Origin of the sequence: Pedobacter nutrimenti (assembly GCF_032678445.1) — a bacterium.
GTDB lineage: Bacteria > Bacteroidota > Bacteroidia > Sphingobacteriales > Sphingobacteriaceae > Pedobacter > Pedobacter nutrimenti_A.
Map to the genome: position 1 here is coordinate 115,343 of NZ_JAVTSQ010000012.1, position 57,671 is coordinate 173,013.

Here is a 57,671-nt window from a genome sequence, read left to right on the forward strand (position 1 = left end):
CAGGCCTGGTTTAATGACTGAAGAAAGTAAGAGACAACACCAGAGTGAACTGTTGCTGTCTTCTTCTAATTTACTGGCCACAATGGAAGACCTGCTCTTATGGTCGAAAAGCCAAATGGAACACTTTAAACTGGATAATGAAGCAGTGGATGTGCAACATTTACTGGCGGAGGTGATGTGCCTGCTGCAAGGTCAGGCAGAGGGTAAGAAGTTAAAGTTAGAAGTCGGAAAGCTTGATTATCAGTTCGTGAACAGTGATTATAACCTGTTGTTTACCATTTTGCGGAATTTGCTGCAAAATGCAGTGAACAATGCTTTTGCCGAAACCGTGATCTCGATCCAGGCAAATGTTAACGCACAGAAGCAGCAATACATTTCCATTTTAAACCATGGTGAAATGATCCCGGCAGAAAAAATCGAAGAATTGATCAATGAGGTAGATATCAATAGCAAGTCGACCGGCTACGGGTTGCTCATTGTTAAAGATCTGACCGGAATGATCGGGGCAAGACTGAACATTTTCAGCACGATGGAAGGTACCACCACACAGGTGGTCTTTTCCTGATCCTTTTAACGATTATTAATGCCATTTGGTAGATTATTTCACTAGAATCCTGGTGTTTAGGCATACGTTTATCTGGTAAATGTAGGTTTTATGAAAAAAAGCTCAACGATCAGTACTGTGTTCAAAATCGGATTTTTCGCCTTGTTTTTATTGGTCTGCTGCCATGGGAGAACAAGATACAGTGGTGCAGACCAGGAAAAAATGGCAATTCAGTTCTTTTCTGCAAAAATTAATGGTGTTTTATGGGAAGGTTACCCATCAGAAGAAGCTGAAGGGTACCAGGTCACGTATAAACCTTTAAGCCGGCAATTACAGATCTCCGCAGGAGCCAAAGACAGTTCCAGGATCGAACTCTCCTTTCATGCCATCGACAGGATTGTACCAGGCAGTTACCCGTCAACAAAAAACGATCATGGGATTGAAAGCGGGATATTCTATTATCCTGCAGCAAAAAACAAAGACATGGGAAGCATTACAGCCGAAGTTCCCATACAGGAAAACACCGTCGTACTGACAAAAGTTGAGTTCATCTCTAAAGACACCTATCTTTTAGAAGGTACATTTTCTGGGACCTTGTATGGGCTTTCTCCTATACACCTGGCACCCGCAAGTCAGCTTACAGCAGGCAAATTCAGGGTAATTTACAGGGCCGGGCTCAACAATCCATCACTATAAAGTTCATTCAACGATTATTCCTGTCTGTTCAACGATCCGTTGAAACGATAGCCGGATCATGACTTTATCTTCAGGTAATAAATTATTTCCTATGAAAGCTCAATACTTATTTATCATGCTTTTAAGCCTTAGTGCCATGATCACTTCCTGCTCTCAGCAAGGTTTAGAAGGCCCGGAAGGTCCAGCAGGTCCGGCAGGGGCACAAGGCGTAGCAGGCAATGCTGGCCCGGTTGGTGCTGCAGGTCAAAATGGCAGTATCATTTATAGCGGAAACGGAACTCCCCCTGCTGCATTAGGGGCAGCCGGAGATTATTATCTCGATGTAACAACAGGGAACCTGTACGGACCTAAAGTTGCTGCCGGATGGAGGACACCAACGCCTCTGAGAGGAGCTAACGGAACCAATGGTACCAATGGAACGAACGGCAGTAATGGCACCAATGGCACGAACGGTACCAATGGTACAAACGGAAGTACGACTTTAAGCGGAAATGGTACCCCAACTGCGGGTACAGGAAAGATTGGGGACTATTTCTTAGATAAGACCAACTATTTACTATATGGACCGAAAGCCGCATCCGGATGGGGAATTCCTGTTTTATTGCGGGGTGCCAATGGGGCACAGGGTCCTACAGGTGCTGCAGGTAAAGACGGCAGCATCATTTACAGTGGTTCTGGTCTTCCTGTTACCGCTATTGGCGCAAACGGAGATTACTATTTAGATAAGAACACAGGCAATCTATACGGGCCCAAAACAGCAGCTGGCTGGGGAACACCAACGGTTCTTAGGGGTACCAACGGTACAAATGGAACGAATGGTACAAACGGGGCAAACGGAACTGATGGTACGAATGGGACCAATGGCACTAACGGAACAAATGGGACCAACGGGAGTGTAACTTTAAGTGGTACAGGTGCGCCCGGTACCGGACTTGGTGCAGTTGGAGATTATTATTTAGATAAAGGCAATTATCTGTTATATGGTCCTAAAGTAGCGAATGGATGGGGTGTGCCTCTCTTACTTCGGGGGGCAGCGGGTGCACAGGGCCCTACCGGGCCTGCAGGTGCAGACGGTACGGTAATTTATAGTGGTATTGGTACTCCGGATAACAGTCTGGGTAAACCAGGTGATTTTTATATTAGTGTGGGTACCGCCATGATGTGGGGGCCAAAAAGCCTGGACAACTGGCAAAATGGATTTTCACTCAGAGGGGCAAACGGAACAAATGGGTCCAACGGTACCAATGGAACAAATGGCACCAATGGAACAAATGGCTCATCTGTTTTAAATGGAGTAGGGGCACCAGCAACGGCTACCGGGGCTATCGGTGATTTTTATATTGATATCTCTACCTATACCATCTATGGTCCTAAAGCAGCAGGCGGATGGGGTACCGGAACCTCTTTAAAAGGGGCAGATGGCAGCTCCAGTACTTTTGCTTTCGAAACCACAGATATATCCAGATTTTATTTCGATTCCTGGTTTAGCCCTGGATCAACAAGTATGAACACGATCCTCAAAATGGATAGAAATTTAGATGGGGACCCAAATAATTTAACCAACAGCGATACCACAACCGTTTTTAATGTTCCCGCAACTGCGGTACAAGCCGCAACAAATGGGGTCGTACTGGTGTATTTCAGGATCACCACCTTTGGATCAGAAAAGAGATGGGTACAATTGTCGTATACCAACACGGAGGCCAGTACGGTCCAATATTATACCTATAAGCTCTATACCAATACCAATTCTGCAGTCGTCAGGATCTTTGGATCAGCAAACGCAACTACAACATGGTTAAACGTGGATAAGGTAAGGATCGTGGTCATGCCGCCAAGCTCAACAGGGGTACTGAGTGCCACCAACCGGCAGCAACCTCCACAGATGCCACTATCACAGGTAATGCAAAAACTCAACATCCGGGATAAAGACTTCAAAACCTTAAAGTGATCTGTTTATGAAACGCACCATTTTTATGTTTTTGCTGTTATCCTTTGTGGGGATGCGGGTACTGGCACAGGACCTCGGTCAGATCGGGAGCCAAAAACCTATTTCCTTTAGTGGATCTCTAGGCCTGGGGGTTGGTACGTATAGTGTTAATGGTATTCCTGCCAGACAGAGGGACTTTTCCTATATTTTTAACGGTGCACCAACACTGAGTATTTATGGCATTTCGTTCCCTTTTTCTGTAGTGGTGAGCGACCAGCAGCGCAGTTATACCCAGCCTTTTAATCAATATGGGATTAGCCCGACCTATAAATGGGCCACGCTTCATGCCGGTTGGAGGAGCCTGGAATTTTCTCCGTTTACTTTGGCGGGGCATAATTTCCTTGGGGGCGGACTGGAGCTAAACCCTGGCAAACTCAGGTTCGGTTTTATTTACGGTAGGTTTAACAAGGCAATTGAAGAGGACCTGAACCAGCCCCTGGCATTGGCCCAGCAACCAGCATACCAAAGAACAGGGTATAGTGTAAAACTTGGGGTGGGTACGGAACAAAACCACGTTGATCTTATTTTCCTTAAAGCGAAAGATAAGATCAGTTCATTGAGCACAACCCCGAGCAGTTTAACCTTAACACCTGCAGAAAATATGGTGCTGGGCATTTCTTCCAAATTCGGCTTTTTGAAACATTTTGTGGTTGATCTTGACCTTTCAGGGAGTATCTATACCCGCAACCTATTATCTGATACGGTTAAAAACCTAAAGCTGGATAAAATAGGCTTTATCAAAGACATCATTACCCTGAATGCCTCCACACAGCTGTTAACAGCGGCCCAAACCAGTATTGGTTATAATGCCAGCAATTACAATGTCAAACTCAAATACCGCAGGGTAGATCCGGATTATAAAAGTATGGGCGCCTATTATTTTGAAACCGATGTGCAAAATTATACAGCAGAAGGAATGGTAAAGTTAATGAAAGGACAGTTGCAGCTGAGCGGAAGTTTTGGCTTACAGAATGACAATATCCTTCACGACAAATTGGCCCGTTCTACCCGAAAAATCGGGTCAATAAACGCATCGTTTAATAGGCCAGCTTATGGGGTCGACCTGAGATATACCAATTTCGGGATCACGCAAGACCGGGGGCTAAACCCGGTCTTGGATATGTTCAGGGTATCCAGGACCAATCACAACCTGAGTACCATACTGAGGTATAGCATCAATAATGAGGACATGGTCCATGGATTTATCCTGGTCGGGAATTTACAGTCGCTAGTAGACCTCAATGAACTGACCAAGCCCAACAGCAAATCCAACAGCAGAACGGTCAATTTTTCTTATCAGCTGGATTTACCCAAAAAATCATTTGGTGTAAATGCCAATGTCAATTATACCGTTGCTGAGGTATCCTTTGGGAAGACCATTTTCTATGGCCCCACCATTGGTGTAAACCAAACCTTAGATAAAGGCAAGTTGGGTTTAAATGCGGCATTAAGTTATCAGCTGCAAAGGAACAACCGGATTGATGCCGGGAACATCATCAATCTCAATTTGAATGGTTCTTACCAGATTGGCAAGCGGGATGCGGCCAATGTAGCCCTGAGCTATTTAAAAAGCAATTCAAAAGATAGTACACTGCCTTCCTTCAATGAGATCAGGTCAAACCTGGGCATCGTCCATTCCTTTTAAAATTTAATAAGTAAAGCTATGAGCAATTTCTACGATTTCATAAAAGGTCTTAAAAGAACTTCAGTTTTGTTTTTAGTACTGGTCCTTTCTTTCAGTACTAAAATGGCTTTGGCGCAAAGTGTAAATATCAATGTGAACATTATACCACCATATTCACCCTATTATTCCGATTACGCCGGTCCGAATGCCTCAAAAGTGCTGTTGATCCTTCAAAACCTAACCAATACCACCAAAACGATTAAATTGAAAGGACAATTGGAAGGCGATAACGGGATCAGGATCTCTACAAAATCAAATTACGTTCCGCTGCAGCCGATCATTTTAAACCCCAACCAAACCAGGCAACTCAATGGTTTGGCTTTAAAAGATATTTTCGATCTAAATTCGCTGAATGTTTATGGGGTAGACAAAGTGAAACTGGTACAGACCTCCCGTTTGCCGGAAGGAAACTATACTTTTTGTGTGCAGGCGGTAGATATGGCCACCAATCAGGTGATTTCTTCCAGTGCACCGTTGGGCTGTACTTCTATTGGCATCAGCTATCCGGAGCCTCCTATACTCATTAGCCCTTCTGCTTCTGTTTTTGCCACCACTCCTCAGAGTGTTGTCTTCAACTGGATCAATGCGGGGTTTGTACCAATAGGCATTCAATATGTTTTACAAGTAGCAGAAATGCCGTTGCCTTCCTCTGATCCCAACCAGGTTTTAAATTCAGCATCTTTTCCGCTGATCAATAAAACGTTAAACGGGTTTTCTTACGTATTGTCGCCATCAGATCCGCCGCTGAAAATGAATAAAAGTTATGCCTGGAGGGTGAAGGCGGTGGATCCGGCAGGAAAAGCGACCTTTAAAAATAACGGAGTGAGTGGCGCCAATGTGTTTACGTACAGCAATACTTCAGACATCACGCCGGTGGCCAAACTGAGCCCACCTACACTCACTTATCCTGATGCCAATGCAAAGCTGGTACCCGCTTCGGTCGATAACCTGGTTTTTCAATGGATCATTCCGAGGAATACACCAAGAGGTACAAAATATCGTCTCCAGCTGGTGGAGCTTTCTGCTATAGATTCGGATCCGGTTAAGGCATTCAATTCTGGTGCATTATTGATGAATATACCGCTTAGTGAAAAATTGTATATGCGTGCTAAAACAGATCCTGAATTGAAGATTGGAAAGCGCTATGCATGGAGGGTACAGGCCACAGGCAAGGGAACGTTTATCAATGACGGCTTTAGTGAGATCCATACTTTTGATTATATTGCATCTTCTGGTCCTGGTGAGGCCCTTGCATCTGCACCGGTTATGATTTCGCCCGTAAATGGAGAGTCGTTTACCCAAATGGACAATTTAAGTCAGCCTTTAATTAAGGTAGATTGGAAACCGACCAATTTAACATCCCCGGTTACCTATGATATTGTGATCTCCAAAATTCCATTTAATGTGGAGCCTAAAATTGCCGTGGAAGGGGAATTGCAGGTCGTGTTTTCTCATAGCCAGTCGGCCACCCAGTTTTTATTAAGGGACCCGGCGCAAAATCCTAACCAGAGTAAATCCATAACTTCTGCCCAGTTAGAAGACGGGGCCAGTTATGCCCTGCAGGTTACGGTTAGGGGCAAAGATGCCGCAGGAAAAGATGTTCGGTTTGCAAACCTGGGCAAAAGTAATGTGGTCCAGTTTACCTATCACCAAAACCCTAAAAAAGCCCCTGAAATACCAGCACCAATTGAAAGCACCATTGCCGGCCGGTTTTTATACCGGTTTAAAGAAATAGGGGAGCAACCGGTGAATACAGCCTTGGGGTTTCCTAAGGTAACCAGTACCGTTTTATTTAACGGACCTAGTTTAGGTAGCCCGACTACTGTAAATTATAAGGTAGATTATGACAGTTATCCAGATTATGCGGCCAGCGGCAGGTTCCCGACGAAAGGAATTGAAAAACCATTGAAGAATGTAGCGGTTAAGTTTACGTATACTATCCTTCAGGCCAGTAGCTCCAGCCCTAAAAACCTTTCAGATCTTAAAGAAGTTGAACAGAGTAAGTCTGAGACGGTGAATGGATATTATACAAAATATGTGCAGCCGGGTAATGAAAAAGTATATTACGACAAGGTGATTACCCCCAACTATTTCCGCTTGAAAGAAGACGGTACCTTTAACCTGACCTTCATCAATAATTATAAGCTAGGTTTTATTGGTAGCAAAGGTGGGGTGAGTTATTTCGGCGTGATCCGTCCTTTAATTATAGAAGATGGATATTTTACCACCTCTGAAATATTGCTGTTCCCTAAGGTGGGTAAAACGATAACCATGCCGGACGAAGTTGTTTTTGTAAATGCTTACAATGCAGAATTATTGGTTAAAACACGAATAGGTATCAAGAACCAGGCCGTGGAGGCTGGTAATATTCTGGCCAATTATCCGGTAGAGGTATTGGATCAGCACAAGGTGATAACAGGTATAGTTCAGGGATCTGGCGATCTGAAGTCATATACCATAGTAGACAATTTACTGACTATGCCAGTAGAGGCCAATGCAGACAGTTATGCTGCGCAAATCCGGGAAGGTTTTCCCGTTGTAGATATGACAAAGACCAGTACGTTTGGTATTGCGCACATCAAGAATCTGTTGGCCAACCACCGGCATCTTGTTGGGGCAGCCTTAAATCCTTATGAAGGCAATTTAAATTATCAGCCCAGCTTTATCGCATTTCCGCCCAGTTCTCCTAAACAAGCAGACCAGGGGGATAAAACACCTGCTATTATTACGGAGGCGTACAACCTAAGCGAACACTACCAGTCACCGATGTTCAGCACTGGTTTTAGCCCGGTCACCATAAAAGCACAGCTTAGCGTGGCGCCTAAAAAACCTGAGATCTATTTAAGGGCCATTGCTAAACAAGGTGGAAATGTAATCGGAATCCCTGAAGTCTACGTAAATGTCATTTCTTACCCGGTGAGTACAAACAAGAAGATTATAGATGAGACGTATAAAACCGACAAGAATGGTTATTTCCAGATGGGCGACTTGCCAGAGGGGTACGAAAGGACCATTATTTTAATGAAAGCTGGTTTTCAGGACAAAAAAGTTGCCGACCATCAAAATATCGCTCTTGGCCAGCGTTACCCGGAAAGTGTGGAACAGGAGATGACGGCGGGGGGAAGTGTTTTTGCCAGGGTGGTCAATGAAAAGGGGCAATCGGTTTCCTGTAACCTGAAGATCGGAGATGGCCCCTTTATTAAAAGTGCCATTGGTAGTTTTACAGTTGAAAACTGCCAGACCGGTTGGCGAAATGTGCAGGTGGTACCAACGGTAGACAATTACTTTGCAGAATCTTTATCTCCGGTTATTAAAACAAATGGGGATTGGACCATCGTGACCAATCCAGCTGGTGCCAGTACAAATACCATCGTATTAAAAGAAAAGCTGCACCGTGTACGCTTTAAAATTGTAGATGAGAACGGTAATCCCGTGGCCGAAAGCTGTACTTCGGTTGGGACAAGCTTGAATGTTTGCTACCCTAGTGATCCTAAAACTGGTTTGACCAATGAAATCGGAGTAGCAAGCCCCGATAACGAATTTCATATCCGTACCGTTGCAAGCGGCTATGTCACTTATGATAATTACAAAAATATTCCCATCTGTAAAACAGGTGAAATAATACCCATAAAACTAATAAGGGCAAAAACCATTGTAGGTTACGTACTTGATGCCAAGACCCAAAAGCCTGTGAAAAATGCCAGGGTTTATACCATAAGCGGCACCAATGAGGATGGGCAGATACAGAATGATACTTATACAGATGAGAAGGGCTATTATGTGCTTTCTGGTGCCATCAATCAATCTATGTTTTTTGACTATAGTACCGGTATGAACATACAAAGCCCAATAGATGTATATGCGGTAAAAGGAGGCGAGGATGCCTATCAACGCCAAAAACAAACGGTGGTCTTTGGTTATGGTATGGGTCCAAATACAGTAAGCAATGTTGTCTTTAATTTAACAAGCCTGGACATGAAGGCCGAAATCTGGGGGCTCCCGGTGGAAATAAATACGCTGGATGAAGGGTCATTACCTTTTACATTGAATATTAGCGGCGCATTCGTTAAAATACCTGATAATGCTACTTTTAAAACAGCGCTGAGTAATGCCCAATTGCCATTTAAAAATGTGCTGGTATATATAGATAAAAAAACAATGCCAGATGGTACGTTCAAATATATATATGTGCCAACCACTAACGAGATCAGCGTACAATCCAATGCGTTTAAAGTTATGGCTTTTAACAAATTCTCCTGTGAAGTATTGGGCAGTGATCAATTTTTTCAATATCCATTGTTAAAAATCACTAAAAATAAAAACGGTTTGGGCGTACTCCGCGGTTTTGTAACTTCCGAGCTGGCCTCATTTAATTTCAGCTATAATTACAATGGTAAATTCCTTCTCGGTGATGATAAAGTTCAAACGTTTGGGGCATCAATTTTGCCTTCCGCTGTTGATGTTTTAGGCGCAGAAAATAGTTTTACTCCTCTTAACAAATATAAGCTCAAAGCATTGTATGGGGTGAGCAATTTCAATATTCATAATTTCAGTGCACAATTTAAGTCTGGCTTTTTTGATAAGGATGCGTTTAATATCGATGCCAATGTCAACTTACAGATTCCATTGGTCGGTGCCAGTTCAATGCCTGCCGGACAGTTTAAGGTGATGCCAAATGACATTGTGTGGAACCAGTATACGGGCAATATCAATATTCCGCTGGAAAGCTGGACGGTCTTAGGAAAAGGATTGCTTTATGATGCGAACCAAGGTGGCTTTAAGGTGCTGGAAGGAAGCTTAAAAACAGATCTGCCGCAGGTTATGTTGAAAGACCTGATGATTATGCCGACGACTGTAGATCTGGGTGCAAATAAACTTACAGGGCAGGAGGCACTTACTTTGGCCAATGTAACCCCATTGAAATTGGCACCAGGGGCAATGATGACCCTTAACTATGATGCTGCGGCCCCATTTGATCAGAAACCGCATTACCGGCTCAATTTAACCAGTCCGGGCCAGTCTGTAGCCTATGTTGATGATTTGCCGGGAATAGGCGCGACTTCTGTAAACATCAACATGCTAAGCGCCTATAGCGATGGTCAGCATAAAACCATCCTGGTTGAACCTACCAAAGTAAACTACTTTAATGTGATCTCCCAAACGGTTAAGGGGATTGAGGTGGCCCAGGATTTCTTTACCTTCATTGGCAATACCGATCTGGAAATTCCGGGTGCCCCAAATAATGTTACGGGCAGGTTTAGGTATTATAAAAATCCATCTGACAGCAAAGCCGATCACAATGGGGTGGTTTTAGCGGTAGAGAAATTGCAGACCGATGTAGAAATGGAAGGAAAAGTGAAATTTGAAGGACTTAAATTCCAGATCGCCCCAGATGAGTTGTTGGTTGAAGGGAATGTATATGTATACAAAAACAACCTTAGTGATGCCATTAAAGACTTAAGTGGCCGGCTGACCAAGCATCCTGGATCGATAAGAATGGATTTCCTGTCTGGACAAAAAATCAAGATGGGCGGAAAAGCCATTGACATTGTAGAAGGACACAATGTGGTGGAAGGCAATAAGTGGAGCCTGCTTACCTTTACCGGACAGGCAAATGACTTTAAAGCCAATGGAAAGAACCTTTTTAAAGACGGCCAGAATTTAGTTGATTTTCAAGTGAAGGGGGCGATTGAGAATGTAAAAGCGAGTGATAAAAAGCTACAGTTTAGCGATATCAGCACTCCATTTGGAGCACTTCAGATTGGCTTTGATTTTGGTGCCGGAATATTTAACGGCTCCCTGCAATTCAATAACGCCAACATTGTTTTAGGGCCGGTAACCCTTCAGGACGGTTCTATGGATCTTCAAATTGATGGTAAAGGCTTTATCTTGGTTGGGGCGATCACCGATGCGCAAATCACTGCACCGCTGCCTTCGTTCCTGATTGGGGGCTTTAAAAGCGGGATTGCTTTAGGATATTACATCGGTAAACTGCCGACCTATATGACCGATAAATTATTAGGGGTTACCTTATACAATAAACTCCCTGATGCATTTAATGAGGGATTGAAAGGCTCTTATATCAATGTGATGAAGTCGCTAAATAAAGATCAGCTGCCAAAACTGCCTGGCCCTAACTTAAAAAGCATTCCGGTTGTTGGATCGTTTATTCCGGTCTTTGATTTTTCTGCCGGGATAGATGTCTTTGTGCTGGTAGATTTTAACGATAAGCTAAAGGTAGATATTGGTGGGAAAGCATACGCAAGTGCATCTTGTTTATATGATCTTTCTCTGTGTACGATAGGTTTAGCCGGCGGGGCAGAAGGGAAATTTGACCTGAAATATATTGGTGGTTCCCTGGAAGGTTCGCTTTTATTTGCAATCACTGCGCATTTATCTTACTGTGTAGATAGTTTCGATGTTGGTGCGCAATTGTTGCTGGAGAAAAACGGCAGCGGATTTAGTTTTAAACCTTCTCTTAAATAATGAAATATGAAAAACATAAAATATTTTATGATCGCCAGTTTGATGTGTTTTGCAGGATCAGTTTTTGCGCAGCAAAAGACAGCAAAGGTGAACACGGATACTGCTGCCACTGTACTTTCAGCAATTTACGATGGCGGTGATATCATCCTAAGTTACAATCCCTTGCTTCCAGTTCGGGCCGATAGCGTGGTTGTTAATGTGTACCGTAAAGGACTGGACGGTGAGAAATTGGTTATTGCCAATAGAAAAATAACCGCCGGCAAGAACTACAAATTTGCGGATACCAGTTTAAGGAAGCATCCCGGGATTTATCAGTATCAACTGAAAGCTAAGGTTGATACCACTGTTGTGGCTACAGAAAGTGTATGGGCAAATGCATTTGCCCCGGATATAAGGCCTATAGCAAGTGTGTTTAGGGTAACCAATATTAAGGGGACCAACAATATTGTTTTGAAATGGAAGATCGACAATAACTTCTGGATCCGCAATATTACGGTGCAAAGGAGCCGTTCAAAGACTGGGGTATATGAGCCTGTGGCAAATTTAGGGGCACAGGATACGCTGTTTGTCGACAAAGTATTCGATGCAAATGAGCCTTTTTATTACCGTTTGGATATGGCAGGGGAGAGCAGCGAAAGGGTCTACTCCTCGACATCTGTTTTTGTGAACCCGGAGTTTACCATCATTCCGGCAGTTGTTGGAAATGTAAAAGCAGTGCAGAAAAACGATGCTGTTGTAGTGAGCTGGAGCAATGAGGATGAATTTGCGAGAGGTTATTACGTTAAAAAACGAAGCCAGAACATGGGCGATTTTAGGGCTGCTTCTGGCCTGATCCTGAAAAATAAAAGTAACCAGTACGTTTGGAAGGATACATTGAGCTCGCTTAGCACCAGGGAAATGTACCAATATGTAGTGGTTGCGGAAAGCAATTCTTTTGATCAGAGCGGGCATTCTGATACGGCTATGGTATCGTTTAACTATGCTGGTAAAACATTATCACCGCCCATTGATCTTCGCATTTTAACAGCCAATGATACCACGTATCACCTGGTCTGGTCTGTTGACAGTCTGCGTAAAGGTGAAGTAGCAAGTTATCAGCTATACTTTAAGAAAACAGGGGAGGCTGTATTCAGGCCTTTGGCAAATGGACTTGTGGCATCAAATACAAACTATGTGGAAATTGCCAAACCTAAGAACGGCGACCAGTATAAGGTGAAATCGGTTAATGGCGACCTGGAAAGTGGGTTTAGTTTGCCGTTGACCTATAATAATGCATTTGAAAAAGAATTTGGGCCTAAGTATTTGAAAGCTGCGGTAATTGATCAGGCATTAAATATTAAGTGGTTAAAGAGCGAAACCCCGGCCGTGAAAGTTTATAAGCTGTACAGATGGAACGGAAGGGCATTTACACTAATAGAAACCATCCCCCCTGGGAAAGATCTTGTGGTTACCAAAAACTATGTTGCGGGGGAGGTTAATCTATACCAGTTGAAGACCGTGAATATGCAGAACGTGGAAAGTAATGGGAGTAAGGTTTTGCAGGTAAATTAGAGTGAATTAGATCTACTTCTTCCTTGCTGCCAGTTGTGCTAAGTAAAGAGAGGAAGGATTTAGATCCTGCTTGTTCTGACCTTCCCAATATCCATCCGGTCTGTCGGTAAATCTGCCTGGGTATTTTTGACCCTGTAAACCAATGACATAGTTTAAACCGGATACCCACGGACTTTGTACTGCAGCTCTTTTTGCTTTGCAGTTCCAAAGGATCTGGGTTACTCCAGACCAGCCATGTCCGCTGCCATAGTTACCACGATCCTGGATGTCAATGTCTCCATCGGTATCGATACTGTCGTAAAGCGTACCTACTGCCCAGCGGTGGTGGGGGCCGATATCGCTTTGTGACTGTCTGGTTTTGCCATTGAAAAAGACATTAGGTCCCAGTGTTTTTGCTCCGGTTACGTAGTCGTGTCTTCCATAGGTGGTTTCCATATTCATAAACAGGTTGAGCTGACCGTCATTGTTGAATGAATATCTTCGGCTGCCGGTAATGATCGATTTTGGGTCTAAACATTTGGAGTCTTTTACCGTGATGTTTTTTGCCTGGCTTCCAAGGCTTACTGCTGCATATCCGAAATGGACAGCCGTAATGTTCCTTACCCATCCGTTTTCGATGTTGTTGAGGTCCACAGCTGTCCAGCCATGATCTTCATCGGTATCTCCCTGAAATTCCGATTCGAAATAGATGTTTTCTACGCCTGATTCGGCAATCCGACCGGGGAAGGTATAGGCATATACTTGAGCTGCAGTATATTTTGGATTGATCTCCATTACAACTGGATTGTCCAGCCAAAGAGTGTTTCCTTCAATTTTTCTGATCTCGCGCTGAAAAGCCAGGTTGTATTCTTCGGCTTGCCACTGCTTGGTGCCCTTTCTTGCTTCAATCTGATCCATTTTCAGATCGGAAACCCAGTTCTGGCTTCCCGGATAATACAAAATCACCTGGTCGCCGGCACGAAATTGACTGGCATTCTGTACGTTTACAGAAAAACTTCCGGTACCCACATAGTTATTGGTCACATTGGTGCGTGTTTTTTCAACAGGAACTGGTTTTCCCTGGCCGTTTACTTTCAATAAGGAACGTTGACCTTTGCCCGTTGCAATGAGACAGGTACCTTCTTTTTGGTCTCCTTCGCCGCGAAGGACAACGCCGCCAGCTTGCAGTTGCAGCGTACCTGGAATCTTGTAAATTCCTCTTTTCAGCAGAATGGCTCCTCTAATGCCGTTTTTGTCTGGTTGAAGTTTTGATACTTCATCAATGGCCTGCTGTATGATCTGCTGGTCATTTGTGCCATCAGGTGCAATGGATTTGACTACTTTGACATCCGGGATTCTGGCATTTCCGTGGTGGTAGCCTACATAGCTAAAGTCTGGGATCTGATTGCCTTTTTCATCGGGTGTATAGCTCAGGCTTCCATCACTTTTGATATGGACAAGTTTAGATTGCCATTTAGTAGCTGTTTTAAAGGCATAGGTACCTAGAAGTACGGCGAAAACCGCAGTATAAATGTTTAGGGATCTCATATATTTGGCTATGTAGTTTTAATTCTTAAGTTTAGTTTAAAAATAAGATTGGATATTCAATTAAACAGGCAAATGATTCAATTATTTTGGCAGTACTTTGGAAGGATGACTGACAATCCCACTGAATAATAAGGCAATTCTGTAGAATAATGCCTGGGTTAATTTGGCTTTATTGCAACACTCATTACATTATTTAATTTGTAAAACATGAATTCAGCATTTGTAAAACATTTTTTGATCGCTGCATCAATTTTGATCTCTTCAGCAGGATTGGCACAAAATAAAACAGATTTGAAGAATTGGCCTAAAGGTTTTGACCCGAAGGAAGTGGGGCAGCGGATAGCCGATCATTTTATAGCCACGCCACATACCAATTTTGGTAAGCCAGGTCCGCCAAGGGTCATTACTTATCCTGAAACCTGTACCTGGTACGGAGCACTTAAATTTGCGGGGGTGACACAGAATAAGGTATTGCTGGGACAGCTGGAAAAGAGATTTGAGCCTTTGTTTGCAGAAGAAGCGAAGATGATTCCCGTGCCTGACCATGTAGATTATGCGGTGTTTGGTTCAGTACCTTTGCAATTATACATACAGACCAAACAACAGAAATACCTCGATTTGGGTAAGGGAATTGCAGATAAGCAATGGGGTGCTCCAGAAGGCCCAAGGGTTGTAGCTGAATCTCATGAGTTTTACAAAAAAGGATTGGCCTGGCAGACCAGAATGTGGATTGATGATATGTTTATGATCACTGCGCTCCAAAATCAGGCTTTTCAGGCTACAGGTGAGCAAAAGTACCTGGACAGGGCAGCGAAAGAGATGGTGGTTTATCTGGATTCCCTGCAGAAGCCAAATGGTTTATTCTATCATGCACCGACTGCACCGTTTTACTGGGGTAGGGGAAATGGCTGGATGGCTGCCGGAATGGCGGAGTTGTTGAGCTCCCTTCCTGCAAAACAAGCCGACAGAGCAAGAATTATGAAGGGTTATAAAGAGATGATGGCTTCGTTATTGAAATACCAGGCGCCGAATGGTATGTGGAGGCAGTTGGTTGATGATGCAGAATCCTGGGAAGAAAGCTCTTCGACGGGGATGTTTACTTATGCAATGATTACTGGTGTGAAAAAAGGCTGGCTGGATGCAAAGACTTATGCGCCAGCAGCAAGAAAAGCATGGATAGCACTGGTGGGTTGTATTGACGCGAACGGGGATGTTCGCGATGTTTGCGAGGGAACCAATAAAAACACCAGCCGCCAGTTTTACCTTGACAGGAAAAGATTAACAGGTGATTTGCATGGTCAGGCTCCTGTATTGTGGTCTGCCACAGCATTACTGCAATAGTATTTTTATACCCGTTTCTGGTTTACGAAATCGATTCATTTTGTTTAATCGCCATTTTTTTGCTCTAAAAATGTCAATTTGCTTGAATGATTGGGTAAGATTTTACATAACCCGGATTTATTTTTTAACTTCCTTTGATTTCAAATATAACCTAATAACCACATGTCTAAGAACAAGTACCTGTTCCCATTTATTATGATTACCTCCCTATTTTTTATGTGGGGTTTTGTTCATAATTTAGATCCAATTCTAATCCCGCATTTAAAAAGGTCTTTTAGTCTAAGTACTTTAGAAGCATCATTGGTCGACTCTGCTGTATTTATCGCTTACTTCGTTATGGCGCTTCCGGCAGGATTCATTATGAAAAAGTATGGGTATAAAACAGGGATCATTCTAGGCCTGGGGCTGTTTGCTTTAGGATCATTTTTATTCATACCAGCTGCAAATACGCAAGCTTATGTGTTCTTTTTAGGAGCACTATTTATTATTGCCTGTGGACTGACCATTCTGGAAACAGCCGCTAATCCATATGCATCATTACTTGGTCCTCCCGAAACTGCAACTTTTCGTTTGAATTTTGCACAGTCATTTAATGGGCTTGCAGCAATGACTGCTCCGATAATTGGTGCTAAAATTATTTTAATAAAAGGGATTTCAGATGCCGAATTAAGTAAGATGACTGCTTCGGCAAGGGAATTTGCTTTGGCATCAGAAGCTTCGTCGGTAAAAACACCTTATTTAGTACTGGGGGGTATTATTCTTGTCATTGCAATCATCTTTGTGTTTCTGAAATTACCTGAAATTGTTGAAAAAGAGGAGCCTGGCGACAAAGCAGCCGACCATACGTTAATGGATGCGCTTAAACACAAACACCTGAGGTGGGCTATTCTTACGCAGTTTTTTTATGTAGGCGCCCAGGTTTGTGTGTTTAGCTTTTTTATTCTATATGCGACTAAAGCTGCGGAAATAGATCAGCAAAAGGCAGCCGGTTATGCAGGTATTGGGATGGGATTGGCCTTTCTAACCGGACGTGTTCTTGGTACTTTCCTGATGAAATTAATAAAAGCAGAACGTTTACTAGCTATTTATGCAGTAGCCAGCATGCTGTTGTGTGTGGTAGCCATGGTATCTCACGGTACTGTAGCACTATTTGCCGTTATTGGCATTGCGTTCTTCATGTCCATCATGTTCCCAACTATCTTCTCTCTGGGAATCAAAGATCTTGGAAAGGACACCAAATTTGGAAGCAGTCTGATCATCATGTCCATCGTAGGTGGAGCATTATTGCCACCAGCAATGGGTTATATTACTGATTTAGCCGATATTCAAGTTGGTTATATCGTGCCATTAATATGCTTCGCAGTGGTATTCCTGTTCGGTGTAACCGGACACAAGATTGTTAAAAGAGCATAAGATAAAAACCGTAGAAAAATATATAAAATGAAAAGATATTGTTTAGCGCTTGATCTGGTAAATGATCCTGATCTGATCAAAGAATATGAAGTCATGCATCAACAGGTATGGCCTGAAATTCAGAACAGTATTACCTCTGCAGGTATTGATGCCATGGAAATTTACAGATATGGCAATAGGCTGTTTATGATTATGGAAGTAAATGGTAAATTTAGCTTTGAAAAGAAAGGAGCAATGGATGCCTCGAACGAAAAGGTACAGGAATGGGAAAAATTAATGTGGAAATATCAGCAGGCTATACCGGGTTCTAAACCAGGTGAGAAATGGGTGATGATGGATAAAATATTTGAATTAAAAGCATAATGTCAATAATAACTAATAAAAGTTTCTTGCAAATACATCCAGACGATAATGTTCTGGTAGCCTTGCAGGATTTGCCAAAAGGACAAAAAATTGAATGGAATAACTTAACATTCAATTTACAGGATGATGTACATGCAAAGCATAAGTTCTTTATTACAGAAAGAGCAATTGGTGAGGATGTGTTAATGTATGGGGTTTTGGTTGGTAAAGCCACTACTTTTATTCCTCAGGGAGGACTGATGACGACCGAAAATGTTCATCATGCTTCTCAGGATTATGCCTACAGAGATGTAAATTATCAATGGCAGGCACCGGATGTATCAAAGTTTCAAAACAGAACATTCAATGGATATCACCGTCAGGATGGTAAAGTGGGAACAGCAAATTACTGGTTGTTTATTCCAACTGTTTTTTGTGAAAACAGAAATCTTGATGTCATAAAAGAGTCCTTGTACAACACTTTGGGCTATAACGTAACCGATAAGTACAAGCAGTTTACGGATCAGTTGCTTAGCGCATATCAGGATGGTGAGTCAATAGAATCTTTTGATGTAGCTGACCTTGCTTCTGCTCAGGTAACCAAAAACAGAGTATTCAAAAATGTTGATGGTATAAAATTCCTTAATCACCAGGGTGGTTGCGGAGGTACACGTCAGGATTCCGATTTATTGAGCAATTTATTAGCTGCTTATGCGGATCATCCAAATGTGGCCGGTATCACTGTGCTGAGCCTTGGTTGTCAGCACTTGCAAACTCAAAGTTTGTTAAATGACATTAAGGAACGCAATCCTAATTTTAATAAGAAAGTCTTAATTTTTGAACAGCAGCAAAGCCAAAGTGAAGAGCAACTGGTCAAAGATGCAATTCTTAAAACCTTTGCCGGTTTAACGGAGATCAACAAAATAGAAAGGAGTCCTGCTCCACTAAGTCAGCTTTGTGTTGGTGTTAAGTGTGGTGGTAGCGATGGCTTTAGTGGTATCTCTGCTAACCCATCCGTTGGTTATACTTCTGATTTATTAGTTGCACTTGGCGCTAAGGTTCTGCTGGCAGAATTCCCAGAATTATGTGGAGCTGAGCAAAACATCATCGATAGATGTGTAGATAAACCTACCGCTGATAAGTTTATCAAACTAATGCAGGAATATGATGCGCAAGCACATGCTGTGGGTTCAGGATTTCATATGAATCCATCACCGGGAAATATAAAAGACGGCTTAATTACGGACGCGATCAAAAGTACAGGAGCAGCTAAAAAGGCAGGCACTTCACCTGTTGTAGATGTGTTGGATTATACGGAACCTGCAACTAAACCAGGTTTAAGCTTGGTCTGCACTCCTGGAAATGATGTGGAAGCAACAACCGGAAAAGCAGCTAGTGGTGCCACATTAATCCTCTTTACTACAGGTTTAGGTACGCCAACAGGAAACCCTGTTTGCCCCGTTATTAAAATAGCGACAAATACAGCGCTTACCAATAGAATGGGCGATATTATTGATATTGATACCGGAGCAATTATTCGTGGTGAAAAAACCATTGAACAAATGGGCGAGGAGATTTTGGAATATTGTATCAAAGCTGCAAGTGGCGAAATAACTCCTAAAGCAGTGTTGTTAAATCAGGATGACTTCATCCCATGGAAAAGAGGAGTTTCATTATAAATTATATAGATCATGTTTAGTTTAAAAGGAAAATCGGCGGTGATTACCGGCGGTGGAAGCGGAATAGGAAAAGCGATTTCTCTGTGTTTTGCCAAACAGGGGGCAGCTGTACATATTATAGAGTTGAATGCTGATGGTGCATCAGAAACGGTGCAGGAAATTAAGGCTGCTGGTGGCTCTGCCGTGGCTTATGGTTGTGATGTGAGTCGCCAGGACCAGGTGCTGGAAACTTTTAATCAAATTGGCAGTGTGGATATTTTGGTAAATAATGCAGGTATTGCTCACATTGGTAAGGCAGATACCACGAGTGAGGAGGATTTTGTTAAAATATTCAATGTGAATGTTAAGGGCGCCTATAACTGTTTGTATGCGGCAATTCCCCTGTTAAAAAAGGCAGGTGGCGGTGTGATCCTGAATATGGCTTCTATTGCTGCGGTGGTTGGGATTACAGATCGTTTTGCTTATTCTATGAGCAAGGGCGCGATTTATGCCATGACTTTATCTGTTGCCCGGGATTATATGGCCGATCATATCCGGTGCAATAGCATTTCTCCGGCCAGGGTGCATACGCCTTTTGTAGATGGTTTTATTGCTAAAACCTATGCAGGGCGGGAAGAAGAGATGTTTGAGAAGTTATCGAAAAGCCAGCCGATAGGCAGGATGGGTAAACCGGAAGAAGTAGCTAACTTAGCTTTATATCTTTGCTCGGATGAATCTGGGTTTATTACAGGAAATGATTATCCTCTTGATGGAGGTTTTATAAAATTGAACAATTAAAGAATTAGATTATGAAGTTAATTAGATGGGGCCTTGCGGGTAAAGAAAAACCAGGTGTAATTATTGACGATGTAAAGTACGATACTTCTGCTTTTGGTGAAGATTATAACGAGGCCTTTTTTGAAAATAATGGATTAGAACGCCTGGAGCAGTTTCTTCAGGAGCATAAAGGAAAATTGAATGCCATTGCAGAAGGAGAAAGATTAGGCTCGCCAATTGCACGTCCTTCTAAGATTGTATGTATAGGATTGAATTATGCAGACCATGCGAAGGAAACCAATGCACCGCTTCCTCCGGAGCCGGTGATCTTTATGAAATCCACAACTGCATTGACTGGTCCGTTTGACCAGATCACTATTCCCAAAAATTCGGTAAAAACAGACTGGGAAGTGGAGCTGGCAGTTGTGATTGGTAAAAAAGCTTCTTATGTAGAAAAAGAGGAAGCACTGGATTACGTTGCAGGATATGCTTTACACAATGATGTTTCGGAAAGGGAATTCCAGATCGAACGGAATGGTACCTGGGATAAAGGAAAAGGTTGTGATACCTTTGCACCTATCGGTCCATTTTTGGCTACACAGGACGAGATCAAAGACGTGAATAACCTTCGTCTTTGGTTAAGTGTAAACGGTAAAATGATGCAGGATGGCAATACTTCAAACTTTATTTTTGATGTACCCTTTGTGATTTCTTATGTGAGCCAGTTCATGACCTTACTTCCTGGCGATGTGATCTCTACCGGTACACCTGCAGGTGTAGGTTTGGGTTTTAATCCTCCGATATACCTTAAAGATGGTGATGTGGTAGAATTAGGCATAGATGGGTTGGGTACTTCTAAGCAAGTGGCTAAAAATTATGTCAAGAATTGATTCACATCAGCATTTCTGGATTTACCAGGCTGAAAGAGATACCTGGATAAGTGACCAGGAGAGCATTCTGAAGGATGACTTTATGCCGGAGCACCTGCTGCCCATTTTGATGCACTATGGTTTTGAGGGGTGTGTAGTGGTGCAGGCTGACCAGTCGGACGAGGAGACCTTGTTCCAGCTTAAAAATGCAGAAGAGCATTCCTTTATTAAAGGCGTAGTGGGATGGGTTGATCTACAGGCAAAAGATCTGGAAGATAAACTTGCTGGTTACCAGGGATATGATAAATTAAAAGGCTTCAGGCATATTCTGCAGGGAGAGCAAGACCGGGCATTGATGTTGCGCCCGGCCTTTAAAAAAGGGATTGAACTGCTGGGGAAATACGGCTATTCTTATGATATTCTGGTCCTTTCGGATCAGCTGGAGTATGCAGAAACCTTGGTTGCTGAGTTTCCGGATCAGCCTTTTGTTCTTGATCATCTGGGAAAACCTGATATTAAAAATGGAAAGATAAGCGACTGGAGTCGTGGAATCAAGGCATTGGCCAAGCATGAAAATTTGTATTGCAAAGCATCAGGTATGGTTACCGAAGCAGATTTGAGCAACTGGAAAGCAACGGATTTTAAACCTTATCTGGATGTCGTGTTTGAGGCATTTGGAACCGGGAGGGTAATGTTTGGCTCCGACTGGCCTGTATGCAGGCTGGCAGCAACATACGGCCAGGTAACCGGGTTGATGGAGGAGTATACTTCGTCATTTTCAAAACAGGACCAGGACCAGTTCTGGAGTGGTAATGCAGTGCGTTTCTATAAATTATAAGCAGATAAAATGGATTTACAATTAAAGAATAAAATAATTGTTGTGACCGGTGGTGCCAAAGGCATTGGAGAAGGAATTGTAAAACTGCTGGCGCAGGAGGGAGCAATACCGGTAATTATTGGCCGGAAGGAAGCTGATAATTTAAAAGTAGTTGGGGAAATAGAACAGGCTGGGGGAAAGGCTGCCCAGATAGAAGCAGAATTAAAAGATCCAAAAGAATGTGAACGTGCGGTAAATGAAGTGATCCGCCAGTTTGGTCGTATAGATGGCCTGGTGAACAATGCTGGCGTAAACGATAGTATTGGTCTTGAAAATGGCAGTTATACTGATTTTGTAGATAGCTTGCATAAAAATGTGGTCCATTATTTTTTAATGGCTAAATATGCCTTGCCGGCGTTAAAGGCATCGGGTGGGTCAATTGTAAATATCGGTTCTAAAACCGCCGAAACAGGGCAAGGCGGGACTTCGGGTTATGCAGCCTCTAATGGAGCGAGAAATGCGCTGACCCGTGAATGGGCAGTAGAATTGTTACCTTATGGCATCCGTGTGAATGCAGTCATCGTATCCGAGTGTTTTACACCCTTGTACCAAACCTGGATCAATACTTTAGAAAATCCTGAAGAGAAATTGAAATCTATTGTAGACAAGATTCCATTGGGAAAAAGGATGACCACTGCGGAGGAGATTGCAAATATGACCTTGTTTTTGCTATCGGAAAGATCCAGTCATACCACCGGGCAATTGTTGCATGTAGACGGTGGCTATGTACACCTGGACCGTGCTTTAAATAACGGTTGATATGAAAGTTGCTTTATTTATTCCCTGTTATGTTGATCAGTTTTATCCCAAAGCGGCCATTGCTACACTGGAGCTTTTGGAGAAATTTGGGCTGGAGGTCAGTTATCCTAAAAATCAAACTTGCTGTGGGCAACCCATGGCCAATTCTGGCTTTGAGCACCTGACCAAAGGCTGTAATAACCTGTTTGTAGAGAATTTTTCGGGCTATGATTACATTGTTTGTCCCTCGGGGAGTTGTGTAATGCACATCAAAGACCATTTGCATACAGAAGAAAATGAAGCGGCTGCGCAGGATATCCGGAATAAGGTTTATGAACTGACGGAATTCCTGGTAGATGTTTTAAAAATTGAAAAACTGGAAGCTTCGTTTCCTCATAAAGTCGGGCTTCACCAAAGTTGTCACGGACAGCGCGGATTGAAGCTTTCCCAGATGACAGAGCTCATGGCTGAGCCTTTTTCTAAACCTGGACATTTGTTGTCTATGGTGAAAGGGCTGGAATTGGTGGAGCTGGACAGAAAGGATGAGTGCTGTGGATTTGGTGGTACCTTTTGCGTAACCGAGGAAGCTGTTTCTGTTAAAATGGGAAAAGACCGGGTGCTGGATCATGAAAGAAATGGAGCGGAGTACATTACAGCCGGAGACCTTTCCTGTTTGATGCATATGGAGGGTATTTTAAAACGCAGGGGAAGTAAGGTCAAAATTATTCATATCGCAGAAATCTTAAACCACCATTTATCATGAAAGTACAAGATCATGCCCAGGCTGCGGCGCAATTTATTAAAGATGAGGAGCGGACCGACTGGCACGATGAAACTTTATGGTTTGTCAGGCAAAAAAGAGATCTGGCTGCTCATGGAATACCGGAATGGGAACAGTTGAGGGAATGGGCATCGCAGATTAAAGATCATACGCTTTCTAACTTAAGCCACTATCTGGAAAGTTTTGAGCAAAAAGCCATAGCAAACGGCATACGTGTACACTGGGCTGCAGATGGAGAAGAACATAATAAGATTGTGCATCAGATTATTGCAGATCATGACCTGAAAAGGATTGTGAAAAGTAAAAGTATGCTTACTGAAGAGTGTCACCTTAACGAATACCTCATTCAGAAGGGAATTAGTGTAGTAGATACGGATTTGGGCGAACGTATCGTCCAGCTCAGAAAGGAAGCACCAAGCCATATTGTATTACCTGCTATACATTTGAAGAAGCAGGACGTGAGTGATACCTTTCACGATTTTCTGGATACAGAGAAAGGAAATAATGATCCTCAGTATTTAACGGAGGCGGCAAGACAGCACCTTCGGGATTATTTTATCGCTTCAGAACTGGCCATTACCGGGGTTAATTTTGCGATTGCAGAAACGGGAGGGTTTGTAGTCTGTACCAATGAAGGGAATGCAGATATGGGTGCACATACGGCCAATGTCCACATTGCTTGTATGGGTATTGAAAAAATAATTCCTAAAGCAGAGCACCTTGGTGTTTTTCTGCGCCTGTTGGCCAGGAGTGCCACCGGACAGCCGGTGACAACGTATTCAAGCCATTTTCACCGTCCGAGAGAAGGACAGGAGATGCACCTGGTGATTGTAGATAATGGAAGGACGAGACAGCTTGGCCGCGCTGATTTCAGGAATTCCCTGAAATGTATCCGCTGTGCCGCTTGTTTTAATACTTGTCCTGTTTATCGCAGAAGCGGTGGTCATAGTTACCATACTGCAGTTGCCGGACCTATTGGTTCTATATTAAATCCAAACCTGGATATGAAAGCCAATGCGGATTTGCCTTTTGCATCTACGCTTTGTGGTTCCTGTAGTAATGTTTGTCCGGTGAAGATTGATATTCATGAACAACTGTACAAATGGAGGCAGGTGATTGTGCAGGCGGGATATGCTCCGGTTTCCAAAAAACTGGGTATGGAGGGTATGGCTGCGGTATTGTCGAGCCCGGCTTTGTACCATTTTTCAGGAAAAATGGGTAGAACGACACTGAAATATGCACCTTTTTTGGTGAATAATGGATTTAACCCCTGGTATAAACAAAGGGATATGCCCGCACCTCCGGCAGAAAGCTTTGGGGAATGGTATCAAAAAAACAGAAGCTAATGAATTCCAGAGATCGTATTTTACAGGCAGCGGCGGAGAACCAACCTACCCAGAGAGATTTACCGGTAATTGGTTTTGAACGGTTGATCCGTTATGATGAACCTGCAGTGGTATTTGAACAGGTGCTGACAAAGATCGGCGGACAGCTGGTCCGGGTAAAGGACCTGGAAGAAGTAAAGAAGCGGTTTGCGGAAGAAGATCAGGATAAGTTCTGTGTCGATGCCACTGATTGCACAGAAGAGGACCGATTGAAAATAAAAGCCTGGAAAGCTACTGATCTTGCTTTATTACATACCTTATATATAAGAGGTTCTTTTGGTGTAGCCGAAAACAGTGCAGTCTGGGTAGACGAGCTCGCGATGGTGAATCGTCTGTTGCCTTTTATTTGTGAGCATTTGTTTATTGTACTGGAAGAGAAAGAAATTGTACCAACCATGCATCATGCCTATCAAAAAACAGATGTGAGCCGTACGGGCTTTGGATCCTTTATCGCCGGACCTTCGAAAACGGCGGATATTGAACAAAGCCTGGTGATTGGTGCCCATGGTCCAAGGAGCTTAACCATTTACCTGATCGAAAACGACTCGTTATGAAGAAGAAAACGATTTTAGTTGCGGTTCTCTTCTGGACTTCGTATGCTGTAGGGCAGCAAGCAGATCCTGGTCTCAGGATGTGGTATACCAAACCCGCTGGTGTATGGGAAGAAGCTTTACCTCTTGGAAACGGTCGCTTGGGTGCTATGGTTTTTGGAAGGGTGAATAAAGAGCGGTTGCAGTTAAATGACAATACACTCTGGTCTGGTAGTCCAAACGACGGGAACAATCCCAATGGACCGACTGTACTTCCGGAAGTTAGAAAGGCAGTTTTTGAAGGTAAATATGAGGAGGCGGCCAAGCTTTGGAAAAAAATGCAGGGACCTTATTCTGCGAAGTATCTGCCGTTGGGTGATTTGACCCTGGATTTTAAATTCAAGGACTCTACGGCTACAGCTTATACACGGGATTTGGATTTGAATACGGCGATCGCTAAGGTGAGTTATAAGATTGCGGGAATAACTTATACCAGAGAGACTTTTATCAGTTATCCTGACCGGATATTGGTGGTGAGGATTAGTGCAGACCGTAGAGGAGCAATTCAGTTTAATGCGGGGCTTTCCAGTAAATTGAAATATCAGGTAACTGCTTTGAATGATCATGATCTTGTTTTAAAAGGGAAAGCACCAAAATTTGTGGCCAACCGTGATTATGAGCCTAAGCAGGTAGAATATGATGATTGGAATGGGGAAGGTATGACTTTTGAGATTCATCTGCGCGTCAAACCTGAAGGCGGTTCGGTGAAAAAATCCGGAAATGCATTGAGTGTTTCTGGTGCAGATGCGGTTACCTTATACCTCAGTTCAGGAACCAGTTTTAATGGTATCGACAAGTCGCCAGGGCTGGAAGGAAAAGATCCTGCTGTTGAAGCCAGACAACATATGCTTTTGGCATCGGGAAAGGCTTATGGGGTTATGAAAAAAGCACATCTTTCCGATTATCAGCGTTTGTTTAAAAGAGTAAGCTTTAATCTCCCTGTAAATGCAGAGGCATTAAAATTGCCGGTTAATGAAAGGATGATTCGTTTAAATAAAGGGGGATCTGATCCGCACTTGCAAATGCTTTATTATCAGTTTGGACGTTATCTGATGATCTCCAGCTCAAGAAAAGATTCTCGTGCGACGAATCTTCAAGGCATCTGGAATGACCTGGTGCAGCCACCCTGGAGCAGCAACTATACCACCAATATCAATACAGAAATGAACTATTGGCTGGCAGAGAATACCAATTTGTCTGAATGCCATGAGCCGCTCTTTAATTTTATGGAGCAACTGGCGGTAAACGGTGCCAAAACGGCTAAAGTAAATTACAATATACAAGAGGGGTGGCTTGCCCATCACAACTCTGATATCTGGGCCAAGACTTCTCCTGCGGGAGGCTACGACTGGGATCCTAAAGGGATGCCAAGATGGTCGGCCTGGCCAATGGCGGGGGCCTGGTTCTGTCAGCATGTTTGGCAACACTATGAATTTACAGGAGACCAGAAATTCTTAAAAGAAAAGGCCTATCCATTAATGAAAGGGGCTGCGCAGTTTATGCTGAGCTGGCTGGTTAAAGACAATCAGACACCTTATTATGTAACCAATCCCGCTACTTCTCCAGAAAATACAGTTAAGATTGAAGGAAAAGAATACCAGTTGTCCAAGGCCAGTACGATGGATATGGCTATTATCAGAGAACTTTTTTCCAATACGGTTAAAAGTGCAGGAATCTTAAATACAGATCCGGAGTTTAAATCTAAACTGGAAAAGATGATTCCGCTGCTGTATCCTTATCATATCGGACGTTATGGACAATTGCAGGAATGGTTTAACGATTGGGATGATCCTAATGATAAACACCGCCATATTTCTCATTTGTTTGGTTTGTATCCTGGCGACCAGATTTCTCCGCTCAGAACACCTGAGCTTGCGGCGGCAGCCAAACAATCTCTATTGCAAAGGGGAGACGAAAGTACTGGCTGGTCTATGGCCTGGAAAATCAACTGGTGGGCTCGGTTGCTTGATGGTAACCATGCTTATAAGATGATCCTCTCTGGCCTGAATTATATTGATCCTGGTAAAACGAAGGAGCAAATGAGCGGAGGGGGTGCCTATCCAAACTTATTTGATGCACATCCACCTTTTCAGATTGATGGTAATTTTGGAGCTACCGCAGGTATTACAGAAATGTTGCTGCAAAGCCACAGCGGTGAACTGAATTTATTGCCGGCTTTGCCTGATGCCTGGCCGGAAGGAGAAATTAAAGGGATTAAAGGCCGGGGTAATTTTGAAGTGAACATTAAATGGGCCGGCGGTAAACTGCTGCAGGCAAAGATTACTTCGCTGGCAGGTGGGGATTGTGTATTGAGAACGGCTGTTCCTGTAAAGGTACTGGAGGTTAAGGTCCTTCAAAAGGATGGGCTAAATCTGCTGATGTCATTTACAGATGCTGGAAAATATGAAAATGCAGCTGGTGTAAAGTTACAGGAGATCAATGCTCCGGGTAAATACAAGATAAGTTTTAAAACAGAGAAAAATAAAGTGTATACACTAGTGCCGGCAGGTTAAACCATTTTTAATTGCTTTTTGTAATCTGAAGGGGTTACTTTAAGGATCTTTTTAAAGATTTTGGAGAAATGATGACGATCTGAAAAACCACATTCATACGAGATTTCATCGAGGGACTTGTTGGTGTGGTGCATCAGGTTACAGGAGGCTTGTATCCGGAGTTTTAAGATGTATTGCTGGGTAGCTGTACCTGTAGTAGTTTTAAAAAGCCGGGCAAAGGAGTTCGTAGCCATGTTTGCAGCATCGGCCAGTTGATCATTGGTGATCTTTCTTTTGAAATTGGCCTCCATGAATTTGATGGATTTCAGGATCCGGTGGTCTATATTTCCTGAATCCCAGATCTCTGCGGGGAGCTGGAGCAGGCAGTCGGCTATCAGTTGCTTGATTCGCAGACTTTCCTGGAAGCCGGTGACAGTGTCTGAGATACAGGCTTGTTTGATTTGTTCCAGAGGGAGTTTGTTTCTTTCGTTAAACTGGATTTCATGTATACCACTGCGTACAAAGTCCAGAGGGTAACCAAGGGAAAAATGGAAGAACATCTGGTCTACTTTCCCTTTTGCAGCCAGTTGCTCCAGGTGGTCTTTTTCAGTAAACTTCCTGCCTTTTATAGATTCGTCTTCTTTGTTAAAGGGGTATTTGAGCTGCGAGGAAAAAGAGGTGTTTGGCGGAATGATCAGGATGGTTTGCTGGTTCATTGGAATGGTTTTGCCCTTATAGAGAATGGAAGAGCCTTCAACAGAGTTATGGTAAATTCTCCAGAAAGGTGCTTTAAGGTCATTACATTCCCATTCTTCCAGGATCCAATACCTGCAGCAGAATATTTTTATGCTAACGTCTTTAAAATTTTGATGTACATCTGAAGGATCAATTTTGATTTCTTCACTTATCTTTCTGTTCATACCATGTTTGTTTTGTACACATCTTTGAGGAGAATGTACAACTTAATTCTGAAATAAGTTTCCCAACTTTAGAAAACAAATATAAACCAAAATAAATTTTAACTCCCTTTGCTTAATTGTATTCTGCAATTTTCAAGGTTTAAATTTAGAATGTATGAAACCTCAACTGCTAAAAATTTCAAAAAGTCCTACACAATCTTTCAGCGTACGTCATGATTTGAAACCAAGTATGAACAATAAGTTTCATTATCATCCTGAAGTGGAGCTGATCCATTTTGTGAAAGGTAAAGGAACTCAATTTGTTGGTGACAGTATCACTGAATTTCAATCTGGAGACTTGTTGCTGATTGGTTCTAATCTTGCCCATTACTGGAGATTTGACGAGGGGTATAAGGAAGAAGGATCTGAAGATTATGCAGATGTAAAGGTTGCCCATTTTTCAGAAAGCTTTTTGGGAGAGTATTTTCTTAACCTGCCAGAAAATAAGCCCTTGAAAGATGTTCTTGAAAAGGCGAAAAGAGGTATTAAAGTAGAAGGCAGGAATAAAAAGAAGGTGGAGGAGATTCTGGCTTATATGCTGCATGCAGAGGGAACAGAGCGGATCATTTGCCTGATCCAGGCACTGGTAGAGATTTCCAAATGTGATCAGCTGGAAATGTTGTCTTCAATTGGCTATGTTCAGCATAAAGAAGAGATCAGCAACGACAGGATTAAGGATATTTATGAATATACTTTTGCGAATTTCCGGAACAAGATCAATTTGGAGGAGATTGCAGAAATTGCAAGGATTAGCCCAAATTCTTTTTGCCGTTATTTTAAGTCCTTTACCCAAAGGACTTATTCCCAGTTCTTAACAGAAATTAAAGTTGGTCAGGCATGTAAATTACTGATTGATAATAAATTGAATATTAAGCAGGTTTGTTATGAAAGTGGTTTTAACAACTTTGCAAGTTTCCATAAATGCTTTAAAAGCATTACTGGTAAAAGCCCTTTGATTTATCAAAAGGAGTTTATGTCGGCCTAATTTGGCCGTACCGGTACCGTTCAATCTTTCTTAATAACTATCTTTTTTGCCAAAATAGCTGAACTTTAAGCCAAGCTGGGAGAATGGATAGTTGTTTTTTATTGCTTACTTGCCTCTATAACCAAATATAGATCATGAAGAAGTATTGTATATCGATATGCTTGTTGCTGGGGCTGTCCGGACAGGTGCTGTCGCAGGTGAAAGGGGACGAGGATAAAGATATGTTCAATAAGGCACAAGCCAGGGACCAGTCTGAGATAGACCGGGCAGTGAATGGCTGGTGGAAAACTTCTATGGAAACTCATGATCAGCGGATAAAATGGTGGAGGGAGGCTAAATTTGGTATGTTTATCCACTGGGGCGTCTATTCTGAAGCGGGTGGCGTATGGAAAGGGAAAACAGTGAACGGATATTCTGAGCATTTGATGCGTAAAGAGAAAGTGTCGAGGGCAGCTTACCTGGATCTGGCGCATACCTTTAATCCGGGTCAGTTCAACGCTGAAAAATGGGTGCTTGCTGCCAAGAATGCCGGGATGAACTATATGATCATCACTGCAAAACATCATGACGGATTTGCGATGTATCCTTCGGCAGTTTCTGAGTTTGACCTGGCCCATCAAACCCCTTTTAAAAGAGATCCAATGGCTGAGCTGGCTGCGGCAGCTAGAAAGCATGAAATGAAGTTCGGGTTTTATTATTCTCATGCTTTTGACTGGGAAGATCCCAATGCACCTGGCAATGATTGGGAATACCACAATCCAGGAGGAGATCAGTTGATTGGCGGTGCAAATTGGTTTGATCAACATCCTGAATGGTTGCCTAAGGCGGTTAAATATGTCAATGAAAAGGCTATTCCTCAGATTCAGGAACTGATCCATAAATATCATCCGGATATCTTGTGGTTTGATACGCCACATAAACTTCCATTTTCAGAAAATCTCCGCATCCTGGAGGCCATCAGAAAGGCAGATCCAAATGTTGTGGTAAACGGAAGGCTGGCCAGGAATGGGAATACTAATTTTGGAGACTATAAAAATACGGGCGACAGGCCGGCGGAATTTGCACCTGTAACCGGAGATTGGGAAGCGATTCCTACCACTAATGAATCTTATGGTTATTCCCGGAATGACCACAGTCATAAGCCTGCGGGTTTCTTTGTGCGGTTATTGGCCAATGCCGTTTCCAGAGGGGGGAATTTACTGCTGAACATTGGCCCTATGGGTAATGGTGCATTTGATCAGAAAGATTCGGAAATACTGGCTGGTATTGCACGTTGGAATAAACAGAATAGAGAAAGTATCTATAAGGCTGGTCCAACTTCTTTACCGCTGCAAAGCTGGGGGGTAACCACCCAGGCAAAAGACAAAGTATATCTTCATGTGTTCAACTGGCCGTTGAATGGAAAAATTGTTTTGGGTGGGCTGGAAAGCACTGTGGGAGAACCTTATTTTCTCGCTGATGCTTCCAGAAAAACATTGAAAATGGTCCATAAGGGCAGCACTGTAGAAGTGGAAGTGCCAAAGGTAATGCCGGATACCCTAAATACAGTGATTGTACTGCCACTGAAAGGGGCCTTAAAAACAGATCCGGTTAGACTTGTTGCTTCTGAAGGTGTAGAAACCAGGCTCCTGGCTTTTGATGCTGAACTGATTGGAAAAGGCTTTGGTTTTGGAGATGGTAAAACCAATAAGTATTATATCACTGGCTGGAAAAAAGCGGAACAGCAAGTGCGCTGGACATTTAAAAGCAACGCAGAGGCCAGTTATAAGGTCAGGATCAAATACATTCCTGAAAATAATCATCCGGTGAGGTATGCTTTACTTGTGGATGAAACCAATGTAGTTAAGACTACTGCTACACCCGGAAAAAGTATGGAGCCAGTTACGGAGTCCATTGGCACAATAAAACTGGGAGCAGGTCTTCATCATTTGAGTCTGAAGGCATTGGATAGTGCTGCAACAGAGGTGATGAAACTGTTGGAGATCGACCTGATTCCTGTACCTTAATTTGCCGGGATAGTTTAATGATTGGCTAATGCTGGGTCGCTTAGACCCTACTTTAATGATAATTTTATATAGAATATAGATTCACTACCATTAAAAAACAAAAATGAAAAGAATAAGTTCCTTGTTGCTGTTGTTTCTAATGTTTAATCAGGTGTCCTTTGCGCAGACAAAACTCTCTAAAGATGAAAGAATGAAGTGGTGGCGGGAGGCCCGTTTTGGAATGTTTATCCATTGGGGCGTTTACGCGCAATGGGCGGGTGTATACCATGGTCATGAGCAAACCCGTGGCGGGGCAGAGTGGATTATGAATCGCTCGAAGATTCCTGTAGCGGAATACCAGGCGAAAGCCAAAGAATTTAATCCAACGCGGTATGATGCGGATCTTTGGGTTAAAATGGCTAAGGACGCTGGCATGAAATATATTGTGATTACGGCTAAACACCACGATGGCTTTGCTTTATTCAAATCAAATGCCAGTAAATGGAACATTGCTGATGCTACACCTTATGGTAAAGATGTACTGAAGCCTTTAGCCGCAGCATGTAAAAAATATGGTGTTAAATTGGGCTTTTATTACTCTCATGCGCAGGATTGGAATAATCCTGGCGGATCTGCCGCAAGGAAAGAAATGCGTGAAGGTTGGGCCAACCCGGATTCAACAAAGATTGATGCCTATACCTTAGCACATAAAGGACATTGGGACCCAGCGCAGGAAACGGCAACTTTTGATCAGTATATTGATCGTGTTGCTGTGCCGCAGGTAAAAGAGATCTTAAGTAATTATGGGGATATTGCTGTTTTATGGTGGGATACGCCTACGAATATGACGGATGAGGCCGCGCAGAAGTTAAATGATGTACTGAAACTGCAACCGAATATCATTACCAATGACCGTTTGAAAAGGCCAAATTTTCCTGGCGATACCAAGACGCCGGAGCAAAAAATTCCAACAAGAAAAGAACTGGACGGAAAAGACTGGGAAACTTGTATGACAATGAACGGTACCTGGGGCTACAGGACTAAGGATACGAACTGGAAAAGTTCAGAAACACTGATCAGAAACCTTGTGGATATTGCCTCTAAGGGCGGTAACTACCTGCTCAATGTGGGCCCTAAGCCTGATGGAACTTTTCCGCAGGAAAGTGTAGACAGACTGCGCGAGATTGGAAAATGGATGAAAGTAAACGGAGAGGCTATCTATGCCACCAAAGCAGACCCCTTGGAAGAGGTCAGCTGGGGTAGGATAACCAGTAAAGAGACCGATAAAGGTACAACGTTATATCTTACCGTATTCAACTGGCCAAAAGATGGTAAACTTGAAATTCCAGGGCTGGAAAACAAAGTGCGTTCCGCAGCTTTGCTGGCTGGTAAATCGGTATTAAAGACGGAAGGAAATACAGTATATTTGCCTCAGCAGGCACCTGATGCCATTGCATCTGTAATTAAGGTGGAGGTGAACGGAAAGATCAAAGCGAGGGCAATGGATGGTGGAAATATGAAGACCGGTGCGCTGGATTAAGCGGTCACAGAATTTAATTTTCATGAAGAAATATACATTTTTATTGTTTGCCGCGCTCTCCTGGATGGGGGCGAATGCCCAACTGGACAGCAAGGCTTATATCCGCAACTACGGAGAACTGAACAATTCATTCTTCCTTATCAAACATCAGAAACCGGTAAAAGTGGCATTTCTTGGAGGATCTATTACCGATATGAAAGGTTGGCGGGAATTGGTGATGGCCAGGCTTGAAAAGCAATATCCAAAGGTGAAGTTTGATTTTCTAAATGCAGGAATTCCTTCTTTGGGAAGTTTGCCTCATGCCTTCCGGTTAAAGACGGATGTGCTGGACAAAGGAAAGGTAGATCTGATGTTTGTGGAATCTGCAGTGAACGACAGAGTCAATGAAACTTCTGAAAAAATACAACGGAGGGCATTAGAAGGGATCATCAGGCAATCTTTGGCGTCAAATCCGAAGATGGAACTGGTGATGATGGCTTTTGTAGATCCGGATAAAATGAACGATTACCACGGCGGTAAAGTTCCTGTGGAGGTTCAGGTACATGAGGATATGGCAAAATATTATCATCTGCCTTTCCTTAATCTGGCCAAAGAGGTTACTGATCGCATCAATGCGGGGGAGTTTACCTGGGAAAAGGACTTTAAAAATTTGCATCCTGCTCCTTTTGGACAGGAGCTCTATGCACACACCATCCAGGCTTTACTGCTCTACAATGAGGGGTTGAAACAGAAGGGACTGAAGATAAGGAAACTTCCTGAGGCAATGGATAAAGGGAATTACAGTCATGGGAACTATTATGGGATTCAGCATGCAGAATCGTTAAAAGACTTCGTACAAAGACCGGACTGGACTCCGGCTGATGGTGTGTCTGCCAGAGATGGGTTCAATCATGTGCCGGTGTTGGAAGGTTCTTCAGCTGGTGATGCCTTTGCATTGGATTTTGAGGGCAATGTGATTGGAATTGCGAGTCTGGCGGGGCCTGATGCGGGAATGGTGGAATATACTATAGACGGGAAGTCTTATCCGGCATTGGATTTATATACCCAATGGAGTAATGGCCTTCATTTGCCCTGGTATAAACTCCTGGCAGATGATCTTGGGAAGGGGAAACACAGACTTGAACTGAAGATCAGCAGTCAAAAAAACGAGTCCTCCAGGGGGCATGCTGTGCGGCTGGTCAATTTCTTAATCAATTAACAAATGAAATTATACCGTTTTTTTTACAGTTTTTTAATTGGCATAGTTTGTTCACTTACTGTTGTTGCGCAAACCCGGGTGGCCTGTATTGGAAACAGCATTACTTTTGGTTCCCGTTTAAAAGACCGTTTAACGGAAGCTTATCCTGCACAACTTCAGAATATGTTGGGGCCTGGATTTAAGGTGATGAATTTCGGGGTAAGCGGGGCTACCTTATTGAAAAACGGAAATAAGCCTTATACGGCCACACCCGCTTGGAAGGAGGCATTAAGCAGTGCGCCTGATGTGGTTTTTATCAAACTGGGGACAAATGACAGCAAGCTGGTGAACCGGAAATTGTATGCTGAATTTAAATCTGATTATAAAGAAATGATCAGGGATTTAAGACAATTGCCTTCTAAACCAAGAATCATTCTTCTCACACCCATTGCGACATTTACAACAGATACTACCCAGATATGGGACGTAGCTATTACAAGGTCAATTCTTCCTTTGGTTAGAGAGGTGGCTTATGATGAAGGGTTGGAGTTACTAGATCTTCATTCTCTGTTCCTGGATAAGGAAAATCTGTTGCCAGATAAGATACATCCGGATGCTGCAGGTGCAAAGGTCATTGCAGACCGTTTATACGCTCAGCTAATGTTAAAGCGAGTACCTGTAGACTTGAAGAAGAAGCTTAAAGAACCTTTTACCTTAAGCTCATTTTATGGATATAAAAATATAGAGTTCCAGTTTAAAGGACGAAAAGCTTTTATTGTGGAACCTAAATTTGCAGCCCCGGGACACCCCTGGATCTGGAGAGCCCGCTTTTGGGGCCACGAGCCTCAAACGGATATCGCACTCCTGGAAAGAGGTTATCATGTGGCATATTGTGACGCTTCCGAGTGGTTTGGGAACCAGGAGGCTATAAATTTATGGAATGCCTTTTATGGTTATCTTCAAGGCATGGGGCTCTCCCGGAAAGTAGTTTTGGAAGGGATGAGCCGGGGAGCGGCGTATGCCTATAACTGGGCAGCTCTGAACCCGAAAAAAGTGGTATGTGTATATGCGGATAATCCGGTACTGGACTTGAAAAGCTGGCCAGGAGGTTTAGGTAAAGGGCCTGGAAGCAAAACGGATTGGGAAATTTTTAAAAAGGACTATGGTTTTGATACCGACGAGGTGGCAAAAGCTTCTAAAGTAAGCCCGATTGATAAAATTGATCTGATTGTTAAAGGGCATTATCCGGTATTACATGTATGCGGTGACGCAGACGAAGTGGTGCCTATGGAAGAAAATACGATTCCTTTTGAAAAGATGTTTAAACAAAAAGGAGGATCTATTACGGTATTGCATAAGAAAGAGGGTAAGCATCATCCGCACAGCCTGCCGAACCCTGAACCTATTGTTCGTTTTATTCTTCAGGCGAATTCGTCAAAATAATTTCTGCCTGTTTACTGATGAATTGATTTTATGAAACTTTCGACCCGTATATTTCTTTCTACTGCTGTTTTACTGGCTGTTTCCAATAGTCCGGCTTTTGCCCAGGAACAAGATCCCGGCATGTGGGACAAAGCAAATCTTCAAAAAGATAATCCCAATCTGAAATGGTTTAAGGAGGCTAAATTTGGAATGTTCATCCACTGGGGACTCTATTCCAAACTGGCTGGTGAATACAAAGGAAAAAGGTATTACGGCAGCGGCGAATGGATTATGAACCAAGGTAAAATTCCTGCCGCAGATTATGCTGAGGAGGCTAAAACCTTCAATCCTGTTGATTTTAACGCGGAAAAATGGGCCAGGATTGCAAAAGATGCAGGCATTAAGTATATGGTCATCACGGCCAAACATCACGAAGGTTTTGCGATGTATGATTCCAAGGTGAGTGATTTTAATATTGTAAAAGCAACGCCTTATGGGAAGGACCCTATGAAAGCTCTTGCAGAGGCTACACGCAAACAAAACATTCCGTTTGGATTTTATTATTCCCAGTTTATAGACTGGCATGAGCCAAATGGTGGAAGGAATGGCTGGGATTTTGATGAATCGAAAAAGGATTATCAGAAGTATTACAGGGAGAAGGCGATTCCGCAATTGAAAGAATTGCTTACGGGTTACGGCCCGTTAGGTATTGTTTGGTTTGACATGCCGGGGGGGCTTACCAAAGCACAGACTCAACAACTGGTGGATAGTTTACACCAGCTTCAGCCTAAAAGTTTATTTAGCAGCAGGGTAGGACAGGGGCTTGGAGATTACCGCGATTTTGGTGATTCTGAGATTCCGGACGTGCCGATCAAAGATGCAGTATGGGAGTCCATTTATACCCATAATGATTCCTGGGGTTACATTAAACACGATATGAATTTCAAATCTTCTGAAGAGATCATCAGGCTTTTGGCCCGGGTGGCCTCTAAAGGAGGGAATCTGATGTTGAACGTGGGACCGGATGGCCTGGGAAATATCCCGCCTTATTCTGTAAAATATCTGCTGGAAACAGGAACATGGCTTAAAAAGTATGGAGAGAGTATTTACGGATCTGATTATGGTTTGGTACCCCCGCAACCATGGGGCGTAACGACTTCCAAACCTGGTCGTCAATTTTTACATGTATTTCACAGACCTTCAGATGGTCGGCTTTTGGTACCTGGATTAAAAGCTAAAGTGATGAAGGTTTATGATCTGAATACCAGGGTGTCTTTAAAATGGACGGTCGATGGTGATGATCTGTTTTTAAATTTACCTGAGTTTAAAGGCCGGAACCCGGATCAGGTATTTGTAGTGGAGTACAGTGGAAAAGCTCAGGATCACTCTGATAATAAAACCACCGTTGTATCTCCCCGGTATGAAGAAAACAGTCTGGATGCAATCTCCGCTCAATTAGAAGGAAAAGCAGAAATCAAAAGTTTAACCTACAGCTATTACTACGGAGACTGGAAGCATACCACCTGTGTGGTGGAAATGAAATCTCCATCTGATGGTGCGGAATTCAAAATGAGGCTCACAGGGACGGGAGATTACAAAGTGATACTCGAGTATGCCTGTCCGCAGGAAAGTGCGAGACAGGAGGGGAAAATAGCTTTTAACGGAAAGGATTATTTGTTCAGGACACTGCGCACTTCTGAGTTTGCTTCCAGTGCTCCTTTGATGTTCATTAAACATACCGTAGCTATTATCTCTGCAGATCGGGCGGGTGAGTATAGTTTGAAAGTCAGTCCACTTCAGGAAGGTAAGGAGTTGTTTAAATTGAAGTCTGTTTGGTTGGTTCCAATAAATTAAGATAGATAATAAGTTTAGATAGATATTGTATTTATCTGATTTTAAAATAAATATTAATATGAATAAATCGGTTTTTGTGGCTGTGTTGCTTTTGTCTTCTTCTGGCCAAATATTATTTGGTCAGTCAAAAAGCATCTATCATAAAGGTTGGACAGACTTTAACAAGAATGGAAAAATGGATGTGTTCGAAGATCCGTCCAAACCAGTTGAAGAACGGATAAATGACTTGCTTGGGCAAATGACACTGGACGAAAAAACCTGTCAGACGGCGACACTGTATGGCTACGGGAGGGTACTCAAAGACGAGATGCCAACAGCCGAATGGAAAACTAAAATCTGGAAAGACGGGATTGCAAATATTGATGAGGAACTGAACAGTTTGCCTTATAACAAAAAGGCCGTAAGCCAGTATTCTTTTCCTTTCAGCAAACATGCCGGTGCCATTAATACGGTGCAGAAATGGTTTGTGGAAGAGACTCGTTTAGGGATTCCGGTTGATTTTACGAATGAAGCTATCCATGGTTTATGCCACGATCGGGCGACCCCTCTTCCTGCGCCGGTAAATATTGGTTGTACCTGGAATAAGGATCTGGTGTATCGGGCAGGTAGTACTGTGGGGAGGGAAGCCAAAGCTTTGGGGTATACTAATGTTTATGCACCGATTTTAGATGTGGCCAGGGACCAGCGTTGGGGAAGGGTAGTGGAATGTTATGCGGAAGATCCTTTTTTGATTGCGGAACTTGGAAAGCAAATGACCTTGGGTATCCAGGATCAGGGTGTCGCAGCCACATTAAAACATTATGCGGTATACAGCGTGCCTAAGGGTGGGCGTGATGGGGCGGCACGTACAGACCCACACGTTGCTCCGAGGGAGATGCACCAAATGTTTCTGTATCCATTCCGCAGGGTGATCCAGGAGGCCCATCCTATGGGCGTGATGAGCAGTTATAACGATTGGGATGGTGAACCGGTTACCGGAAGTTATTATTTCCTTACGGAGCTTTTGCGCAAGCAATTTGGCTTTGATGGTTATGTGGTTTCAGACAGCGAAGCGGTAGAGTTTATCTCCAGCAAACACCATGTGGCAGAAGATTATAAAGCGGCCGTAAAACAATCGATAGAGGCAGGTTTGAATGTTCGTACACATTTCACGATGCCTGAGGTTTTTATTTTGCCTTTAAGGGAGTTGGTGAAAGAAGGCTCTGTGTCTATGAAAACACTTGATCAGCGTGTAGCGGATGTACTTCGGGTGAAATTCAGGTTAGGTTTGTTTGACCACCCTTATGTGGCCGACCCTGCTTCTTCAGATAAAAAAGTACATACAAAAGCGGATGAGGAACTTGCAGTTCAGATCAACAGGGAGTCTATGGTATTGCTTAAAAATGAGAAGAGTCTGCTTCCGCTGGATGTAAAAAAGTATAAGAAGATATTGATTACGGGACCCTTGGCCGAAGAAGTGAATTACACGACGAGCCGTTATGGACCTTCTAATAATCCGGTGACCTCGATATTGGAGGGGATTAAAGCTTTTGCCGGACAGAATGCTACCATAAAGTACAGTAAAGGTTGTGAAGTGATTGATGCAAAATGGCCGGAAAGCGAAATTATTCCTACAGATCTAACTGCGGACGAAAAGGCTATGATTGCCAATGCAGTAGAAGATGCCCGGCAGTCGGATATGGTGATCGCTGTGGTGGGAGAAACAGACAATCAGGTAGGTGAAAGTAAATCCAGAACAGGTTTGGGGCTGCCTGGCAGGCAGTTGCAATTGTTGCAGGCTCTGTATGCAACAGGAAAACCTGTAGTGATGGTTATGGTGAATGGCCGGCCGTTAACGATTAACTGGGAGAACCGGTATTTGCCAGCAATTCTACAGGCTGGTTTTCCTGGTCCTTCAGCTGGTAAAGTGGTGGCTGAAACACTTTTTGGTGACTACAATCCTGGGGGGAAACTCACGATGACCTTTCCAAAATCCATTGGCCAGATCGAATTGAACTTTCCATTTAAGCCAGGTTCACAGGCAGGTGAGGGCAAGAAAGATGATCCGAATGGTTATGGGAAAACCTCTGTTCAGGGCGCTTTATATCCTTTTGGTTATGGTTTGAGTTATACCAGTTTTGAGTTCAGTAATTTGAGATTGGGTCAGCAGGAGATTCATGCGCAAGCAGATCTGGAAGTATTGGTGGATGTAAAAAATACGGGCCAGCGTAAAGGAGATGAAGTGGTTCAATTGTATTTGAAAGACGAGGTGAGCAGTGTAACTACTTATGAATCTGTGCTCAGGGGTTTTGAACGGGTAGGTTTGGCTCCCGGAGAAACTAAGACGGTTAAATTTGTACTTCATCCTGATGATCTGGCTTTACTGGACAAGAATATGAACTGGACTGTAGAGCCCGGAAAATTCCAGGTTATGATTGGAAATTCTTCAGAAGATATTCGTCTGAAAAAGGAATTTACGGTGCTGGAACCTGCTGCCGTAAAGGCAAAACCTTAGCTGCTTTTTTACTGATCCTGTAGATTCTGTAATAGGCCAGTACGCTGTACAGCAACCAGAGCAGGATCAAATGGAACAGTGTGCCGAAATCTGTGGTTATACCGGCTCCTGCTTGTACAATTGCAGTATAGATCTTAATAAAGGGCGTGGTGGGCAGCAGGGAAGAAATCCATTGCAGAGGCAGGGGCAAAGACTCGTAAGGCCAGGTATAGCCTGTAATGAGGAAAATCGGATAGGTTGAAAAGGCCATGACCTGTAAGCAGATCAGCTGAGATTTAAATAGGGAACCGATAAACTGTGCCATGGGGATTAGGGTAAGGAGCAACAGAAGGAACAGGAGGCCGAGCTGAAAACCGCTGCCGCGCATAGGGATGTTCAGCAGATGGAAATTGATATTTAAAAAGAAAAAGGCATAACAACCAAACAGCAGGAGGTAGAACAAGCCTTTGCCCCAAATGGCCTGAGATAGATTGCCGTTATTCCAAAGCAATACAGATTTTCTTTCTCTTTCAGCTGCCACACTTTCAGACAGACCAATCAGTAAGGTTTGCTGCAGGATCAGTGCCAGCAGGCCGGGCAAAAGGAAGCCGCCGTAACTGCTGCGTTCGTTGAAAAGAGGCCTGTAATCGAGGCTTACCGGGGCTACTTGCTGCATGGCAGCCTCGTTGGTTAAGCCCTGGGTTTGCTGGAAATACTTAAGTCGTACGCCAGCCCCTATTGTCAGGCAGATTTGTTGTACATTAGCCAACAGATCGCTGGAAGGGAGAAACCTGGCTGCATTTACAGCAAGCACTACATTGGCCTGTTTTAAGGTGTACAGACTTTTTTCTGTGTCTTTCGGGATGTAAAAATAACCCTGGCAATTACCCTGATACATGTACTCTTTAGCCTCACCGAGATTAGGGAAATGGACCAGATCTACAATCTGCGACTTGTCAATATTTTGCATTAACAGTCGGGATAATGTGCTGTTGTCCTCATCTACAACAGCCAGTTTTACATGTTCTTCTTCTTTGTTGATATATATGCTTCCATAAAAGAAAGCATATAACAGCGGAGCGATCAATAGGGTGAGCAGCAAACTGTGATCTTTGGCCACCAATGCAACCTCGCGCCAGAATAAACGAGCAAATCCGGATTTAGGCTTGTTTTGCTTCATATTTCAATTGATTGAATTGTGCCTTCAGCAGCAGGCCTGCGGTAGGAAACATGACCAGACAAAACAAGAGGAGTTTTTGAAGCTCATTTTGCGAATAATGCAAAGAGAGGTTCATGTAATAGGACTTAAAAAAAGCGTCTAAAAATGGGGTATAAGGCATAATGGTGGCGTAATACTGATCGTACCAGGGCATTGCCCATCTCGGGAAAGTGAAGCCGCTGAATACAAAGGCGGGAGAAGTATAAAACAGAGCGGTATCTCCGGCCAGCATGACGTCTTTGAATAATGCAGAAATGAAAAAGCCGATGCCAATACAAGCAAGCGAGAGCAAGGTATAGAGAAAAAAGAATTTACCTGTGGCAGCTGGTACTCCAATATGGAAGATGGGGAAAATGACAAAGGCGATCAGTATAAAATTAATCCAGGCAATAGCCAGATGAGCTGTGGTTTTTCCGAGTATTACGGCTATAGCTGATCCTTTGGAGAGTTGGTGCAGTTCTTCCATAGTTCCCGTTTTCCATTCGTAATTCAGGGCAAGCATACTACTGATGATCAGGATCATTTGCATACCAACAGTAATCAGGCCGGGAACCAGGTATTCCTGGTAATTGTATGTGGCGTTATACAACTGGTAGGAATTGAGTTTTATGGGATTGGCCAATGCCATTGCTCTTTCTGGTTTTACACCGGTTTTTACCAGTTTCTGCAGGATCACGCCGGCGCTTCCGGTAATGATCACTTCGGCTACAGATTTGTAAACCAGTTTTGCAGGCACCAGCGAGGCCGCATTGGTATATAAAGTTACAGTAACCGGATGACGGCTCAGGATCTGTTTTTCCATTCCTTTGGGGAAATGGACCGCACCCATTGCTTTACCTTTTTGGATCAGGAGTTTGAGTTCTGCTTCATTTCCAACCCTGTAGCTTACGCTGAGTGCTTCTCTTTGAGTAAGGAAAAAAGTCAACTGGCGGCTTACGGGCGAATTGTCCTCGTCCCAGATGGCGAAAGGAAGATGCTTGGCCTCCTGTTTGTTATAAATCAGGGCATAAAAGAAAAAGAGTACTACCGGGATAATAAGCATAACCAGGTAGAAGACAGGAAGGGTAAAGATCCGTTTCCATTCTCTTTGTATAATTTGCCAGATGTTTTGCATTTAGGGAAGTTTTAATGAAGCTGTCATACCTGACCGGAGACCTTCTATTTTTGCATTTGGGGCAGGTGTAAGTTCTATGGTAAAGGTTCTCAGCTCAAATTTGCCCTTTTCATTTGTTGGGATCCAGTTGGCGAATTCAAGGGTAGGAGAAATGCTGGAAACTTTAACCTCAAATGTTTCAGGGGTACAGCCAGGAACGGTGACTTGTGCCGTGGCACCTGTTTTTAATAATTTACCTTTGTCCTGTCGTACATTAAAGCGCAGTAAAGCAGAGTTCTTTTTTTCGATGGTCATCATAGGATAACCTATGGAAACAATCTCTCCCTGGTGGATTACCAGGCTTGAAATTACCCCATCTGCCGGCGCATACACTTTTGTGTTATCGCCCAGTGCTTTGGTCAGTTCATACGCGTGTTCTGCTTGTTTTACTATAGCTTGTGCTGATCGGATAATTTCAGGGCGTGTACCTTTTTCAATTATTTGCAGGTTCAGTTTAGCTGTTTCCATTTCTTTTTTAGAAGCCTGGTATTTGAAATAAAAGATGTCTTTTTCTTGTCCGGAGATGACCTCTGCATTGTACAGGTTGTTCATTCTCTGATAGGTGTTACTGAATAATTTGTATTGCTCTTCAGTAATCTGGTAAAGCTTGGAGGTGGCTTCCACGAGTTCGGGGCGTGCGCCTTGTTTCAATAGATCCAATTGTCCTTTGGCGGCGTCTATTGCAGCAAGTGCTTGTGCTTTAATGGCATCGATCTCATTGGTGCGGAGAACAGCCAAAAGTTGTCCTGTTTTTACGGTATCTCCCTGGCCAACGAGTAAAGAGTCTAGTCTTCCAGGGAACTCCGCTGCAACATCTACACTTGATGCATCGACCATTCCGACAAGGGTATCCTCGCCCTCAGAAGAATTCCCTTTTAAAAAGAAAAACAGGGCAATGAGCACAACGGCTATAGGAATGGTTAAAGCCCAATAGTTTTTGAAAAAATCCTTCATCTTTTTAAGTTTTATAGTCCTGTTTCCTTTTAAGGAATGAATTCTGTGAATTGTTGCGGTTTACCCAGTATGTTGTAATATTCTGCTACGGTGAGGTAATAGCCCATAACTGCAGTGTAATAGGCTTTCTCAATTTCTGCTTCTACAAGTAGGGCATCGTTGACATCTTTAGGAGAAGAAAGCTGGTTTTTCATTCTCTCAGTAATCAGTCTGGAGGTTGTTCCGGCTTCTTTTCTTGCCGTATCAAGGGCAGCTACATCATTCTGAAGGGATTTTATTTTATTACCTGCCACCATCATGGCCGCCTGCAGTGTTTGACTGGTGTTTTTCTCTGCCAGTTTGGATTCCTCAATAAGTTCCCGGGCAGCTTGCGTGCGCTTGCGGGTCTGGCCGTTAAACAGTGTCCATTGTAATTCCACGCCTACAAACCAGTCAGGAATGGTTAAAGGAAGATCCTTTTGGTAAAGATTATAGTTGCCGATGGCGAATACATTGGGTAAAGCGAAAGAGCGTGTCACTTTTTCGGAAGTTTTGGCGTAAGCAGTTTTGCTGTCTACGAGTTTATAGATGGGGTTGCTTTCATAAAAACCAGGCTGTGCAGTTTCCGGTACTTTTGCAGTATAATTTAGTGTGTCTGTGATCTGAACGGCAGAATCCAATGCAGCACCCATCAGCTTGTTCAATTCTACCAATGCGTTTTGTTTGTCCAGTTTTAAGTTGTTGTAGATGGATTGGGCTTGTGTCAGAAATACATTGGTCCAGTTTTTCTGATAGGGTGGCAATACTTGGTTCTTCACCATTTCAGCGGCGTAATTTTTGTTTTTTGTAAGAGCGTCTACAATAAATTGTTGCTTATTTAATATGCTGTTGAGGTACAAAATCCTGACATATTGCGCCGCGATCAGGAAATTAACTTCTTTATTAGCTACCTGGACATTGATGCTGGTGGTTTCTACCAGGGAAGAAGCAAGATTCCGGGCTGCAGAAAGTTTGTTGCCCAGGTAAAGAGGTTGCCGAACGCCCAGGCCGGCAACAAAATAGGATTGCTTGCTTAATGAGGGGTTGTAATCTGGATAGATAGCCCCAATAATCTTCTTTGAGGCATTTAAAATACGGTCTTGCACAGGTTGTGATAAATCACTTCCTGTAATTTCTTTAAAGACTTCATTTGCCGCATTCAAACTTTGGGCTGAAGACCCGTTTACAATACCATCTCTAACCGTTTGAAGGTTAATGTCTATGGGTTGGCTGAGGTAGGTATAACTCGAAAGGAGGTCTACTTTTGGAAGATAGCTTTGTTTTTCTGCCTGAAGGTTAAATTTACTGGCTTGTAAAGAAGTTCTTGCTTGTTTTACAGTTAGATTATTCTGATACGCTCTGTCCAGGCACTGTTGTAAGGTGATATTCTGACTGTAACTATACGAAGAGCTCAGTAGCAACAGCGATACAATTGGAAACGCTAAGTTGTAGATTCTTTTCATAGGCGGGCGTTAACCAAATATACTATATTTATTAAATAAATGCCATTTTGCGCATGCAAACTTGGTTTTGTTTAATAAAATGGAAAAGCTATTGTCCTCCCAGCTTCCACATGGAGGACAATAATATGCATTAGCCATCAGTTTTTCTTTTTAGGTACTTTTGCTCCCTCTTTTCTCGCTTCGGAAAGCCCAATGGCTACGGCCTGTTTAGGATTAGGGTATTTATTTAAGCATTCAGTCCGCCATCAATTGTGATGGAGGTGCCTGTGATGTATTTCCCTTCTTCGCTGGCCAAATAAGCTACAAGTCCAGCAATATCTTCGCCGGTTCCATATTCTGAAAGTGCCATCCGGCTTCTCAGAAAATCTGCAAGTTCTGTATCTGAAGGATTCATGTCGGTATTGATGGGGCCTGGCTGAACCAGGTTCACTGTAATGCCTTTGGCACCAAGATCTCTGGCCAATCCCCGTGTGAATCCGGCTAGTGCAGCCTTACTCATCGTATATAAAGTAGTTTGGGGGCCGAGTGCATTTTCAGCCATGTTGCTGCCGATGGTAATAATTCTGCCATTACGGGGCATTTTTGGGGCGACTGCAAGAGCTGCAACATATACTGCCCTCACGTTAATTGCCATGATTTCTTCATAATCTTCCAATGTATGAGATTCAAATTCCTTTCCAACATAGATGCCTGCATTATTGATCAGGATATCAATTGGGCCAAGTTCGGTAATGGTTTTATGAATGGCATTCGTTAGGGCTTTAGGATCGATGCTGTCTGCCTCAACAGCACGGGCATGACCTCCTTTTGCGTTAATTTCGGCGGCAACTGCTTCTGCTTTTTCTTTTGATTTCGAATACGTCAAAACTACTGTTGCACCTTCTTCAGCAAGTCTTTTACTGATGGCTGCACCCATTCCACGGCCACCGCCAGTGATGAATGCTATCTTGTTTTCTAAACGGTTCATAATGTTTATGTATTAATTCTGATCAAAAGTAGAGGCTTATATTTACATTTGCAGGTATGCATTAAATTGTCAGGTACTAACAAAAAGGTAAGAAATGAGAAAGGAATCTTCTACGAACGCTATTAATGAAAAACAGATCAACGACAGTTGTGGTATGGCTTACTCTTTGTCGGTATTGGGTGGCAGATGGAAGCCAGCGATACTTTGTAGGTTGGTTCATCAAACTATGCGGTATAGTGATCTGAAAAATTCTATAGATCAGATCTCAGAAAGAATGCTGGTTTCTCAGCTGCGGGAACTGGAAGCTGATCAGGTGGTGAAGCGGACGGTGTATCCTGTGGTGCCGCCAAGGGTAGAGTATGAACTCACTGAACTTGGCTTGAGTATGAAGCCTATGTTAAAGGCGATGTCTGATTGGGGGAATATGCATAGGAGTAAGGTTAATCCTGATGCTGAGGTTGTGGTTTCAGAGTTTTAATTGGTTTTTCGAGAAGTGTAAATCATAAGCACGTGGTGTTGTTGCTCTTTATTTGTGTCAATTTCATATAGAAACTAAGCTTTATTCGTATTATCGTAAAAAAAAAGATTTGCAGATCCATAAGCCCTCACAATTATCTCTTGAAAAACAATACTGGTTGTCCCTCAAAAATGGAAATCCAGACGGTTTGGAGATGCTCTATAAGTTATATTCTAACCCGCTGTACAATTACGGTTCAAAATTTACAGCAGATAAAGATCTGATTAAGGAATGCATCCAGGAACTGTTTGTGAACCTTTGGACAAGGAGGACTTTTATTAATCATCCATCAGACGTTAAAAATTACCTTTTCAAATCTTTCCGGCATTCTGTTTTTAAAAAAGCAGCTTTATTACAAAAAAACGAGGAATACCAGGAAGCAGAAAATTATGCATTTTCGGTCGTTCTGAATATGGAGGATTCGATCATCTCGGCTGAACAGAACGAAGCACTGAAACGCCGTTTGGAAAAGGCTGTTTCAAAGTTGACTGACCGCCAGCGGGAAGCAATCTTTCTGAAATTCAACGAAAACCTCAGCTACGATGAAGTTGCAGATGTGATGGGGATTTCTGTAAAAGCAACTTATAAAATTATGGCGCGTTCACTCGGGTTTTTGAGGGAACATTTGTCGCGCGAAGATCTTGCGGTCCTTTTATCTATATTTTACTTGAAATTATTTAATTGAAAAACAATTGGTTATGATTTTTTTAAAAAAAAGTAACCTGGGTATGGGGTAAAAAAAAAGTTTTTCAGCTAATCGGATTGAAAAGAGACAATTATGGATAAACCATCTGCTGATTTTAGTTCCCGTACGCTGGAAGATTTTATAAATGATCCCGGTTTTGTGCTTTGGGTAACCGGTGCCGACCAAACAGCTGATCAGTTCTGGCTTCAGATCCAGGAACAGCACCCGCAATTGATACCTGTTATAAAGGAGGCCAGGCTATTCATATCATCACTTCGTTTTAAAAGCGACTATATGAATGGCCAGGAAAAAGAATTGCTCTGGCAAAAGATCAAGAGCGAAATGGCGCCGGTTAAAAGAACTGTCCGTCAGTTTTCTTTCTGGATGCGGTCTGCTGCTGCAGTATTCCTGCTCGGGATGCTGGGAGCTGGACTTTTCTTTTACTTCCAGAATCAAAAACACGAGGAACGTACTGCATTTGGCCAGCGCAAAACTTTGACTCTGCCAGATGGGTCTGTGGTGATCTTGAATGCCAATTCCAGCCTGCATTACGCAAAAAAGTGGGATAAGGAAGAACCAAGAGAGGTTTGGATTGAAGGAGAAGCTTTTTTTAAGGTAAAACATTTGCACCAATCTGGGCTGATAAAGAAAGGTGAACGCTTCATCGTACATGCCAGGAAACTCAATGTGGAGGTATTAGGTACTTCATTTAATGTGAAAAACAGAAGGGGACTGATAAAAGTAGCTCTTGTAACTGGTAAAGTTGGCATAGGCGTAGCTGGAACGCGTAATTCTGAAATCAGGTTGCTGCCAGGGGAGTTGGCGGAATATCGGGACAGGACTCATCAGATGATCAAAAAAACCATTCATGTCGGGGATTATACCGCATGGAGCACAGGAGAGCTCCATCTCAACAACACACCATTAAAAGAGGTGCTTGGTATGATTGAAGAGAATTATGGTTATACTGTCGTTTTAAAAGACCCTGTCCTGGCAACGCGAAAACTTTCAGGTAGTTTTTCTTCTAGTTCTGAAGATGTTTTATTTAAAGCACTATCTGCCTCTCTCGGAATTAAAATAGAGAAAAATCCATCAACCCATCAGCTGATTATTAAATAAGTGACCCAAATTTTTATGAAAATTTTAAAAAGAAAGAGAGGCTTGATTGCCTTTTATATGCTTCTTTGTGCCTGTATCATAGGTAATGAATCAATTCTTGCCCAAACGACACCTTCTAAACGCATTCTTCTGAGCGATGCCCTGAAGCAGATCACTGCACATTTTAAGGTGAATTTTTTGTACGAAGAGATCCACGTTGGAAACAAAAAGATAAATTTCAGTGCAGACAGCCTGAAAACTCAAAAAATTGAACGGGTATTAACTGGTCTTTTAATACAAGTTGAGCTCCGTTGGTCTAGAATTGATCAAAAAAACTATGCTATATTCCCTGTTGGAGATAAAAAATACAATTCTAAAGCAGAGGTCCAGTCAGGCCATATATTAGATACTGCCGGGCGTGCGGATTATAAAACAGACACCTTGTTCAATCAGGCTGCGCCGAACCTACTGAAAGAAGTCAGCATCACGACCAATAAGGCTGTTGTAGAAACCAGGGCAGACCGGCTGGTCTACAATGTGGGAAATAGTGCTATGGCTGCTGGAAATTCTATTGAGCTATTGAAAACGGCTCCTTTTGTAAAGGTTTCTGCAGAAAATGCCATTAGCCTTCAGGGAAAAAATACGATGGTGCTGATTGATAATAAGCCGGTTCCGGAATCCTCTCTGCTGAATATTCTCCAAAGCCTCCCTGCAGGGAATATTTCGAAAATTGAATTAATTACCCAGCCCTCTGCTAAATATGACGGTACTTATGGTGCTGTAATCAATATAGTCACTAAAAAAAGTAAGATTGAAGGGTTTACAGGTAATATAAGAACAGACGCTTCAACGGGGAAATACGGTGCTGTTGCACTTAACTCTTCGCTTGCGTATAAGTATAAAGCATTAACGCTCTTCGGTACTGTGGGTCTTATCCGGCAAGATAATTTGTTTTCTGTTCAGGAAGAAAGGAGTATAGGGTTAACCAATCAAACGGAATTTCTAACGAACAATTGGAAGCGTTTGTTGCACCTCAATGCGTATTCATTTCGCGCCGGGGCAGATCTTGAACTCGGGAAGGGGCAAACCATCGGTTTCGTTGCCGATGGTGACACAGGTAATGCAAAGGGCTCATGGCCTACTGAAAATGCTTTTATGAAGTCGGGGACACCAGCTGTTGATTCTGTTTTATTTACTGAGGGCACATTCCGTATGCCGCGTTATTCCTGCAATTTTAACCTGAATTATCATTTGCTGACTGATTCAGGCAAAAATGAATTGACTGTGCTTGCTACTTACACACCTGCCAGGCGCAATTTGCAGCAGTATTTCCCATCTGTCCTCAAGAATGGTGCAGGTGAAATTTTAAGTACGCCGCCGGACTATCAGACCACTAACATTTCAGATGTCAAAGTTTATATTGGTCAGCTGGATTTTGTGCATAGCTTTAACCGGAAATGGAAACTGGAAACAGGGTTGAAATATCAGCAGGCAGATTCCAGAAATGAGATCGACTATCTGGAGAACCGTAATGGACAATTTGTTCCGGTACCGATTTATTCCAGTGATAACAATCTTAAGGAATCAATCGCGGGCGCCTATGGTATACTTTTAAAAAACTGGAAATCTGATGAATTACAGATAGGTATACGGGCAGAAGAAACCACTGCAGAGTTCCTTAGTGTTTTCAAGCAGCATTATTTCAACCTTTTTCCAACGGTATCTTATCAGCACAACATTAAGGACGATCAGAGTTTTGCCTTTTCTTACAAAAGAACGATTAGCAGGGTGCGTTACAGCGAATTACTCCCGTATGCGGTATTTCTAAACAGGTATACTGTTGAACAAGGAAACCCTGCGTTAAAGCCATCTTACGACAATATCTTTTCGGTAAGCACAACGCTTCATCAAGTAAATCTGTCTGTGAGCTATACCTCAACATCGGGTATGATTGCTCTGTTTCCTGTAAAAGAAGACCCTGATACTAAGCTGACCTATTTCTCCAGGCAAAACCTGGATAGAGCCTACGACTATTCTATGAACCTCTACTTCCCTTTGCAGATCAACTCCTGGTGGGAAACACAGAACAGTGGCACAATTATAGGGTATAATAAAACGGAAGGCCGTGTTCTTAATGCAGTTTATTCTCTTTCTGCTTTTCATTCTGATTTTAAATCAGCACATATCTTCCAGTTCTCAAAGGGATTGAAATTTGAAATTGATGCATATTACTGGACAGGCTATGTTCAGGACCTAACTCATTTTAGTGGCTATAAAAATGTGAATGCTTCCATATTGATCGGGCTGTTCTCTGGAAGAGGTCAGCTTCAGATTGGGGGAAATGAATTGATCTTTAAAAGAAATGACTATGCCTCTGATCGTACATTTGGATCGTACCGCATTCATAATGTAACCAATTCAGACAGTAGAAGGGGGAACATTGGTTTTACCTATAAATTCGGCAAAACGAGCGTTAGATCACCAAGGAAACAACTCGGAAATGAAGATGCTATGAAGCGGCTTTAATTTGAACATAGAATTATCCCAGTGGTCCTAAGTTACGGAACATATTGAGCATCCATCCTGGAATGCAACCTTCTCCCGATAAATTGCCTTTTGAAACTGCGGGCTTGACTGGAACGGCAATTGAAGTGCAGGTCCTTTTTCCCTGACAATTTTGAGGTGCAGCCGTGTGGAACGTGATGAATAAGACCGGGATGAATAAAATTGCTTTCATGTGATTTCTAATTGTTATCACCCCTAAGTCCATAGTTGTGCCAAAAGATATAAAACTCGTCTGATGCTTTAGAAAGGCGGTTTTTGGACTATGACTGTTCGTATTCGAACAGTCATAGTGTTCGTTACTGAATAGCTGTTTATTCTGTTTCTTCAGGTAGCGGGTGGAATCTTCTTTCTCCCACTTGTTGTCGCCACATGGCATAATATAGCCCCTTTTGGAGTAGCAGTTCATCGTGGGAGCCTGTTTCTGCTATCTTACCTTTTTCCAGCACATAGATGATGTCAGCATGCATCACCGTAGATAACCGGTGTGCAATTAGAATGGTCATTTGTTCCCGGCTTGCTGAAATTTCACGAATGGTGGTGGTAATGTCTTCTTCAGTTAGAGAATCCAGTGCAGATGTAGCTTCGTCAAAAATCAATAGCCTGGGCTGACGCAGCAGGGCACGGGCGATGGAAATTCTTTGTTTTTCTCCTCCGGAAAGTTTCATGCCATTTTCTCCAAGCATCGTATTTACGCCATGTGATGCTTTTGCAATTAATCCGGAAGCGGAAGCTTTCCGGAGTGCTTCGCTAATCTCTTCATCTGTTGCGGAAGGTTTAACGAAAAGCATATTCTCTTTAATGGTTCCCGCATACAATTGCGTGTCCTGGGTAACAAAGCCAATCTGTCTTCTTAAAGGGTTATAACGCAGATCTGTAGAATAGACATCATTAAAGAAAATCTTGCCCTCTACTGGGGTATACAGGCCAACAAGCAATTTAACCAGAGTCGATTTACCGGAGCCCGAAGGCCCTACAAAGGCAATAGTTTGTCCTGTCTTAACAGCAAAGGAGATGTTGTCTATAGCATTGTAATCGGCTGTTTTATGACGGAAGACAACATTCTCAAAACTTAGGTTCTCCAGCGGACCAATGGCTATCGGGTTTTCCGGTCGCCGCTCTGTTGGTTTATTCATAAGTTTGTCGAAATTTCGGATGGAGGCATCTACTTCCCTGTATTGAAGGATCATATTTCCCAGGTCCTGTAATGGTCCAAAAATGGCTGTGGAAATAAACTGCATGGCAATTAATTCTCCCGTGCTGAGTACTCTCCGGAAAATTAGCCAAAGAAGGATAAATAAGATGGATTGTTTGAGGATGTTTAGGGTTGCTCCCTGTAAAAAAGAAAGCAGGCTTACTTTCTTTGCCTTAAACATCTCCAGTTTGAATATTTTTAGGGTTTGTTCATTTAAACGTCTGATTTCCGGAAAAGTTAATCCGAGGCTTTTAACCAATTCTATATTGCGCAGGCTTTCAGTGATGACTCCGGCTTGTGCATCCGTTTGACGGTTAATCTGACGCTGAACGGTCTTGATTTTTCGGGATAACAGTCCTGTAAGGGAACCAAGGACCACTACACCAATAAAGAAGACTGGAATAAGCATCCAGTTTTTGCTGATACTATACCAAAGTAGAAAACCAGTGCCCACCAGAGAGGAAAAAAGTACATTGATAAAGGAGTTGACAAAACGTTCTGCATCTGTTTTTACTTTTTGCAATACCGATAAAGTTGTCCCGCTTCTGTTCTCCTCAAACTCCTGAAAGGAGAGGCGGAGGGTTTGTTTCAGGCCATCGTTGAAAATATGCATGCCGAATTGTGCAACGGTTTTTCTGGTGAGGAATTCCTGGCAAGACTTAAAGAATTTAGAGAGCAGGGCAATTACGACTGCAATGCCCAGCCAGTAAACTACACTTTGGATAAGTTCTTTTTCGGAAAGTCCTTTAGGGTTGCTGGCATAATTGTCTACAATTTTTCCAAAGATTAAAGGATCGACCAGGCTGAGTAGTTGAGCTGCCCCAGCTAAGAGAAGAGACAAGAAAATAAGTCTTTTATGAGGTTTTAGGTATTTCCAAAGTGTTTTCATCGTCCCGCGGATTATAGCGTTACTGAGTTTACAACAAAAATCAATCCCTTTAGGGGGCGAAGATTAAGTATGGGCAAATAGAGACCAGATGTATAGAGAACTCATACTTTGTTCGCAAATACAGGGGGCTTTTGCGACTGAGGTATGAGCATGGTGTGCACATGGTATGCGGTAGGTAGAGTCCGGTTATAGTAGGAAGTTAAGTATTTGTAATTAAATGCAGGGGATTTGGCTGTTGTGTAAATAGAAAAAGGACCGAAGTCTAGCGACTCGGCCCCTTTCCATTAAATTAACGCTCTCGGGTATAAAGGTAGAAAAGTTTTTTTAATACATGCAAATTTTTTTAAATTTTTTTATGCCGAACAAAGACTGGCTTTGATGCGATCATATTCCTGTGAGGAATAGGGCTTTTCATTATATTTACATGGTATGACTGACGCTCAAATAAAGTTTAGATTTCTGTTCATTCCTTATGTAATAATAAGCCTGATGTTTATGGTATTGTATACTTTCTTACATTGGTTTTTGGTGATGAAGCTAAATTTGCTTTCTCCTTCTAGACTCTTGGTCACGATTGCCTTACCTGTACTTTTGTGCTGGATACCCGCTTTAATTTTTATAAACTTACGAATCAATTTACTTTCCTTGTATCAGACTAGGGGAAATGTTCCTATGCTTTACTTCTTGATAGCAGCCTTTGGATTATGTATTCCTACTATTTTTGCTCAACAGTATTTAATTACTGCAGTTGGAAAATTAAATTACTTAAAAACAATAGACGATGTGCGTTCTAAATTACCAGAGAAGTATTTTAATGTAAAAAGCTACTTTGTTGATAAAGAAAATGCTTCCTGGTATAGCAATAGTAATTTAAGTGGGTGGCATAATGACACTCTAAATGTCTCAGTTTATTTTATTTGTCCGATCTATAATGGGAAAAATAACCCTGTGGAATTGCCGAGACTTTGGTTTGGAGTTAAATATCAAATCCAGATGCCTAATGGGCTTCGTTCGGATATAAAAGAAGACCGGACTCAAGATTTTTACAAAGACAGCCAGAAAATGTTTCAGGATAAGGATTTTCGAAATTTTAATTATTTCGAACAGATTAATGAGGGCCGATCGTATGGTGGCTATTTAGCGGCTGTAAATAATGGTTATGGTTTAAAATTGAAAGATATTCTCGTCTTTGAGGGAAAGTTTGAGCCTTTTGAATCCAGATCAGGGGATAAATTATGGTGGGTTATTTTATCCTATATTTTGTTTTCTTTTGTTTGGGGAGTTGTTATCTCCATTCCTGATATAGAGACGAATATATTTCAGGATCAACTAAATTAATATTGTTTTTCTGGTCTGTTGTTTTAAATCGACACAAAAAAATAAATAAAATTTGCGTAGTTAAATGACTACGTTTATATTTGTAGTCAAATAGCTACATAATGAATTTAAGAAGAGATGTATTTCAGGCGATAGCAGATCCGACAAGAAGGGCTATACTTCTGTTGGTGGCTTCGCAGTCTTTGACAGCAGGGGCAATAGCTGCAAATTTCGATACTGCAAGACCAACAGTTTCAAAGCATTTGCAAATACTTACAGCGTGCGAATTGCTTAAACAAGAACAAAATGGCAGAGAGATTCACTATCACATTAACGCAAAAAAAATGAGAGAGGTTGCTGATTTTATTGAGCCATTCCGGCAAATGTGGGAAGGTAGATTTAACACATTAGAAAGTATAATGAAAGAATATAAAAGCAAATAGCATGGAACAGAAAACAAAAATTAATGCCGAAGAAGGCAGGCAAGATTTGATGATTACCAGGGAATTTGATTTGCCACTGGAGTTGCTTTTTAAGGCTTATGAAGAGTCGGATATTGTGGAGCAATGGATGGGAACAAAGGTGTTAAAGCTTGAAAATAGAAAACATGGAGGTTATCAATTTGAAACCAGCGATAACAAGGGAAATGTTGTATTTCGGGCAAATGGTGTTATTCATGAATTCGTTACGAATCAACAGATCACCCGGACATTCGAAATGGAAAATGCCCCTTTTGGTGTGCAGCTCGAGTTTCTCAAATTTGAAGAACTCAGCAAAGAAACCAGTAAGCTCGCTATGCATGTTGTATATAAATCAGTTGAACTTAGAGACAGTATGCTGCGGTTGCCGTTTGCTCAGGGTATAAATATGGCTCATAGCCGATTGCAAGACATTTTAAATAAATCAAAATAAAGATCATGAATAAATCAAATAAAATCATCTACTGGATTTCTACGATCTGGCTCGCCCTGGGGATGGTGTCGACTGGAATTGTTCAGCTATTAAAGATGAAAGAGGAGGTGGAGAAGATTGCTCTTTTAGGCTATCCCCGCTATTTTCTAACTATAATTGGGGTTTGGAAAATTCTTGGTGTTGTGGCTGTGCTTATGCCTAAGTTGCCGTTACTGAAGGAATGGGCGTATGCGGGGTTCTTTTTTGCAATGTCTGGCGCTGTCTTTTCTCATCTGGCTGTTGGGGATGGAGCTAAAGAGTTTTTTGGACCAATATTGTTACTTGTCTTAACCATCGTTTCCTGGTATTTCAGGCCTTCAAGCAGAAGAGTTATTTTTAGTTAATTAATAAAATATGAGCCACATGAAAAACGAATTGTCTCAAGAAGAGCTTGAGCATCTATTCCAAACTTTGAAAGCCCGTTTTGAAAAAAATATGAACCGTCATAATGATTTGGAGTGGACTGATCTGCAAATGAAATTAGAGGCTAATGCTGAGAAGCAATGGTCGCTTTATGAAATGGAAAGGACCGGAGGAGAACCGGATGTAATTGGTCGTGATAAAGAAACGGGTGAGTACGTTTTTTATGATTGCTCGGCTGAAAGCCCTAAAGGTCGTAGAAGTCTTTGTTATGACAGGAAAGCATTGGAGGCAAGAAAAGAACATAAACCAGAGAATAACGTGTTGGATGTGGCGGCTGCAATGGGGATTGATCTGTTGTCAGAAGAACAATATCGGGAGTTGCAGAAACTGGGTGATTTTGATGCAAAAACTTCAAGTTGGGTGAAAACACCAGCTGATATTAGAAAACTAGGTGGAGCGATCTTTTGCGATCGCCGCTATAATACTGTTTTTACGTATCACAATGGAGCCGATTCTTATTATGCTGCGAGAGGATTTCGTGGTTCGTTAAAGGTTTAAAATTAAAATAATCAGTTTACTACGATGAACCCAAAAGTTGATTTTTATTTTAGCGAAGCCAAAGCATGGCAGGAAGAACTGGAGCAATTAAGAACGATTGCGCTAGATTGTGGACTGAGAGAAGAGCTCAAATGGGGCTGTCCTTGTTATACCTTTCAGAATGACAACATTGTTTTGATACATGTATTTAAAGAATATTGTGCATTGCTGTTTTTCAAAGGGGCGTTACTGCAGGATCCCGATGGCATCCTAATTCAACAATCTAAGAATGTGCAGGCAGCACGTCAAGTCCGGTTTACCAATGTTCTGGAAATCCTGGAAATGAAATCGACCCTAAAGGCTTATATCTATGAGGCTATCGAGGTAGAAAAGGCTGGTTTGAAAGTTGAACTTAAAAAGACGGAAGAGTTTGTTGTTTCTAAAGAATTCCAGCATAAATTAGATCAGATCCCTGCTCTAAAAACCGCATTTTATGGATTGACACCTGGGCGGCAAAGAGCTTATCTTCTTCATTTTTCATCTCCTAAACAATCCAAAACCCGCGAGGCGAGAGTAGAGAAATATATGCCGCAAATCCTTAATGGAAAGGGTTTAAACGACGAGTAATTATGGATCGGATTAATTCCGTTCCTTAAGCAGAGTTCAATTGTACTTATGTGTTTTTGGTGGAATTATATGAAAATAAAAAAGCCTCTAAATCTAAGATTTAAAGGCTTTTTTTAAGTCGGGGTGGCAGGATGCCTTACCTATGTTTTAAATATCTTATTTTCAATAACTTACAACCCCATGAAACATCAGGGTGTAGATTAGGGCATAGTTTATTTCAAATCAAATCAGCTTAAACCATTTTATCAACTTGTATAACTATCGTCCGATAGTAAAGTATAAATAACTGCTTATTTGATGACTCAAAGATAGTTTTTTGGTGTCATCCTGCAAAATAAACTTTAAATAAAAACGATACATTCCTGTAAGTGCTTTTGCATCTTATAGTTCAAATTCTTTCATTCAATAAAAGACCGTTACTATCTCTCCTATGCGATTAGCTTTTTGAACTATTTTAGTTACGATATATCAAACATTATCCGGCTAGAGGTAATCGAAAACAAAACACACCTCCTCCCCAATCGCACTTTCCATCCACATCTCTCCATTTTCTGCTTCTATAAAGCCCTTAGGTATAACCAATCCAAGGCCTGATCCCGTTTTATTATTCCCATCCGTTGGAACCTGGAAATAATGGTCAAATAATCTTTTTTGGTATTGTTCCTCAATTCCTTTCCCAAAATCACGTACAGAGAATTCTATGCTTCCTTCCTTCTCAAGAACCTGGACAACTATTTTAGACTTTTCTGAACTATAGCGTATGGCATTAGATAGAAAATTGACCAATACCCAAGCTATTTTTTCTATATCTACATTTACTTTGGACAAGTTGTTTTTACTGATCAGCTCCAGTTCTACTGAACTTTGTTCTGCCTGGAACCTAACCGCATCCATCGCATAGATGGCAATCTTGCAGGGTTCAGTCTTCGCAAAGTTCAATTGCAGATTTCCTGTTTCAACCTGCGACAGATCAAGCAGGTCATTCGTAATTTTCAGCAGACACCCATAATCATCTTTAAT

44 protein-coding genes and 1 pseudogene (1 of these 45 cut by a window edge) are annotated in these 57,671 nt (G+C 42.4%); 35 read left to right on the forward strand and 10 right to left on the reverse strand.

The genetic code is table 11. The annotated features are described in order from the left end of the window. From R2S08_RS21920 to R2S08_RS21945, 6 genes are all read left to right on the forward strand, one after another. Nucleotides 1-565, forward strand: partial view of a HAMP domain-containing sensor histidine kinase gene (locus R2S08_RS21920; protein WP_316837145.1) — the final stretch only. The gene continues 1,562 nt to the left of window position 1, outside the view; 565 of the gene's 2,127 nt are visible here — the last part of the coding sequence; its start codon lies off the left edge, out of view; its stop codon occupies nt 563-565. 90 nt (nt 566-655) lie between these two features. Then, entirely contained in the window at nt 656-1,240 is a 585-nt protein-coding gene (locus R2S08_RS21925) for a hypothetical protein (protein WP_316837146.1), read from the forward strand. A gap of 91 nt (nt 1,241-1,331) precedes the next feature. Further along, a complete protein-coding gene (locus R2S08_RS21930) occupies nt 1,332-3,191 on the forward strand; it encodes a hypothetical protein (protein WP_316837147.1) in 1,860 nt (619 codons plus the stop codon). A gap of 7 nt (nt 3,192-3,198) precedes the next feature. Beyond that, nucleotides 3,199-4,875 carry a hypothetical protein gene (locus R2S08_RS21935; protein WP_316837148.1) on the forward strand — a complete coding sequence of 559 codons (1,677 nt, stop codon included), beginning with the start codon at nt 3,199-3,201 and terminating at the stop codon, nt 4,873-4,875. An 18-nt stretch (nt 4,876-4,893) separates the two neighbouring features. Next, complete coding sequence (locus tag R2S08_RS21940; protein ID WP_316837149.1) at nt 4,894-11,400, forward strand: hypothetical protein; 6,507 nt, start codon at nt 4,894-4,896, stop codon at nt 11,398-11,400. A 6-nt stretch (nt 11,401-11,406) separates the two neighbouring features. Continuing rightward, nucleotides 11,407-12,951: a hypothetical protein gene (locus R2S08_RS21945; RefSeq protein WP_316837150.1), complete on the forward strand. Its 1,545-nt coding sequence runs from the start codon at nt 11,407-11,409 to the stop codon at nt 12,949-12,951. A gap of 12 nt (nt 12,952-12,963) precedes the next feature. Here the strand turns inward: R2S08_RS21945 and R2S08_RS21950 are convergent, their stop codons facing one another. Further along, nucleotides 12,964-14,478, reverse strand: coding sequence for a hypothetical protein (locus R2S08_RS21950; protein WP_316837151.1), 1,515 nt, complete (start codon nt 14,476-14,478; stop codon nt 12,964-12,966). Between the two features lie 207 nt (nt 14,479-14,685). Between R2S08_RS21950 and R2S08_RS21955 the strand changes: the two genes are divergently transcribed. The 12 genes from R2S08_RS21955 (at nt 14,686) to R2S08_RS22010 (ending at nt 27,762) form a co-directional block, all read left to right on the forward strand. Beyond that, on the forward strand, nt 14,686-15,819 hold the full coding sequence (locus R2S08_RS21955) for a glycoside hydrolase family 105 protein (RefSeq protein ID WP_316837152.1): 1,134 nt from the start codon (nt 14,686-14,688) through the stop codon (nt 15,817-15,819). Nucleotides 15,820-15,981: 162 nt separating this feature from the next. Beyond that, a complete protein-coding gene (fucP, locus tag R2S08_RS21960) occupies nt 15,982-17,232 on the forward strand; it encodes an L-fucose:H+ symporter permease (RefSeq protein ID WP_316837153.1) in 1,251 nt (416 codons plus the stop codon). Nucleotides 17,233-17,259: 27 nt separating this feature from the next. Beyond that, nucleotides 17,260-17,595, forward strand: a complete 336-nt coding sequence (locus R2S08_RS21965) for an L-rhamnose mutarotase (protein ID WP_316837154.1) — start codon at nt 17,260-17,262, stop codon at nt 17,593-17,595. Beyond that, nucleotides 17,595-19,253 carry an altronate dehydratase family protein gene (locus R2S08_RS21970; RefSeq protein WP_316837155.1) on the forward strand — a complete coding sequence of 553 codons (1,659 nt, stop codon included), beginning with the start codon at nt 17,595-17,597 and terminating at the stop codon, nt 19,251-19,253. The genes R2S08_RS21965 and R2S08_RS21970 overlap by 1 nt, the downstream gene beginning before the upstream one ends. 12 nt (nt 19,254-19,265) lie before the next feature. Continuing rightward, nucleotides 19,266-20,030, forward strand: a complete 765-nt coding sequence (locus tag R2S08_RS21975; protein WP_316837156.1) for an SDR family oxidoreductase — start codon at nt 19,266-19,268, stop codon at nt 20,028-20,030. Nucleotides 20,031-20,041: 11 nt separating this feature from the next. Further along, nucleotides 20,042-20,899: a fumarylacetoacetate hydrolase family protein gene (locus R2S08_RS21980; RefSeq protein WP_316837157.1), complete on the forward strand. Its 858-nt coding sequence runs from the start codon at nt 20,042-20,044 to the stop codon at nt 20,897-20,899. Further along, nucleotides 20,886-21,716 (forward strand): amidohydrolase family protein, encoded by an 831-nt coding sequence (locus R2S08_RS21985; RefSeq protein WP_316837158.1) that lies wholly within the window; start codon nt 20,886-20,888, stop codon nt 21,714-21,716. Before R2S08_RS21980 ends, R2S08_RS21985 begins: the two co-directional genes overlap by 14 nt. A 9-nt stretch (nt 21,717-21,725) precedes the next feature. Further along, complete coding sequence (locus tag R2S08_RS21990; protein ID WP_316837159.1) at nt 21,726-22,514, forward strand: SDR family oxidoreductase; 789 nt, start codon at nt 21,726-21,728, stop codon at nt 22,512-22,514. 1 nt (nt 22,515) lies between these two features. Then, nucleotides 22,516-23,256: a (Fe-S)-binding protein gene (locus R2S08_RS21995; RefSeq protein ID WP_316837160.1), complete on the forward strand. Its 741-nt coding sequence runs from the start codon at nt 22,516-22,518 to the stop codon at nt 23,254-23,256. Further along, the gene (locus tag R2S08_RS22000; protein WP_133784208.1) at nt 23,253-24,620 is read left to right on the forward strand and encodes a lactate utilization protein B; all 1,368 of its coding nucleotides are present in this window, start codon (nt 23,253-23,255) and stop codon (nt 24,618-24,620) included. Before R2S08_RS21995 ends, R2S08_RS22000 begins: the two co-directional genes overlap by 4 nt. Then, the gene (locus R2S08_RS22005) at nt 24,620-25,213 is read left to right on the forward strand and encodes a lactate utilization protein C (protein ID WP_316837161.1); all 594 of its coding nucleotides are present in this window, start codon (nt 24,620-24,622) and stop codon (nt 25,211-25,213) included. The genes R2S08_RS22000 and R2S08_RS22005 overlap by 1 nt, the downstream gene beginning before the upstream one ends. After that, the gene (locus R2S08_RS22010) at nt 25,210-27,762 is read left to right on the forward strand and encodes a glycosyl hydrolase family 95 catalytic domain-containing protein (protein ID WP_316837162.1); all 2,553 of its coding nucleotides are present in this window, start codon (nt 25,210-25,212) and stop codon (nt 27,760-27,762) included. Before R2S08_RS22005 ends, R2S08_RS22010 begins: the two co-directional genes overlap by 4 nt. Here the strand turns inward: R2S08_RS22010 and R2S08_RS22015 are convergent. Next, nucleotides 27,759-28,661, reverse strand: coding sequence for an AraC family transcriptional regulator (locus tag R2S08_RS22015; protein WP_316837163.1), 903 nt, complete (start codon nt 28,659-28,661; stop codon nt 27,759-27,761). The two genes, R2S08_RS22010 and R2S08_RS22015, sit on opposite strands and share 4 nt — an antisense overlap. 154 nt (nt 28,662-28,815) lie before the next feature. On the opposite strand from R2S08_RS22015, the gene R2S08_RS22020 reads away from it, so the two are divergent. The 7 genes from R2S08_RS22020 (at nt 28,816) to R2S08_RS22050 (ending at nt 40,157) form a co-directional block, all read left to right on the forward strand. Beyond that, nucleotides 28,816-29,685 (forward strand): AraC family transcriptional regulator, encoded by an 870-nt coding sequence (locus R2S08_RS22020; RefSeq protein ID WP_316837164.1) that lies wholly within the window; start codon nt 28,816-28,818, stop codon nt 29,683-29,685. A 134-nt stretch (nt 29,686-29,819) separates the two neighbouring features. Beyond that, the gene (locus R2S08_RS22025; RefSeq protein ID WP_316837165.1) at nt 29,820-31,691 is read left to right on the forward strand and encodes an alpha-L-fucosidase; all 1,872 of its coding nucleotides are present in this window, start codon (nt 29,820-29,822) and stop codon (nt 31,689-31,691) included. A gap of 103 nt (nt 31,692-31,794) precedes the next feature. Then, on the forward strand, nt 31,795-33,210 hold the full coding sequence (locus R2S08_RS22030) for an alpha-L-fucosidase (protein WP_316837166.1): 1,416 nt from the start codon (nt 31,795-31,797) through the stop codon (nt 33,208-33,210). Between the two features lie 22 nt (nt 33,211-33,232). After that, a complete protein-coding gene (locus R2S08_RS22035) occupies nt 33,233-34,408 on the forward strand; it encodes an SGNH/GDSL hydrolase family protein (RefSeq protein ID WP_316837167.1) in 1,176 nt (391 codons plus the stop codon). A 3-nt stretch (nt 34,409-34,411) separates the two neighbouring features. Continuing rightward, the gene (locus R2S08_RS22040) at nt 34,412-35,830 is read left to right on the forward strand and encodes a GDSL-type esterase/lipase family protein (protein WP_316837168.1); all 1,419 of its coding nucleotides are present in this window, start codon (nt 34,412-34,414) and stop codon (nt 35,828-35,830) included. Nucleotides 35,831-35,860: 30 nt separating this feature from the next. Then, entirely contained in the window at nt 35,861-37,663 is a 1,803-nt protein-coding gene (locus tag R2S08_RS22045) for an alpha-L-fucosidase (RefSeq protein ID WP_316837169.1), read from the forward strand. A gap of 58 nt (nt 37,664-37,721) precedes the next feature. Beyond that, nucleotides 37,722-40,157: a glycoside hydrolase family 3 N-terminal domain-containing protein gene (locus R2S08_RS22050; protein WP_316837170.1), complete on the forward strand. Its 2,436-nt coding sequence runs from the start codon at nt 37,722-37,724 to the stop codon at nt 40,155-40,157. Here R2S08_RS22050 and R2S08_RS22055 read toward each other — a convergent pair. The 6 genes and pseudogenes from R2S08_RS22055 to R2S08_RS22080 form a co-directional block, all read right to left on the reverse strand. Then, complete coding sequence (locus R2S08_RS22055; protein ID WP_316837171.1) at nt 40,117-41,316, reverse strand: ABC transporter permease; 1,200 nt, start codon at nt 41,314-41,316, stop codon at nt 40,117-40,119. The genes R2S08_RS22050 and R2S08_RS22055 overlap by 41 nt on opposite strands. Further along, on the reverse strand, nt 41,297-42,469 hold the full coding sequence (locus R2S08_RS22060) for an ABC transporter permease (protein ID WP_316837172.1): 1,173 nt from the start codon (nt 42,467-42,469) through the stop codon (nt 41,297-41,299). Before R2S08_RS22060 ends, R2S08_RS22055 begins: the two co-directional genes overlap by 20 nt. Then, complete coding sequence (locus R2S08_RS22065) at nt 42,470-43,462, reverse strand: HlyD family secretion protein (RefSeq protein WP_316837173.1); 993 nt, start codon at nt 43,460-43,462, stop codon at nt 42,470-42,472. 29 nt (nt 43,463-43,491) lie between these two features. Next, entirely contained in the window at nt 43,492-44,943 is a 1,452-nt protein-coding gene (locus R2S08_RS22070; protein ID WP_316837174.1) for a TolC family protein, read from the reverse strand. A gap of 137 nt (nt 44,944-45,080) precedes the next feature. Then, nucleotides 45,081-45,146: pseudogene (locus tag R2S08_RS22075) on the reverse strand (DUF6496 domain-containing protein); the annotation flags it as partial. 23 nt (nt 45,147-45,169) lie between these two features. Continuing rightward, the gene (locus tag R2S08_RS22080; RefSeq protein WP_316837175.1) at nt 45,170-45,910 is read right to left on the reverse strand and encodes an SDR family NAD(P)-dependent oxidoreductase; all 741 of its coding nucleotides are present in this window, start codon (nt 45,908-45,910) and stop codon (nt 45,170-45,172) included. Between the two features lie 94 nt (nt 45,911-46,004). On the opposite strand from R2S08_RS22080, the gene R2S08_RS22085 reads away from it, so the two are divergent. The 4 genes from R2S08_RS22085 to R2S08_RS22100 all read left to right on the forward strand — a co-directional run bounded on the left by R2S08_RS22085 (nt 46,005) and on the right by R2S08_RS22100 (nt 50,736). Then, entirely contained in the window at nt 46,005-46,388 is a 384-nt protein-coding gene (locus tag R2S08_RS22085) for a winged helix-turn-helix transcriptional regulator (RefSeq protein WP_133784239.1), read from the forward strand. A gap of 109 nt (nt 46,389-46,497) precedes the next feature. Next, on the forward strand, nt 46,498-47,112 hold the full coding sequence (locus R2S08_RS22090; RefSeq protein ID WP_316837176.1) for an RNA polymerase sigma factor: 615 nt from the start codon (nt 46,498-46,500) through the stop codon (nt 47,110-47,112). Between the two features lie 93 nt (nt 47,113-47,205). Further along, complete coding sequence (locus tag R2S08_RS22095; protein ID WP_316837177.1) at nt 47,206-48,231, forward strand: FecR family protein; 1,026 nt, start codon at nt 47,206-47,208, stop codon at nt 48,229-48,231. Nucleotides 48,232-48,246: 15 nt separating this feature from the next. Further along, on the forward strand, nt 48,247-50,736 hold the full coding sequence (locus R2S08_RS22100) for an outer membrane beta-barrel protein (protein ID WP_316837178.1): 2,490 nt from the start codon (nt 48,247-48,249) through the stop codon (nt 50,734-50,736). 350 nt (nt 50,737-51,086) lie between these two features. Here R2S08_RS22100 and R2S08_RS22105 read toward each other — a convergent pair whose 3' ends face one another. Further along, nucleotides 51,087-52,856, reverse strand: coding sequence for an ABC transporter ATP-binding protein (locus tag R2S08_RS22105; protein WP_316837179.1), 1,770 nt, complete (start codon nt 52,854-52,856; stop codon nt 51,087-51,089). 429 nt (nt 52,857-53,285) lie between these two features. Between R2S08_RS22105 and R2S08_RS22110 the strand changes: the two genes are divergently transcribed. From R2S08_RS22110 to R2S08_RS22135, 6 genes are all read left to right on the forward strand, one after another. Next, entirely contained in the window at nt 53,286-54,194 is a 909-nt protein-coding gene (locus tag R2S08_RS22110) for a hypothetical protein (protein ID WP_316837180.1), read from the forward strand. A 101-nt stretch (nt 54,195-54,295) separates the two neighbouring features. Then, on the forward strand, nt 54,296-54,616 hold the full coding sequence (locus R2S08_RS22115) for an ArsR/SmtB family transcription factor (RefSeq protein WP_133784257.1): 321 nt from the start codon (nt 54,296-54,298) through the stop codon (nt 54,614-54,616). A 1-nt stretch (nt 54,617) separates the two neighbouring features. Beyond that, on the forward strand, nt 54,618-55,085 hold the full coding sequence (locus R2S08_RS22120; RefSeq protein ID WP_316837181.1) for an SRPBCC domain-containing protein: 468 nt from the start codon (nt 54,618-54,620) through the stop codon (nt 55,083-55,085). A 5-nt stretch (nt 55,086-55,090) separates the two neighbouring features. Then, a complete protein-coding gene (locus R2S08_RS22125) occupies nt 55,091-55,468 on the forward strand; it encodes a DoxX family protein (protein WP_316837182.1) in 378 nt (125 codons plus the stop codon). Nucleotides 55,469-55,478: 10 nt separating this feature from the next. Next, on the forward strand, nt 55,479-56,045 hold the full coding sequence (locus tag R2S08_RS22130) for a DUF4256 domain-containing protein (RefSeq protein WP_316837183.1): 567 nt from the start codon (nt 55,479-55,481) through the stop codon (nt 56,043-56,045). A gap of 24 nt (nt 56,046-56,069) precedes the next feature. After that, nucleotides 56,070-56,651, forward strand: coding sequence for a YdeI family protein (locus R2S08_RS22135; protein ID WP_316837184.1), 582 nt, complete (start codon nt 56,070-56,072; stop codon nt 56,649-56,651). Between the two features lie 483 nt (nt 56,652-57,134). Here R2S08_RS22135 and R2S08_RS22140 read toward each other — a convergent pair whose 3' ends face one another. After that, nucleotides 57,135-57,590, reverse strand: coding sequence for a sensor histidine kinase (locus R2S08_RS22140; RefSeq protein ID WP_316837185.1), 456 nt, complete (start codon nt 57,588-57,590; stop codon nt 57,135-57,137). Nucleotides 57,591-57,671: the final 81 nt, after the last annotated feature.

What these genes read in the sequence shown, in the direction of transcription:
- R2S08_RS21925 (WP_316837146.1), top strand. Translation starts at nt 656, where the DNA reads ATGAAAAAAAGCTCAACGATCAGTACTGTGTTCAAAATCGGATTTTTC.
- R2S08_RS21930 (WP_316837147.1), top strand. Translation starts at nt 1,332, where the DNA reads ATGAAAGCTCAATACTTATTTATCATGCTTTTAAGCCTTAGTGCCATG.
- R2S08_RS21935 (WP_316837148.1), top strand. Translation starts at nt 3,199, where the DNA reads ATGAAACGCACCATTTTTATGTTTTTGCTGTTATCCTTTGTGGGGATG.
- R2S08_RS21940 (WP_316837149.1), top strand. Translation starts at nt 4,894, where the DNA reads ATGAGCAATTTCTACGATTTCATAAAAGGTCTTAAAAGAACTTCAGTT.
- R2S08_RS21945 (WP_316837150.1), top strand. Translation starts at nt 11,407, where the DNA reads ATGAAAAACATAAAATATTTTATGATCGCCAGTTTGATGTGTTTTGCA.
- R2S08_RS21950 (WP_316837151.1), bottom strand. Translation starts at nt 14,478, where the DNA reads ATGAGATCCCTAAACATTTATACTGCGGTTTTCGCCGTACTTCTAGGT.
- R2S08_RS21955 (WP_316837152.1), top strand. Translation starts at nt 14,686, where the DNA reads ATGAATTCAGCATTTGTAAAACATTTTTTGATCGCTGCATCAATTTTG.
- fucP (WP_316837153.1), top strand. Translation starts at nt 15,982, where the DNA reads ATGTCTAAGAACAAGTACCTGTTCCCATTTATTATGATTACCTCCCTA.
- R2S08_RS21965 (WP_316837154.1), top strand. Translation starts at nt 17,260, where the DNA reads ATGAAAAGATATTGTTTAGCGCTTGATCTGGTAAATGATCCTGATCTG.
- R2S08_RS21970 (WP_316837155.1), top strand. Translation starts at nt 17,595, where the DNA reads ATGTCAATAATAACTAATAAAAGTTTCTTGCAAATACATCCAGACGAT.
- R2S08_RS21975 (WP_316837156.1), top strand. Translation starts at nt 19,266, where the DNA reads ATGTTTAGTTTAAAAGGAAAATCGGCGGTGATTACCGGCGGTGGAAGC.
- R2S08_RS21980 (WP_316837157.1), top strand. Translation starts at nt 20,042, where the DNA reads ATGAAGTTAATTAGATGGGGCCTTGCGGGTAAAGAAAAACCAGGTGTA.
- R2S08_RS21985 (WP_316837158.1), top strand. Translation starts at nt 20,886, where the DNA reads ATGTCAAGAATTGATTCACATCAGCATTTCTGGATTTACCAGGCTGAA.
- R2S08_RS21990 (WP_316837159.1), top strand. Translation starts at nt 21,726, where the DNA reads ATGGATTTACAATTAAAGAATAAAATAATTGTTGTGACCGGTGGTGCC.
- R2S08_RS21995 (WP_316837160.1), top strand. Translation starts at nt 22,516, where the DNA reads ATGAAAGTTGCTTTATTTATTCCCTGTTATGTTGATCAGTTTTATCCC.
- R2S08_RS22000 (WP_133784208.1), top strand. Translation starts at nt 23,253, where the DNA reads ATGAAAGTACAAGATCATGCCCAGGCTGCGGCGCAATTTATTAAAGAT.
- R2S08_RS22005 (WP_316837161.1), top strand. Translation starts at nt 24,620, where the DNA reads ATGAATTCCAGAGATCGTATTTTACAGGCAGCGGCGGAGAACCAACCT.
- R2S08_RS22010 (WP_316837162.1), top strand. Translation starts at nt 25,210, where the DNA reads ATGAAGAAGAAAACGATTTTAGTTGCGGTTCTCTTCTGGACTTCGTAT.
- R2S08_RS22015 (WP_316837163.1), bottom strand. Translation starts at nt 28,661, where the DNA reads ATGAACAGAAAGATAAGTGAAGAAATCAAAATTGATCCTTCAGATGTA.
- R2S08_RS22020 (WP_316837164.1), top strand. Translation starts at nt 28,816, where the DNA reads ATGAAACCTCAACTGCTAAAAATTTCAAAAAGTCCTACACAATCTTTC.
- R2S08_RS22025 (WP_316837165.1), top strand. Translation starts at nt 29,820, where the DNA reads ATGAAGAAGTATTGTATATCGATATGCTTGTTGCTGGGGCTGTCCGGA.
- R2S08_RS22030 (WP_316837166.1), top strand. Translation starts at nt 31,795, where the DNA reads ATGAAAAGAATAAGTTCCTTGTTGCTGTTGTTTCTAATGTTTAATCAG.
- R2S08_RS22035 (WP_316837167.1), top strand. Translation starts at nt 33,233, where the DNA reads ATGAAGAAATATACATTTTTATTGTTTGCCGCGCTCTCCTGGATGGGG.
- R2S08_RS22040 (WP_316837168.1), top strand. Translation starts at nt 34,412, where the DNA reads ATGAAATTATACCGTTTTTTTTACAGTTTTTTAATTGGCATAGTTTGT.
- R2S08_RS22045 (WP_316837169.1), top strand. Translation starts at nt 35,861, where the DNA reads ATGAAACTTTCGACCCGTATATTTCTTTCTACTGCTGTTTTACTGGCT.
- R2S08_RS22050 (WP_316837170.1), top strand. Translation starts at nt 37,722, where the DNA reads ATGAATAAATCGGTTTTTGTGGCTGTGTTGCTTTTGTCTTCTTCTGGC.
- R2S08_RS22055 (WP_316837171.1), bottom strand. Translation starts at nt 41,316, where the DNA reads ATGAAGCAAAACAAGCCTAAATCCGGATTTGCTCGTTTATTCTGGCGC.
- R2S08_RS22060 (WP_316837172.1), bottom strand. Translation starts at nt 42,469, where the DNA reads ATGCAAAACATCTGGCAAATTATACAAAGAGAATGGAAACGGATCTTT.
- R2S08_RS22065 (WP_316837173.1), bottom strand. Translation starts at nt 43,462, where the DNA reads ATGAAGGATTTTTTCAAAAACTATTGGGCTTTAACCATTCCTATAGCC.
- R2S08_RS22070 (WP_316837174.1), bottom strand. Translation starts at nt 44,943, where the DNA reads ATGAAAAGAATCTACAACTTAGCGTTTCCAATTGTATCGCTGTTGCTA.
- R2S08_RS22080 (WP_316837175.1), bottom strand. Translation starts at nt 45,910, where the DNA reads ATGAACCGTTTAGAAAACAAGATAGCATTCATCACTGGCGGTGGCCGT.
- R2S08_RS22085 (WP_133784239.1), top strand. Translation starts at nt 46,005, where the DNA reads ATGAGAAAGGAATCTTCTACGAACGCTATTAATGAAAAACAGATCAAC.
- R2S08_RS22095 (WP_316837177.1), top strand. Translation starts at nt 47,206, where the DNA reads ATGGATAAACCATCTGCTGATTTTAGTTCCCGTACGCTGGAAGATTTT.
- R2S08_RS22100 (WP_316837178.1), top strand. Translation starts at nt 48,247, where the DNA reads ATGAAAATTTTAAAAAGAAAGAGAGGCTTGATTGCCTTTTATATGCTT.
- R2S08_RS22105 (WP_316837179.1), bottom strand. Translation starts at nt 52,856, where the DNA reads ATGAAAACACTTTGGAAATACCTAAAACCTCATAAAAGACTTATTTTC.
- R2S08_RS22110 (WP_316837180.1), top strand. Translation starts at nt 53,286, where the DNA reads ATGACTGACGCTCAAATAAAGTTTAGATTTCTGTTCATTCCTTATGTA.
- R2S08_RS22115 (WP_133784257.1), top strand. Translation starts at nt 54,296, where the DNA reads ATGAATTTAAGAAGAGATGTATTTCAGGCGATAGCAGATCCGACAAGA.
- R2S08_RS22120 (WP_316837181.1), top strand. Translation starts at nt 54,618, where the DNA reads ATGGAACAGAAAACAAAAATTAATGCCGAAGAAGGCAGGCAAGATTTG.
- R2S08_RS22125 (WP_316837182.1), top strand. Translation starts at nt 55,091, where the DNA reads ATGAATAAATCAAATAAAATCATCTACTGGATTTCTACGATCTGGCTC.
- R2S08_RS22130 (WP_316837183.1), top strand. Translation starts at nt 55,479, where the DNA reads ATGAGCCACATGAAAAACGAATTGTCTCAAGAAGAGCTTGAGCATCTA.
- R2S08_RS22135 (WP_316837184.1), top strand. Translation starts at nt 56,070, where the DNA reads ATGAACCCAAAAGTTGATTTTTATTTTAGCGAAGCCAAAGCATGGCAG.